This window comes from Nostoc sp. KVJ20 (assembly GCF_001712795.1).
Lineage (GTDB): Bacteria > Cyanobacteriota > Cyanobacteriia > Cyanobacteriales > Nostocaceae > Nostoc.
The window spans coordinates 1-57671 of record NZ_KV757582.1; the positions used below are offsets into that span (position 1 = coordinate 1).

At 40.1% G+C, this 57671-nt stretch carries 47 protein-coding genes and 1 pseudogene (1 of these 48 running past the window's edge); 32 read left to right on the top strand and 16 right to left on the bottom strand.

Translation table 11 applies throughout. The features are described from left to right. Window positions 1–24 precede the first annotated feature (24 nt). The 4 genes from A4S05_RS08080 to A4S05_RS08100 all read right to left on the bottom strand — a co-directional run bounded on the left by A4S05_RS08080 (window position 25) and on the right by A4S05_RS08100 (window position 4210). Complete coding sequence (locus A4S05_RS08080; RefSeq protein WP_069069316.1) at window positions 25–282, bottom strand: hypothetical protein; 258 nt, start codon at window positions 280–282, stop codon at window positions 25–27. Window positions 283–284: 2 nt separating this feature from the next. Then, window positions 285–1121: an SDR family oxidoreductase gene (locus A4S05_RS08085; RefSeq protein WP_069069317.1), complete on the bottom strand. Its 837-nt coding sequence runs from the start codon at window positions 1119–1121 to the stop codon at window positions 285–287. 592 nt (window positions 1122–1713) lie between these two features. Beyond that, entirely contained in the window at window positions 1714–3135 is a 1422-nt protein-coding gene (uxaC, locus tag A4S05_RS08095) for a glucuronate isomerase (RefSeq protein WP_069069319.1), read from the bottom strand. A gap of 43 nt (window positions 3136–3178) precedes the next feature. Then, complete coding sequence (locus A4S05_RS08100; protein WP_069069320.1) at window positions 3179–4210, bottom strand: LacI family DNA-binding transcriptional regulator; 1032 nt, start codon at window positions 4208–4210, stop codon at window positions 3179–3181. Window positions 4211–4420: 210 nt separating this feature from the next. Here A4S05_RS08100 and A4S05_RS08105 point away from each other — a divergent pair, with 210 nt between their 5' ends. From A4S05_RS08105 to A4S05_RS08150, 10 genes are all read left to right on the top strand, one after another. Next, window positions 4421–4921 (top strand): gluconokinase, encoded by a 501-nt coding sequence (locus A4S05_RS08105; protein WP_069069359.1) that lies wholly within the window; start codon window positions 4421–4423, stop codon window positions 4919–4921. A 139-nt stretch (window positions 4922–5060) separates the two neighbouring features. After that, a complete protein-coding gene (locus A4S05_RS08110; RefSeq protein ID WP_069069321.1) occupies window positions 5061–5384 on the top strand; it encodes a DUF1815 family protein in 324 nt (107 codons plus the stop codon). Window positions 5385–5694: 310 nt separating this feature from the next. After that, the gene (locus tag A4S05_RS08115) at window positions 5695–6591 is read left to right on the top strand and encodes an inositol oxygenase family protein (protein ID WP_069069322.1); all 897 of its coding nucleotides are present in this window, start codon (window positions 5695–5697) and stop codon (window positions 6589–6591) included. Between the two features lie 1191 nt (window positions 6592–7782). Next, entirely contained in the window at window positions 7783–8784 is a 1002-nt protein-coding gene (locus A4S05_RS08120; RefSeq protein WP_069069323.1) for an ABC transporter substrate-binding protein, read from the top strand. A gap of 144 nt (window positions 8785–8928) precedes the next feature. Further along, window positions 8929–9954, top strand: a complete 1026-nt coding sequence (locus A4S05_RS08125) for an ABC transporter substrate-binding protein (RefSeq protein WP_069069324.1) — start codon at window positions 8929–8931, stop codon at window positions 9952–9954. A gap of 419 nt (window positions 9955–10373) precedes the next feature. Beyond that, window positions 10374–11930 (top strand): sugar ABC transporter ATP-binding protein, encoded by a 1557-nt coding sequence (locus tag A4S05_RS08130; RefSeq protein ID WP_069069325.1) that lies wholly within the window; start codon window positions 10374–10376, stop codon window positions 11928–11930. Beyond that, the gene (locus tag A4S05_RS08135) at window positions 11927–12925 is read left to right on the top strand and encodes an ABC transporter permease subunit (protein ID WP_069069326.1); all 999 of its coding nucleotides are present in this window, start codon (window positions 11927–11929) and stop codon (window positions 12923–12925) included. Before A4S05_RS08130 ends, A4S05_RS08135 begins: the two co-directional genes overlap by 4 nt. A gap of 138 nt (window positions 12926–13063) precedes the next feature. Continuing rightward, complete coding sequence (locus A4S05_RS08140) at window positions 13064–14464, top strand: sugar porter family MFS transporter (RefSeq protein ID WP_069069327.1); 1401 nt, start codon at window positions 13064–13066, stop codon at window positions 14462–14464. 352 nt (window positions 14465–14816) lie between these two features. Then, on the top strand, window positions 14817–15863 hold the full coding sequence (locus A4S05_RS08145; RefSeq protein ID WP_069069328.1) for a Gfo/Idh/MocA family oxidoreductase: 1047 nt from the start codon (window positions 14817–14819) through the stop codon (window positions 15861–15863). Between the two features lie 337 nt (window positions 15864–16200). Then, the gene (locus A4S05_RS08150) at window positions 16201–17799 is read left to right on the top strand and encodes an iron uptake porin (protein WP_069069329.1); all 1599 of its coding nucleotides are present in this window, start codon (window positions 16201–16203) and stop codon (window positions 17797–17799) included. A 79-nt stretch (window positions 17800–17878) separates the two neighbouring features. Here the strand turns inward: A4S05_RS08150 and A4S05_RS08155 are convergent, their stop codons facing one another. After that, window positions 17879–21175, bottom strand: coding sequence for a HEAT repeat domain-containing protein (locus tag A4S05_RS08155; RefSeq protein WP_069069330.1), 3297 nt, complete (start codon window positions 21173–21175; stop codon window positions 17879–17881). 144 nt (window positions 21176–21319) lie between these two features. Here A4S05_RS08155 and A4S05_RS41420 point away from each other — a divergent pair, with 144 nt between their 5' ends. Next, window positions 21320–21622 carry a hypothetical protein gene (locus A4S05_RS41420; RefSeq protein ID WP_176726950.1) on the top strand — a complete coding sequence of 101 codons (303 nt, stop codon included), beginning with the start codon at window positions 21320–21322 and terminating at the stop codon, window positions 21620–21622. Here A4S05_RS41420 and A4S05_RS08165 read toward each other — a convergent pair. Beyond that, complete coding sequence (locus tag A4S05_RS08165) at window positions 21590–22165, bottom strand: TIGR04376 family protein (RefSeq protein ID WP_069069332.1); 576 nt, start codon at window positions 22163–22165, stop codon at window positions 21590–21592. The two genes, A4S05_RS41420 and A4S05_RS08165, sit on opposite strands and share 33 nt — an antisense overlap. Window positions 22166–22314: 149 nt before the next feature. On the opposite strand from A4S05_RS08165, the gene A4S05_RS08170 reads away from it, so the two are divergent. After that, window positions 22315–23808, top strand: a complete 1494-nt coding sequence (locus tag A4S05_RS08170) for a DUF3131 domain-containing protein (RefSeq protein ID WP_176726951.1) — start codon at window positions 22315–22317, stop codon at window positions 23806–23808. Window positions 23809–24358: 550 nt separating this feature from the next. Here A4S05_RS08170 and A4S05_RS08175 read toward each other — a convergent pair. From A4S05_RS08175 to A4S05_RS08185, 3 genes are all read right to left on the bottom strand, one after another. Continuing rightward, window positions 24359–24997, bottom strand: a complete 639-nt coding sequence (locus A4S05_RS08175) for a peroxiredoxin (RefSeq protein WP_069069333.1) — start codon at window positions 24995–24997, stop codon at window positions 24359–24361. A 207-nt stretch (window positions 24998–25204) separates the two neighbouring features. Beyond that, window positions 25205–27457 carry an ATP-binding protein gene (locus A4S05_RS08180; RefSeq protein WP_256090872.1) on the bottom strand — a complete coding sequence of 751 codons (2253 nt, stop codon included), beginning with the start codon at window positions 27455–27457 and terminating at the stop codon, window positions 25205–25207. A gap of 40 nt (window positions 27458–27497) precedes the next feature. Further along, window positions 27498–29150, bottom strand: a complete 1653-nt coding sequence (locus tag A4S05_RS08185) for an eCIS core domain-containing protein (protein WP_069069334.1) — start codon at window positions 29148–29150, stop codon at window positions 27498–27500. A gap of 411 nt (window positions 29151–29561) precedes the next feature. Between A4S05_RS08185 and A4S05_RS08190 the strand changes: the two genes are divergently transcribed. The 20 genes and pseudogenes from A4S05_RS08190 (at window position 29562) to A4S05_RS08275 (ending at window position 49448) form a co-directional block, all read left to right on the top strand. Continuing rightward, complete coding sequence (locus tag A4S05_RS08190; protein ID WP_069069335.1) at window positions 29562–30146, top strand: Pvc16 family protein; 585 nt, start codon at window positions 29562–29564, stop codon at window positions 30144–30146. Window positions 30147–30160: 14 nt separating this feature from the next. Then, window positions 30161–30799 carry a carboxypeptidase regulatory-like domain-containing protein gene (locus A4S05_RS08195; RefSeq protein ID WP_069069336.1) on the top strand — a complete coding sequence of 213 codons (639 nt, stop codon included), beginning with the start codon at window positions 30161–30163 and terminating at the stop codon, window positions 30797–30799. 140 nt (window positions 30800–30939) lie between these two features. Next, a complete protein-coding gene (locus A4S05_RS08200; RefSeq protein ID WP_069069337.1) occupies window positions 30940–32385 on the top strand; it encodes a phage tail sheath family protein in 1446 nt (481 codons plus the stop codon). 244 nt (window positions 32386–32629) lie between these two features. Next, window positions 32630–33736: a phage tail sheath family protein gene (locus A4S05_RS08205; protein WP_069069338.1), complete on the top strand. Its 1107-nt coding sequence runs from the start codon at window positions 32630–32632 to the stop codon at window positions 33734–33736. A gap of 310 nt (window positions 33737–34046) precedes the next feature. Beyond that, the gene (locus A4S05_RS08210; RefSeq protein WP_069069339.1) at window positions 34047–34487 is read left to right on the top strand and encodes a phage tail protein; all 441 of its coding nucleotides are present in this window, start codon (window positions 34047–34049) and stop codon (window positions 34485–34487) included. A 20-nt stretch (window positions 34488–34507) separates the two neighbouring features. Continuing rightward, window positions 34508–34870 (top strand): hypothetical protein, encoded by a 363-nt coding sequence (locus A4S05_RS08215; protein ID WP_069069340.1) that lies wholly within the window; start codon window positions 34508–34510, stop codon window positions 34868–34870. Between the two features lie 17 nt (window positions 34871–34887). Beyond that, window positions 34888–35022 (top strand): annotated as a pseudogene (locus A4S05_RS44175) (DUF6760 family protein); the annotation flags it as partial. Between the two features lie 11 nt (window positions 35023–35033). Further along, window positions 35034–35516, top strand: coding sequence for a phage tail protein (locus A4S05_RS08220; protein WP_069069341.1), 483 nt, complete (start codon window positions 35034–35036; stop codon window positions 35514–35516). 113 nt (window positions 35517–35629) lie between these two features. Beyond that, a complete protein-coding gene (locus tag A4S05_RS08225) occupies window positions 35630–37054 on the top strand; it encodes a hypothetical protein (RefSeq protein ID WP_069069342.1) in 1425 nt (474 codons plus the stop codon). Beyond that, window positions 37045–37707, top strand: a complete 663-nt coding sequence (locus A4S05_RS08230; protein WP_069069343.1) for a CIS tube protein — start codon at window positions 37045–37047, stop codon at window positions 37705–37707. Before A4S05_RS08225 ends, A4S05_RS08230 begins: the two co-directional genes overlap by 10 nt. Before the next feature lie 3 nt (window positions 37708–37710). Further along, window positions 37711–38775, top strand: coding sequence for a phage late control D family protein (locus A4S05_RS08235; RefSeq protein ID WP_069069344.1), 1065 nt, complete (start codon window positions 37711–37713; stop codon window positions 38773–38775). Continuing rightward, window positions 38772–39479: a phage baseplate assembly protein V gene (locus A4S05_RS08240; protein WP_069069345.1), complete on the top strand. Its 708-nt coding sequence runs from the start codon at window positions 38772–38774 to the stop codon at window positions 39477–39479. The genes A4S05_RS08235 and A4S05_RS08240 overlap by 4 nt, the downstream gene beginning before the upstream one ends. Continuing rightward, a complete protein-coding gene (locus tag A4S05_RS08245; protein WP_069069346.1) occupies window positions 39479–39865 on the top strand; it encodes a GPW/gp25 family protein in 387 nt (128 codons plus the stop codon). Before A4S05_RS08240 ends, A4S05_RS08245 begins: the two co-directional genes overlap by 1 nt. Before the next feature lie 5 nt (window positions 39866–39870). Continuing rightward, window positions 39871–43548, top strand: coding sequence for a baseplate J/gp47 family protein (locus A4S05_RS08250; protein ID WP_069069347.1), 3678 nt, complete (start codon window positions 39871–39873; stop codon window positions 43546–43548). Between the two features lie 94 nt (window positions 43549–43642). Next, window positions 43643–44005, top strand: a complete 363-nt coding sequence (locus tag A4S05_RS42550; RefSeq protein WP_218107936.1) for a four helix bundle protein — start codon at window positions 43643–43645, stop codon at window positions 44003–44005. 56 nt (window positions 44006–44061) lie between these two features. Next, a complete protein-coding gene (locus A4S05_RS08255) occupies window positions 44062–45006 on the top strand; it encodes a baseplate J/gp47 family protein (RefSeq protein WP_069069348.1) in 945 nt (314 codons plus the stop codon). Beyond that, window positions 44987–46570, top strand: coding sequence for a phage tail protein (locus A4S05_RS08260; RefSeq protein WP_069069349.1), 1584 nt, complete (start codon window positions 44987–44989; stop codon window positions 46568–46570). Before A4S05_RS08255 ends, A4S05_RS08260 begins: the two co-directional genes overlap by 20 nt. 14 nt (window positions 46571–46584) lie before the next feature. After that, window positions 46585–48546, top strand: a complete 1962-nt coding sequence (locus A4S05_RS08265; RefSeq protein WP_069069350.1) for a hypothetical protein — start codon at window positions 46585–46587, stop codon at window positions 48544–48546. A 48-nt stretch (window positions 48547–48594) separates the two neighbouring features. Then, window positions 48595–49023, top strand: coding sequence for a hypothetical protein (locus A4S05_RS08270; protein ID WP_069069351.1), 429 nt, complete (start codon window positions 48595–48597; stop codon window positions 49021–49023). A 206-nt stretch (window positions 49024–49229) separates the two neighbouring features. After that, window positions 49230–49448: a hypothetical protein gene (locus A4S05_RS08275; RefSeq protein WP_069069352.1), complete on the top strand. Its 219-nt coding sequence runs from the start codon at window positions 49230–49232 to the stop codon at window positions 49446–49448. Window positions 49449–49819: 371 nt separating this feature from the next. On the opposite strand, the gene A4S05_RS08280 is transcribed toward A4S05_RS08275, so the two are convergent. The 7 genes from A4S05_RS08280 to A4S05_RS08310 form a co-directional block, all read right to left on the bottom strand. Continuing rightward, window positions 49820–50683, bottom strand: a complete 864-nt coding sequence (locus A4S05_RS08280; RefSeq protein ID WP_069069353.1) for an oxidoreductase — start codon at window positions 50681–50683, stop codon at window positions 49820–49822. Window positions 50684–50881: 198 nt separating this feature from the next. After that, on the bottom strand, window positions 50882–51106 hold the full coding sequence (locus A4S05_RS08285) for an MbtH family protein (RefSeq protein WP_069069354.1): 225 nt from the start codon (window positions 51104–51106) through the stop codon (window positions 50882–50884). Window positions 51107–51225: 119 nt separating this feature from the next. Continuing rightward, the gene (locus tag A4S05_RS08290) at window positions 51226–52611 is read right to left on the bottom strand and encodes an MATE family efflux transporter (protein WP_069069362.1); all 1386 of its coding nucleotides are present in this window, start codon (window positions 52609–52611) and stop codon (window positions 51226–51228) included. A gap of 25 nt (window positions 52612–52636) precedes the next feature. Next, window positions 52637–53668, bottom strand: a complete 1032-nt coding sequence (locus tag A4S05_RS08295; protein WP_069069363.1) for a sucrase ferredoxin — start codon at window positions 53666–53668, stop codon at window positions 52637–52639. A gap of 2 nt (window positions 53669–53670) precedes the next feature. Continuing rightward, window positions 53671–54552, bottom strand: a complete 882-nt coding sequence (locus A4S05_RS08300) for an SDR family oxidoreductase (RefSeq protein ID WP_069069355.1) — start codon at window positions 54550–54552, stop codon at window positions 53671–53673. 44 nt (window positions 54553–54596) lie between these two features. Beyond that, window positions 54597–55976 carry a cytochrome P450 gene (locus A4S05_RS08305; protein ID WP_069069356.1) on the bottom strand — a complete coding sequence of 460 codons (1380 nt, stop codon included), beginning with the start codon at window positions 55974–55976 and terminating at the stop codon, window positions 54597–54599. A 267-nt stretch (window positions 55977–56243) separates the two neighbouring features. Continuing rightward, a protein-coding gene (locus A4S05_RS08310) for a non-ribosomal peptide synthetase (RefSeq protein WP_069069357.1) crosses the window boundary here: on the bottom strand, window positions 56244–57671 show its 3' portion. The gene runs 2667 nt beyond the window's last position; the window shows 1428 of its 4095 coding nt (coding positions 2668–4095); its start codon lies beyond the right edge, outside the window — the gene reads right to left on this strand; the stop codon is at window positions 56244–56246.

Sequence of the window (57671 nt, forward strand, 5' to 3'; positions counted from 1 at the left end):
TTGAGTAGATGCACTGAATTTATCTTAATTAGTGTACTTTATTAGACTGGTAAACGCCATATGTGTACCCAGAGCAATTAAAAAATCTAGAGCCGCTACTCTTTTACCCAACTCCTGATGCAGCAATCGAAACATTTGCGGGATGGGAGCAGTGCGGGTACTATCTGGAATTAACACTAAGATGCGCTGTCCATCTAACTTAGGGTCTGCGAAAGCTTGATGAATTAGCGTAGAAACTTGCTCATCTGAAAGTGTGCCGTTATTTACAGCCAGTGAATACATGATTAAACTCCACTGTAGATACTAAATCCACCATCTACCGGCACAACTACCCCGTTAACGAAACTAGAACCTGAACTACATAACCAGATCAAAGTGCTGAGTAATTCATCTGGTTTTCCGAAACGTCCGGCGGGGGTATGCTCAATGATTTTTTGCCCGCGAACGGTCAAACTACCATCAGAATTTAAGAGTAAATCTCGATTTTGTTCGCCAATAAAGAAACCTGGTGCGATCGCATTTACTCGCATTCCATCACCATATTTTTGGGCGAGTTCTACCGCTAACCAGCGAGTAAAGTTATCTATCCCCGCTTTAGCGGCTGAGTAGCCAACCACGCGGCTAATCACTCGGATAGCAGACATAGAAGAAATATTGACAATGCACCCGTGGGGCTGATTTTTTTCCACCATTGCTTGACCAAAAACCTGACAAGGCAGTAGAGTGCCAAGTAAGTTGAGGCTAACTACTTCCTCAAAGGCTGCATGTGGCATATCAAAAATAGTCTCATCGGCAGTAATTGTGGCAGCCGGAATATTCCCGCCAGCCATGTTTACCAAGATATCTATTTCACCCCAACACTGTATAATATAATCCCTGGCGATTTCTAATTGAGAGCGATCGCTAACATCTGCCACCACAGCGATACTTTCTCCACCGTTAGCAGTAATTTCAGCCACCACCGCCCCCGCCCGTGCTTCATTGCGACCCAAGACCACAACTCGCGCTCCAGCCAGAGCCAAACCCTTTGCCATAGACCCACCAAGCACACCAGAACCACCAGTAACTACCGCTACCTGCTTTTTTAAGCTAAAAAGTTTATTTAAAATCAAGTCTGACATCAACTATTCCCCCGCTTATTTAAATTCGTAATTCGTAATGGGCTAACGCCCCGCTCCGCTAACGTAATTCGTAATTAAAAAAGTCAATATTTAATCTGGGTTTGCAGATTTCCTCTGTAGCTAGGAATAGGGCTTGTTTTCAAACTACTTGTTTAGCCTATAAGTTTTTAGATCCCCCTAAATCCCCCGATAAATTGGGGGACTTTAAGAAACTCTTAGTCCCTCTTTTTAAGCTACGGTGTATACACAAGTATGAAATAGCTGATTAACCAAGGGTTTACCCCACCCTAACCCTCCCCTTGTAAAGGGGAGGGAACTAGATTTTCTTGTTTCCCCTGATGTTCTTGCTTATTACGATTCTCTCCAGCCTCTTGCAAAGGGGAGGGAACTAGATTTTCTTGTTTCCCCTGATGTTCTTGCTTATTACGATTCTCTTCAGCTCTTGCAAAGGGGAGGGAACTAGATTTTCTTGTTTCCCCCCTTTCCAAGGGGGGATTAAGGGGGGTAATTTGACTTGTGTATACACCGTAGCTTTTTAAGGGGGTTGTTTGAAAACACGCCCTAGTCCTAATAGCTTGATTTTGGAGAATTGTCACTCCAATTTGTAAGCAACCTTAGCGAGGTCATAAGCCAAAGCACGAGCCATACCATACCCTTCCTCCTCCTCAACCAATCCCCGCGCAACCAATCCAGCCAACCAGTTACAAGCTACCCGCCGCCAGACATTATGACGAGCCGGAATCGAAACAAAAGCCCGTGTATCATCATTAAATCCAGCAGTATTATAAATTCCCGCAGTTTCCATTACCTGATTGAAATAGCGCTCCATACCATTTACGCTGTCGTGAAACCACCAAGGTGGGCCAAGCAATACGGTAGGATAATGACCAGCTAACGGAGCCATTTCTCGGCTATAAGTGCTTTCATCCATACCAAAAATGATTAAGCAAAAGCGCGGATCATTGCCGTAAGCTGACAACAATGGGTGTAGATTTTGAGTCCACTCTATTTTTATGGGAATATCAGCACCTTTATCAGATCCAAATTTCTCAAATAAAGCCGAGTTATGATTACGCATCACACCACAATGCATTTGCATTACCAAGCCATCTTCCACACTCATCCGCGCCATTTCCATGAAGATATGACCGGTAAAATGCTCTACATCACCTGGATTCAACTTGTCGGTTAATGCTCTAGCAAAGATAGCTTCGGCTTCTTGGTCAGAAAGGCGCGTAGTATAAGGTGTAGCTGCACCTTGATCGGTAGCTGTCGCGCCCATTTTTTTAAAGAAAGCTCGACGTTCTTCTAAAGCTTCCACAAAAGTGGCATAAGTACTAATTTCTCTACCGACAGCACTTTCCAATTTGGTAAGATTTTCGCGCCAACCAGGAGCATCTAAGTTAACTACTGCATCTGGTCGAAAAGTTGGCCTAATTTGAGTGAAACCTTCTTCGTGGAGCGAGCGCTGATTCTCTAGGTTATCACTGGCGGCATCGGTAGTACAAAGCACTTCGATGTTAAAGCGTTTGAATAAAGCACGAGGGGAAAATTTAGATGAAGCTAACAAACCTTCTAGATAATCATAGATATGTCCAGCATTGTGAGAATTTAAAGGTTCATCTACACCAAAGACGTTAGTTAGTTCCTCTTTCAGCCACAACCCAGAGGGAGTACCCTGGAATAGATAAAAATGGTCTGCGAACAATTGCCAGATTTTGCGGTGGTTGGTTTCTGCTGGTGAACCATCATTAGTATGTATACCCAAAGCTTGCAGAGGTACGCCCCGACTATAGAGCATCCGCAAAAGGTAGTGGTCAGGAATAATCAGTAATTCCGTCGGTGAACCAAAACGGGCTGCGGGGTTAGCTAATAAAGCTGGATCTACGTGTCCGTGTGGGCAAACTAAAGGTAACGCAGATATACTGTCAAAAAATTGATGTGCCAGTCGTCTTTGAACTGGTTCTGGAGAAAAACAGCGATCGGGAGATAAACTCGGTTTTTTAGTTAACATACTTTTTATTTGGTTAAAAGTTTCAAATAAATTGTCTTCAATCTTAAATTGTTAATAATGCTGCACTACTACCACGCTCTACTAAAAAAGGAGATAAAACGAGGTTTTCTACAGTTTTTTCTTCTAATAAATCGAGTAACATTTGCATAGCATAGCCACCAATTTCTAACATTGGCTGGCTAACTGTGGTCAGTGCTGGTGTAACGTAACTGCCTAGAGCAATACCATCAAATCCGACGAGACTTAAATTTCGCGGTACTAAAATACCTAATTCTTGGCAAGCTAACAGAGCGCCAACCGCCACCATATCGTTGTAACAAAATATGCCTGTAACTTCCGCAGATAATAGTTTAGACAGCATATTTTTCCCGGTGTTCACATCGCTGGTTCTGGTATCGTATTCGTCACTAATTGAAACCCAATCAGTATTTGGTGGAATACCAGCTTCCGCAAGGGCCATTTGATATCCTTCTAGGCGCTGCTGGTTTGACCTGCTGCGATCGCCTACACCAAGATAACCAATAGCAGTGTGTCCCAAACTTATTAGATGCTCTGTGGCTAATTTAGCACCTAAGCGATCGTCTATTGCTACTGAGTGAAATATTTCGGATTGATCTTCGGTCTGACTATTAATCAGAACTGTTGGCACAGCAATTTGCGTAAGTTGTTTGATATGCTGCTTACTAATTCGTGAATCAGCTACTAAGATCCCGTCCACCCTGCGGCGATGAAAAGTATCAATAGCTGCCATCTCCTGCTCAAAATTTCGGTGTGAAGCACTCAACAAAACACTCAAGCCTGCTGGTCTGGCTATCTTCTCGATTCCCTCTACTACCTCAGCAAAAAAGGGATCTGCGATTGAAGTTACTACTACACCAATAGTATTAGTACGCTTATTTTGCAAACTTTGAGCAATAGCATTTGGCACATAGCTCATCTCCTGCGCCAGTCGCTTAATTTCTTCTCGCACTTTCGGGCTAATGAGAGCGTTATCTCGCAAAGCGCGTGAAACTGTAGAATGAGAAACCCCTGCTCTGCGGGCAATATCTTCAATTGAAATTCTTCGTTTATTCATTTTTTATCTTAGTAATTAAATATTGCACACGTGTGCATTTGTATGTATTATAGAAAATAATCATTATTTGTCAAGAGATTTATACAACTCACATTTTGCATGGAAAGGAGTTAGGAGTCCTGACTTTTACCTCCACCCATAACTACAACTACGAATTAGGAATTACGAATTAGCTTAACTTTTCTTAATAAAAATATGATTCAGCAGTCAATGATTATTATCGTCATGGGTGTATCCGGTTCTGGCAAAACTACCATCGGAAAACTATTAGCAGATTCGTTAGAGTGGGAGTTTAGCGACGCTGATAATTTTCACTCGCCAGAGAATATTGAGAAAATGCGATGCGGTATCCCTCTGAGTGAAGCAGACAGGATGCCTTGGTTACAAGATTTGCAAACAGCTATCAAGCAATGGTTGCAAGAAAATAAAAGTGTGGTGCTGGCGTGTTCGGCTTTAAAAGATAGCTATCGGCAATTTTTGCTCCTGGATAGCGCCAACGCCAAGGGCGATCGCATCAAGCTAGTTTACCTCAAAGGATCTTATGAGTTGATTCAAGCGCGATTGCAAGAGCGTAGCAATCATTACATGAATGAAAAACTCCTCGGAAGTCAGTTCAATACTCTTGAAGAACCGTTAGATACCATATCTATGGATGTTGCACAGCCACCCCAGATAATTGTCCAAAACATTAGAACGGCTTTGGAAATTTAGCTTATTGATGACAACCATAAGATTAAGATTAATCACGTATCTACGAAAACACGAACTTTTGGCAACTAAATTACATCAGATGTAAGTCTAAAGAAATTAGAAAAGCAACCACATAAACTGGAGTGGTAGGAGAAAAATAGTGTTTCTAAGATTAGCGCAACAACATCAACAATTCGTCCAAGACTTGGTAATGAACCTGCAAGCCCTGACAATTATACTTGAGCGACGTGGTTATACTGCGTCTTGTTATACATGCGGCGACCAAATGAAGAGTGCTTCATTTATAGTTAGCCTCAGAGAAAAACACCTAATTCGGTTTTTAGTCTCTGATTACGGGATTACTTGGATGGAATTGTGGGACGATCGCGAATTAATGAAGTTGGAGGGTGCAGAAGCAATAAATCAGCTAGAAGAGTTGGCTAATCTTGTTAAGTATTCCACTGCTGTGCAATTAGCAATTTGATACCACCTGCCTGAGTCCGACAACAAAAAAACATAAATATAGGTTTTGCACAGGTGTGTAATACAAAAGATTAGCTTATATTAGTCAATTCATACACAGGTGTGCAAAAAGCAAAAGTACCATTTTTCTTCGGAACCAAAAAGATCGAAGTAAACCATCCATAGCTGTACAAATACGAGATGAAACTTAACACACAGTTTTGCACACGTGTGCAAAAATAAAAAATAAGTTTAAGACAGGTTTTGCACACCTGTGCATAAGGGAGCGCAAAAGTACCATTTAACAAATCAATATCGACAAGTAGGAAGATATGTCTCAAACTCTAAATAATGTCATTGCTCAAGCTCAAAACAATCCCTTACATTCCCTAGAAGAATGGGAAGAAGACTTACTGAATCGCTATCCCGATCCGGAAAGCATAGTTAAAGAAGGTAAAACCACCGAAGAGTATAGAAATTATGAAACGACTATTAGAGATACAGTAAAAGAGTTTTATCGGTTAAACCATATTAATCAAACATACGATTTTGTACTTCAAAAAGAAAAAGAATTTTTAAAGTTTGATAAGAAAGAAATGTCTGTTTGGGATGCAGTCGAATTTTTAAATCAATTGGTTGATGATTCCGATCCTGATACAGACATGGATCAATTACAGCATCTATTGCAAACATCAGAAGCTATTCGCGCTGATGGTCATCCTGATTGGATGGTACTTACCGGCTTCTTTCACGATATGGGGAAAGTACTTTGTCTATTTGGTGAGCCTCAATGGGCTACTGTAGGCGATACTTATCCTGTAGGTTGTGCATTTTCTGATAAAATTGTTTTCTCAGAATTTTTCAAAGAAAATCCTGATTATAATAACCCCGATTACAACACTAAATATGGAATTTATGAGCCAAAGTGTGGATTGAGTAATGTACATATTTCATGGGGGCATGATGAGTATTTTTATCAGATGATGAAAAACTATTTGCCCGAACCTGCATTATATATGCTTCGCTATCACTCATTTTATCCTCAACATCGTGAAAATGCGTATGAACATTTGATGGATAAACACGATCAAGAAATGTTTAAATGGGTGAAGTTATTCAACCCCTACGATTTATATTCCAAAAACCCTATTCCTCCTGATTGGCAGAAATTAAAACCATACTATGAAGATTTAGTTGCTAAATATTTGCCTGCAACGTTAAAGTTTTAAACTGATTGAAGAAGAATTCAGAATTCAGAACTCAGAATTCTGAATCCTTGATCTATGAAGGGATAGAGCAAGAGCAAGATATTACATCTGTAAAAGCATAAAACAGATATGTAAATTTTCTTCATCCCTAATCAGGCTTTAAAATATTATCTTGTGTACTGCTCTATTGCCTTTAAGCTCGACTTTATCCATTTTTTGGCAAGACTCAATCTTACTCTGAAATCTTTGTGGGACAGTAATTTTACTTTTTCGCTCTCACCGATAATCAGTGACATGGAAAAAGTTTTTCCCAAAAATCTAGGGTTTTGCCGTATCAAGAGAACCAAGTTTTTAATTTTGGATAAAGTCGAGCTTAGAGGATGTCCCAGAAGTATCAAATATTTCTTGATCCCCCCTAACCCCCCTTAAAAAAGGGGGGAACAAGAGTCTTAAAGTCCCCCTTTTTAAGGGGGATTTAGGGGGATCTCCAAGGCTTAGATGTATACAAAAAAACTTTTCAGACATCCTTTAAGTGATGGAGGAGCAATAACAAATAAATACTCTTGACAAGCAGATTTGAGTTAACTTAGAAAATCCAACCAAAGGATGTTTACATTTCTCAAAATATAGCATTCACAATCCAAGGTTCTCTACTATAACAGTATCTTTTCTGAAGGAGTTTGATTGAGAAATGTTAACGTTTTTAACATTAAATCAAGTATTGAATAAGCTGATTTATGCAAAGGCTTTTAAATGAATACTTTGGGTTATATCGAAAGATTTAAAATCTTTTGTATTTGTAAAGTTCGATAAACAAAATTAATTTTTACACCGGAGCGGGATAAAATGAAAAAAGTCAAAACCAATAAAGATTTACAAGTTTAATAAAACCAGTTTTTGGAAGTTTCACTTAAAAGCTGTTTTCAGGCTACACACTACTACCGAAGTAATCTCACCAAAAAATAATGCGATTATTTGAAGTAGTGTAATGTTCATGATTTTGCTTTCAAAACAAAACATCTAGTTTAGTGAAACTAATAGCACTAACTCCAATTGCGTCAAAGCAGAAGACCTTTTGAGTTGAAATACCAAAAGCTAGTAGTATCACTTGGTTAGGTCTAAAAATTTCAGACCTACTTCATATTTTGATGATTGTGCAGATTTATATTCTGCTGATCTTTCTCAAATTTAAATCCGTTGTTAGAAATAAATATGAAAAGAATTTCGCTCATAGTTGGCATATTAGGTTTTACGGTTGTTGGTTGCACGAATGGCACTCAAAATGGCAACGCTACGACTAATACTACTAACACTGCTACCAATATAAGTGCAGAGAGTCTTGGTACTCCCAATAGAAAATTGCAAACAATCGGCGTTGCGTTGGGTGACTTGGGTAATCCCTTCTATAATGCAGTGCAGAAGGGGGCTGAGACAGAAGCCCAGAAACTTGGGGGTAATATCAGAGTTAATGCGGTTTCCAGTGGCTTTGACTTGAACCAACAAAGCAACCAAATCGAAAATTTCACGGCTGCGAATACTGACCTAATTATCCTCAGTGCTGTTGATAAAAAAGGAGTTAAACCCGTAATTGATCAAGCAAGGCTGGCAGGTAGGGTTGTGATTGCAGTAGATTCAGCCGTTGATGCAGATGTAGATGCAATGATTAGCTCCAACAATACCCAAGCTGGTGAGGTTGCTTGCCAATATATTGCCGATCGCCTCAAAGGTCAAGGTAGTGTAGTCATTCTCAACGGAACTCCGATGGACTCAATCAATCAGCGAGTTAGTGGCTGTGAGAAGTCATTATCCAAATATCCTGATATCAAACTCATCTCTAAAGACCAAAACGCTGAAGGGACAAGGGATGGAGGGCTAAGAGTCATGAGTGATGTGCTTACAACCTTTCCCAAAATTGATGCCGTTTTTGCCACTAACGACCAAAGTGGTGTCGGCGCAGATTTAGCAGCTAGACAAGCAAGACGTAAAGAATTTTTTATTGTTGGGGTTGATGGATCACCAGATGCAACCAAAGCAATGGAAGATAAAGATGGAGTATTTGCTGCAACTGCTGCTCAAAATCCCGCAGGGATGGCCCAAAAAGCAGTTCAAATTGGCAACGATATCATCAAGGGTAAAAAACCTGAGTCATCTGACATTCTGATTCCAGTCACCTTGGTTACTAGAGAAAACCTTAGCAGCTATAAAGGCTGGTAATTTGTAATTCGTAATGACGCTCCTGCGTCGCTAACGTAATTCGTAATTACAAGATGCGGAAAAAGGCTTGATACAGGATAGTTGCAGTACTTTACCCTGTTTTTTAAATACATCGTTTTGAAATTTGGTGTTTCTAGGAGATATATGAATGTGAAAAAGATTGCGATCGCATCTGGCATACTAGGGATCATCAGTGGTAGTATTATCGGCTGTACAAATACTTCTCCCGATGGCACTGCTACTAACCCTGATACAAAACCTGCTACCAATACCAGTGCAGAGACTAAAACCGCCACTGGGAATGGAAAATTAAAATCAGTTGCCTTTACCGTTGGTGATTTAAGTAATCCCTTCTTCGTCCTCATGGGACAAGCAACTGAGGCAGAGGCGAAGAAAATTGGCGGGAAGGATGTCAATGTTACCGTAGTTTCCAGTGCCTATGACCTCAACCAACAAGCCAATCAAATTGAAAATTTCACCGCTTCCAATACTGACATCATTATCGTCAATGCTGCTGATAAAAGTGGTATTAAGCCGGCAATTGAAAAGGCAAAACAAGCAGGTAGGATTGTCATTGCAGTAGACACTGGTGCTGAGGGAGGTGTAGATGCCACCATTACTACTAATAACGTCCAAGCTGGAGAAGTTAGTTGTAAATATATTGCCGATCGCCTCAAAGGTAAAGGCAATGTTGTCATAGTTAACGGGCCGCCAGTTGACTCGGTGATTCAGCGAGTTAGTGGCTGCGAGAGTGTATTGTCCAAATATCCTGATATCAAAATCCTCTCTAAAAACCAGAATGCAGAGGGTAGTCGGGATGGAGGACTCAGAGTTATGACCGATTTGCTGACAACCTTTCCAAAAATTGATGCGGTTTTTGCCATCAATGATCCGAGTGGAGTTGGCGCAGAACTAGCAGCTAATCAAGCACAACGTAAAGATTTCTTTATTGTTGGAGTTGATGGTGCGCCAGAAGCTATTACTGCGATCGCAACTAAAGATGGTATATATGCGGCAACTGCTACTCAAAATCCGCGAGGGATGGCTGAAAAAGCAGTTCAAGTTGGCAACGACATCTTAAATGGGAAAAAACCAAGCAGTTCTACGATTCTGATTCCAGTTAAGTTGATCACAAAAGATAACGTCAGCACAGAAAAAGGCTGGAAGTAATAAAAATTGTGAATTTGCAATTGGAAATTATGTCTTTTGATATAAGTCCTTTGGTGCATTTGTAAAGTTTTTGCACATACCTAGAATGTCTGGCTGTTTTCACTTAAATTAATACCAAACCTCATCTTTATGCCTGTCTTTTCTTTAATAGAAAGATGGGTTTAGAAAGAGGTTAAAACTCTGCTGCACCCAATTGATAACCGCTATGTATGTGCATCAGTGGAAAGTTTGAGTGTCTATTTATAGCACTTAGACTTTCCCAAGAATCTCTCTGAACTAACGTTAACAACAAAGGATGAAAATATCTCTTGACAACTCCTAGTCAGCTTTGAAAACATGATTTTGCGATCAATCAAATATGAATTTATTAATTTCTAATTTAGGTTCGCGAATTTTAAATTTTTTTACAGGTTTTGCTCATGACAACAAATATTGAAACTTCATTTTCTGATGCACCAGCCACCACCCCGGTGTTAGAAATGCAAGGGATTACAAAACGATTTCATGGTGTATCTGCGCTCCAAAATGTTAATCTCACCATTTATCCCGGAGAAGTTCACGCCCTCATGGGTGAAAACGGAGCGGGTAAAAGCACATTGATGAAAATCCTGGCAGGGGCTTACATTGCCGATGAAGGAGAAATTCGCATCAATGGTCAACCCTTAAAAATTACAGATCCGGCGACAGCACGCAAGGCGGGTATTAACCTCATTTATCAAGAACTGAACGTTGCACCGAATTTAACCGTTACCGAAAATATGTTTATGGGTAGCGAGTTGCGGCGAGGTCAGCTTTTAGACCGCAAAGCGATGCAACTGGAAGCAGAGGAAGTGTTGGAAAGCCTGGGAGCTAATTTTACCGCCCAGACTATAGTTGGTACTTTGTCCATTGCCGAACAGCAGCAAGTGGAAATTGCCAGGGCGCTGAAAGATAAAAGCCGCGTTTTGGTGATGGATGAACCAACAGCAGCCCTATCTGACCGCGAGAGCGACCATTTATTTGAGGTAATTCGCAAACTACGGCGTGATGGCATTGCCATTATTTACATCAGCCATCGGATGGAAGAAATCTATGCCTTAGCTGACCGGATTAGTGTGTTGCGTGATGGTCAATATATTGGCAGTCTGACACGCAGCGAAATTTCTCCCCAGCGATTAGTGCAGATGATGGTCGGTCGCTCCATGCAAGACTTTTACGAACATCAACGGCAAATGCATCCTGGCCCAGTGGTGCTGTCAGTCAGGAATATGAGCGACGCCCGCAAGAAAATTGAGCCGGCTAGTTTTGAACTTCATGCTGGAGAAATTCTGGGTTTAGCGGGTCTAGTTGGCGCCGGACGCACAGAACTATCCCGGCTGATTTTTGGTGCTGACCGCAAAGCCAGTGGTGAAGTATTTCTGAATGGCAAAAAACTGGAAATTAATAGCCCCAGTGATGCGATCGCGGCGGGAATTGGCTACGTCCCAGAAGACCGCAAAGACCAAGGTTTATTTCTGGAGATGAGCGCCCGCAAGAATATCGCCATCAACACACTCAAGCAGGATGCAAAGGCTGGAATTGTTAACTGGGGTTCAGTTAATCGGCTGTCAACAGACGCAGTGGAAAACTTTAATATCCGCCTAGCCAATTTGGAAATTAGAGCATTGGATCTTTCTGGTGGTAATCAACAGAAGCTACTGTTAGCGCGTTGGTTAGCCATTAAACCGAGAGTATTGATGTTAGATGAGCCGACACGCGGCGTAGATATCGGTGCTAAAAGCGAAATTTACCGAATTATGAGTGAATTAGCAGCGCAAGGTGTTGCTATTTTAATGGTTTCCAGCGAACTATCAGAGATTGTCGGCATGAGCGATCGCGTCTTGGTGATGCGAGAAGGACAGCTGGTAGGCGAACTGGATGGCAGTCTTGGCAAAGAAATCACCCAAGAAAAGATTATGCACTACGCAACTGGAGCATCGGAGGTATTAGCATCATGAGTCAAACAGTCAGACCACCTATCAATAAATCAGCCAATAATTCCGCAGCTCGCAACCGGAAATCAATCAGCACTCTGTTAGAAGTTGCGGGTATTCTGCCAATCCTAGTAATTATCTGCATCTTATTTGCATTCCTTTCTCCCAACTTCCTCACCGGCGGTAACATCATTAATATCTTGCGTCAGTCATCAATTAATATTGTGCTGGCGACAGGAATGACCTTTGTAATTCTCACCGGCGGTATTGACCTTTCAGTTGGGTCAATCTTAGCTGTTTCTGCCGTAGTTGCCCTGCTGGTATCGCTACTACCGGCTTTAAGTTGGGCAGCCGTACCTGCTGCGTTGCTTGCAGGATTGTTTTTGGGCTTACTCAACGGTGCACTCATCACCTTCTTGGATGTGCCACCTTTTATTGTCACCTTGGGTTCACTTACAGCCTTGCGGGGTGTGGGCTTCTTGATTGCCAAGGGGACAACGTTAATTAACCGGGACATAAATTTTGCTTGGGTGGGTAATAGTTATGTCGGCCCCCTGCCGTGGCTAGTGATAATTGCGCTACTGACTGTGATAGCTAGCTGGTTTATCCTGCGGCAAACTGTTTTAGGAGTGCAGATATATGCCGTTGGTGGTAACGAGCGGGCAGCAAGATTAACAGGGATTAAAGTTAATCGGGTGTTGCTATTCGTCTATGGTATTAGTGGATTACTGGCAGGCTTAGGAGGAATCATGAGCGCCAGCCGTCTTTATAGTGCCAGTGGTGTATTGGGTCAAGGTTATGAATTAGATGCGATCGCAGCTGTTATTCTAGGTGGAACCAGCTTTACAGGTGGTATTGGTACCATTGGTGGCACACTTTTAGGTGCATTAATTATTGCGATTCTCAACAACGGTTTAACCTTGTTGAACCTCTCTTACTTCTGGCAACTAGTCGTCAAAGGACTAGTAATTATTTTGGCAGTAATGATTGATCGGTTACGCAGACGTTCTAGACGATAAAAGGGACTGGGGACTGGGGACTGGGGGGATGAGGGAGATAAACAAAACTCTTAACTCAGCACGGGCTAAATGCCCCGCTACCGCTAACAGCACTCAGCACTCAGCACTCCTAACGCCCAATTCCCAATATACAAACTTATGTCTACCACTACTGTTCGTCGTAAATCCAACACATTTTATGTCATTTTGATTGCTGGTGCTGCTGCTCTCGGCGGCTTCCTGTTCGGTTTTGACACCGCAGTAATCAACGGCGCGGTTCGCGCTCTTTCCCAAACCTTTAACGCCAACAGTGTGCTAACAGGTCTTGCCGTATCACTGGCATTGTTGGGGTCTGCGGTAGGAGCCTTCTATGCAGGGAAAATCGCAGATCGTTATGGTCGAGTCAAAGCAATGGTAGCAGCTTCGGTGTTTTTTACCATCAGCGCCATTGGTTCCGGGATAGCCTTCGGAATCTGGGATTTTATCTTTTGGCGGGTATTGGGTGGGATTGCAGTTGGTGCTGCTAGTGTAATCGCCCCAGCTTACATTGCGGAATGTTCTCCTACCCATTTGCGAGGAAGATTAGGATCTCTGCAACAATTAGCGATCGTAATTGGGATTTTCATTGCCCTAATATGCAACTACTTTATTGCGGTGTCAGCAGGTTCAGCCGAGTCACCGTTTTTGTTTGGTATCGCGGCTTGGCGCTGGATGTTTTGGACGGAAATTCCTCCCGCCGTGCTTTATGGAATGGCAGCCTTAATGATTCCCGAATCTCCCCGGTACTTGGTTGCTCAAGGTCGAGAACCAGAAGCAGCTAACGTTCTGACCAAAATTTTGGGGGGTAACGTACTGCCAAAAATCGAAGAAATTCGGCAAACAGTGCTTCGAGAACGCGAACCCAGGTTATCTGACCTTTTAAGCAGAAGTGGTGGACTCCTCCCAATAGTTTGGATAGGAATAGGCTTATCTGTATTACAGCAATTCGTTGGGATTAATGTAATCTTCTACTACAGCAGCGTTTTGTGGCGGGCAGTCGGGTTCTCAGAAAAAGATTCCCTATCAATTACCGTGATTACAGGAGCCGTCAACATTATTACAACATTGATTGCGATCGCCTTTGTAGATAAATTTGGTCGCAAGCCCTTACTCATACTAGGGTCGATTGGCATGACCTTTACTTTGGGGACAATGGCTTATCTTTTTGGTAATGCTCCTTTAGATGCTGCGGGGAATCCCAATCTCACCGGAAGCGCAGGTACCGTAGCTCTCATTGCAGCCAACCTTTATGTATTTTGCTTCGGTTTCTCCTGGGGGCCAGTGGTTTGGGTGCTATTGGGAGAAATGTTTAATAACAAAATTCGAGCTGCTGCACTTTCGGTTGCTGCTGCCATGCAATGGATTGCGAATTTCCTCATTTCCACAACATTTCCTCCCATACTCCAATATTTCGGTCTAGGTTCTGCCTATGGACTCTATACAATTGCGGCGGCTACCTCATTCTTTTTCATTCTCTTTTTTATAAAAGAAACCAACGGAATTGAGTTAGAAGATATGTAATTTGTAGTATCATCAAGTCTGATTTTGCCATAAGTATGATGACAGCTTAATAAAGTTAGTAGTAAGCACTTTAGTGCTTAGATAAGAGCTACAGCCAGCCACTACGAACTTATCCGAAAAATGGGTTTAAAACCCCATGCTTCCAGCACGGGTTTAAAGTAATGAGTAATGAGTGGATGAAAAACGGGTATTTACTCATTACTCATTACTCCTTCTTCCCCGTGCGTACCCTTCTCCTGACGGAGACGCTGCGCGAACGGCAACGCCAAGGGCGAACACGGCGGTGAGAATGTCAACAAAATTAATTTGGTGAACTAAATACAAACCCTCGCTTCAGCCAATCAGTAAAAAGATGGAAACTATCAATACGGCTCTTTGTTCTTCTGGTTTATCTGGCATGGTATTTCATGCGCCGTTTATTGATTTGCATCCCGGATTTAAATTAGCCGGTTCTTGGGAAAGAAGCAAAAAGCTGATACAACAACATTATCCTCATGTAAAAAGCTATCCTTCTTTGGAAGCATTGCTAGCAGATGATCAAGTAATCTTAGTGGTAGTAAACACACCCACTTATACCCATTACGATTATACTAAACAGGCATTGCTTGCAGACAAACATGTAGTGGTAGAAAAAGCATTCACCACAACAGTAGCAGAAGCCGAACACCTGAAAGAATTGGCACAAAAGCAGGGAAAACAATTATCTGTATATCACAACCGGAGGTGGGATAGTGATTTTAAAACAGTAAAAAAAATTGTCAAAGAAGGCTTGCTAGGTGATATTATTGAAGCAGAATTTCAACTTCAAAAATATAAACCAACCCTTAGCCATAAACAACACGTAGAAGTTCCAAGTCCGGGGGCAGGAACATTAAACAACTTAGGGCCGCACTTAATAGACCAAGCTTTGCATTTATTTGGGATGCCTGATGCTGTTTTTGCAGATATCCGCATAACTAGGCTGCGATCGCAGGTAGATGATTATTTTGAGTTGATACTATACTACGACAAATTGCGCGTCAAATTAAAAGCAAGTTTTCTTGTGCGTGAGCCTGAACCGGGTTATATCATACATGGCACTAAAGGTTCTTTTCTCAAAAGCAGAGCCGATAAACAAGAAGAGTATTTAGTAGCGGGTATGAAGCCTAATACACTTGATTGGTATACAGAGCCGGAAAGTGAATATGGCTTGCTTCATACAGAAAAAGACACAAAAGTAATTCGGGAAAAAGTTAAAAGCTCACAGGGCAGTTATTTAGATTATTACGATGCGGTGTATAAATCCATTGTTAATAATCAGCCAATTGCTGTTACTGCCGAAGATGGAATTAATGTAATGCGAATTATAGAAGCGGCTATTACAAGCAGCAATGAGCAAAAAGTCATAGCGTTGCTTTAAGTGACCTAAAACCTAAACTCAAAATATCTAACTTTAACGCTGATTATCTCATAACCTCGAACCAAAGCTTCTAGTTTGACATACTCACCGAGAAAGAAGGGGAGGGGATTCTGGAGTAATAAGTAATAAGTAATAAGTAATGAGTAAATACCCATTTCTCATCCACTCACTACTCATTACTCATTATTCATTACTCATTTAAAGTCCTGTCACCGAGATAAAAAGCCGTCCTCAAAGGACAGGGCTTCTCTACGAGACGCTTCGCGAACAGACCCAAGTTTTTGGTAATCTCTTTGGTTACAAAGTCAGAATTCAACCATCTTGAACTAATAAGTCAATGATCAAAACTCTTTTTTATAGCTTTTTTCTCTTATTTTTGGCAATTCCAGCAGTTTGGGCAGCACCTCCAGAAGATGATTCTAATAGAAATTTGCAGGGACAAGTTACCTCAGTTTCCCAGTTTTCTGATGTACAACCAACCGATTGGGCATTTGGTGCATTGCAATCTTTGGTCGAACGCTACGGTTGTATTGCAGGTTATCCCAATTCCACCTATCGCGGTAATCGTGCCTTAAGCCGTTATGAGTTTGCCGCAGGTTTAAATGCTTGTTTGGATCGGATTAATGAGTTAATTGCCACAGCTACTAGCGATTTAGTTAATAAGCAAGACTTGGCAGTGCTACAAAAGTTACAGTCAGACTTTGCGGCAGAATTGGCAACTCTGCGTGGGCGAGTGGATACCTTAGAGGCACGGACAGCAACACTGGAGGCGCAGCAGTTTTCCACCACTACTAGGTTGAATGCTCAAATTATTACCGCCATTAGTGATACCTTTGGTAATAGGGTAGGTGGTGAAGATGATGAATCCAATCTCTACTTTGCAAACCGGGGTCGTCTCAACTTAGAAAGTAGCTTCACCGGCAAAGATTTGTTGCGAGTCCGGCTGGAGTTTGGCAACTTTACGAATTCCAATGGTGGGAGCCAAATTGCCGCAGCCACAGGCACGGGAATGACACGCCTGAATTTCGACAATGACAGCAACAATACACTGATAATTCCCCACATCCGTTACTACTTCCCGGTTAGCGATTCCCTTTCCTTTGTCGTCGGCCCCACAGGCATTGGCTACAACGACATTACAGACAACGTGACTCCTGCAACTATCGCCGATGACGGTAACGGAATTCCCTCACTATTTGGCAAAAACAGTCCCCTCTTCGAGCGGGGTGGCGGTGGTGCAGCCGCTAACTTGAATATCAGCAAAAACTTAGTTCTCACCTTGGGCTATTTAGCGAATAATCCCAACGTTCCATCAGCGCAAAATGGGTTATTTGATGGTGGTTACAACGCCCTTGCACATTTGGTATATTACGGCAAGCAAGGATCTATTGGTGTCGCTTACTCTCATGGCTATACCCCTGCTGGCTCTGTAGATATCACCGCCGGTAGGGGCAGTGCTTTATCAGGCGCTCCCTTTGGAAACACCATTGCTACTTCCAACAGCATTGTTGGCGCACAAGGATACTATCGCTTTTCCCCAAATTTCCAGATTCACTCTTGGGGTGGATATATCTGGTCAACTGCCAAAAACTCAGGTTTGAGTGATATTTCCAATGGCAGAGGTGGAACAGATTCTCTCTTCGTGAACAATGGTGATAATGCCAATGCTTGGTTTGGAGCGATTGGGATGTCGTTTCCTGATGTGGGCGGTAAGGGAAACTTGCCGGGAATTCTCTTTGGTATACCGCCGCGTGTCTCTAACAGTGATGTTCGTCAAGATAGAGACAACGCTTATCATATCGAAGCATTCTATCGTTACCGACTAAATGACAACATTTCAGTTACTCCTGGTTTTTGGGTGATTCTCAACCCAGAAAACGACAGCAGAAATGATACGCAGTATGTGGGTGTGCTTCGCACAACTTTCGATTTTTAAATGGATGTCAATGGTTTGCTTGACCAACAGAGTGCTGAGTATTCAGCACTCTTTAGGGACTTACAGTGAAAAACAAAAATTATTCTTCTGTGATTACCAAATTCCACAGCGCATCAATTCCACTGCCTACATTTTCTGAATCATGGTGTTGTGAAATCCATTTGGCGACAGTAGCAGTAACATTGCTGGAGTTTTTGCCCAAGTTGCCCAAAGCTTCAGCAGCAAAGTTACGCACACTCTGACTCTCATCTTTGAGTAAACCCAGCAGTGCTTCAACTACCTGTGGCGAGGCGTTGCCCAACTTGCCCAAAGCTTCAGCAGCTAAGTTACGCACACTCGGACTCTCATCTTTGAGTAAAGCCAGCAGTGCTTCAACTACCTGTGGCGAGGTGTTGCCCAACTTGCCCAAAGCTTCAGCAGTAGAGTTACGCACACTCTCACTCTCATCTTTGAGTAAACCCAGCAGTGCTTCAACTACCTGTGGCGAGGCATTGCCCAACTTGCCCAAAGCTTCAGCAGCAGAGTTACGCACACTCTCACTCTCATCTTTGAGTAAACCCAGCAGTGCTTCAACTACCTGTGGCGAGGCGTTGCCCAACTTGCCCAATGCATCAGCAGCAGAGTTACGCACACTCTCACTCTCATCTTTGAGTAAACCCAGCAGTGCTTCAACTACCTGTGGCAAGGCGTTGCCCAAGTAGCCCAAAGCTTGAGCAGTAGAGTTACGCACAATCTCACTCTCATCTTTGAGTAAACCCAGCAGTGCTTCAACTACCTGTGGCAAGGCGTTGCCCAAGTAGCCCAAAGCTTGAGCAGTAGAGTTACGCACAATCTCACTCTCATCTTTGAGTAAAGCCAGCAGTGCTTCAACTACCTGTGGCGAGGCGTTGCCCAACTTGCCCAATACTTGAGCAGCAGAGAAACGCACTATCTGAGTCTTATCTTTGAGTAAACCCAGCAGTGCTTCAACTAGCTGTGGCGAGGCGTTGCCCAACTTGCCCAAAGCTTGAGCAGCAGAGAAACGCACATACTGACTCTCATCTTTGAGTAAACCCAGCAGTGCTTCAACTAGCTGTGGCGAGGCGTTGCCCAACTTGCCCAAAGCTTGAGCAGCAAAGTTACGCACAATCTCACTCTCATCTTTGAGTAAACCCAGCAGTTCTGCCAATACTTCCTGTTGTTCACCTAAAGCTACCCGATATTCTCGCAGTAGCTCTTTATCTATCAAATCTGCTGATGCTTTCAACAGTTGTAGTGCTTGAGCTTGAAACTGGGTTTCATTTAAATTGCAAAGAATTTGAAAAACTTGTGATTTAACTTTCTTACCTACTAAGCGATAATTGCTAACTTCAAGCTCAACTAATCTCTGCAAAATATCTGTAATCAATTTGCCATCAGATAATTTTAAATCTTCTGCTAAACAAGTCCCTGCAAATAAAAGATTGCGGTGCAGCCATTCTTCATAAGGAGTCTCTTGTTGCAGAATTTCATCAATAATTCTTTTCGAGTTCTTTGGATTTTGTTGAGCTATTAACAGCAACAACACCTCTCGCCAGTGGGAATTGTGTAGATAATCTCGAATGTGATCTAGTACTTCCTGAAAGTCTCCTGATTGGCGATCGCGTATTTCTTCACCTGCCAAATATTCCTGAAATGTCTTATGCACAAAGGCATATCTATCTTGACCTTGTTCGTTTAATAAACCACAGCGTTCTGTAATATGCTCAACTAAACGTTCTGCTTCGGCTTTAGCTTGATGACTCTTAACTTGAGAATTAGATTCACAAATATATTCACTTAATTGCGTAATTAGCTCATCTCTATCAATCAGCGTACCGCCTTCTTTCTCGCTACTTTCCCCTTGAGAATGAATCCAGTAAGCGAGGTGTTGCATCAATATTTTGATATCGTCCAATTGAATATAATTCAGCTTCCGAGACTCAATGCCCTTGTTTACATCCCAGTTAATCAATAGTGTATCAACTGCCTGTTCATAGAGTTTATGTCGCTGTCTAGGCAAATGTGCATCATAGCGATGAATCAAAGCAATAATTGTCAGTAGTAAAGGATTGCGTGCTAATAATTTGATGCGTTTTTGTGTTGCTAATGCTTTTTTTAAGCTTTCTTGACGCTCTTGTGCTTTTTCTCGGTTGTTTGGCAGTCTGCTGTTATACCATTGCTGAATAAATAAATTAATTTGACTATTATCAAATTTTTCTAGATGATAATGAGGAAATTCATCTGTACCAAAAAACTCTCGACTATAACCTGCTGGACGCGAAGTTATAATTGCCCGATTTTGAGAATATTGTCCGAGAAAGCTCTGAATTATCTTTACGAATTCATGGCGATCGCTTGGTTTAGCGATTTCATCTAAGCCATCAAGTAAAATCAACGCTCTCCCATCGTCTAACCAATGTTCAAAGAAACCTTTGGGCAATTCTTTAACATGAATACTATTGGCAAAATTGCGTACATATTCTAAAAGATTCTTTGTTGGAGCTTTGCCTAAGTCTCTAATTCTAATCAAAATGGGTAGTAACTCTAAGTCTGCTGATAAACCGAGTTTTTCAGTCTGCTGTTCAGCCAGCATCACAGCAAAGTAACTCATCAATGTTGTTTTACCAATTCCTGGTTCTCCCAACACAACAAATTTATTGCGTGTACTTTCTTTCAGCAGTTCTTTGGCTGAGAATTTCTTGCCACTACTTTGTTGTTCCCAAACTAAATTTTGCTGGCGTTGCTGGTTGGCTGTTTCTTCTAAAGCCAAATCTAGATTTAATTTTAAACCTATGCTTTCTCTAACTTCCACCTGCTCAACTACATTAGGCATCACAAAAATTTGTGGTAGTTTAGCAAATTTCTCTTCTTCTTTTGTTTTTACCTTGATGCCGACAAATTCAACACCATCAAAGTAGCCTAGTAGTTGTTTGAGATAATCTGATTTAGCAATTTGAAATTTTAAATATGTATTGGTGTGTTCAAAATAAGCATCTACAAACTTTTTCAGCCAATGTTCAATACTTTTATCGCTAAACTCTAAGTTTGGCTTTTCTGATTTTATTTTGTGGAATATTTGAATTAAAACTTGTAGATTGGGGGTTGTTTTCTCTGTAAAAGGCTTTTGTAACTCTTCTTGAACTCCTGTATCTTTGAAAAATTGATCTAGAAGTTCTCTAGTTTGTTTGTCGTCACAATGATAGAACAAATGCTGTTCATAAGATTGCTTATTATCCCATTCATCAGCAGATTTGGCACCTGCTTTTAAAGCTTTTTCTAAGTCTGTAGGATTTAATGCACTATTGATTTTTTTAGCAATTTCTGGAGCTACTGCTTTTACTACTGGGCCCACAATAGCTAATAAATCTACGCTCATATTGCTTGGTATATATAGTTTACATACATACTACACGTTTACCCCCCTTAATCCCCCCTTGTAAAGGGGGGAAATAAGAAATCTTGTTCCCTCCCCTTTCCAAGGGGAGGGTTAGGGTGGGGTAAAACTGACGCGAAAAACCAAGTGAGTAAGCTATTTCTGGCGATGCCTACGGCTGGCTACGCCTACGCATTTGTTGATTCTGCGATCGCATTTGCTATTTCGGCATACTCATTTGCTATTTCGGCGATCGCATTTGTTATTTCGGCGATCGCATTTGTTGATTCGGCGATCGCATTTGTTGATTCGGCGAACTCATTTGCTATTTCGGCGATCGCATTTGTTGATTCGGCATTCGCATTTGTTAATTCGGCATTCGCATTTGCTATTTCGGCGTATTTTAGCCAATACGCGCTACTTTTGCATATTCCGCTTCATTTGTTCTAACTCATCCTGAGTTTCCCAACTACGGAACTTCTCTTCTAAGTCATCAAAACCACCAGAAAAATTGCTAGTTTGATTCGACCAACCAATGCTTTCCGAACGCTGCTGGGTTTGCGCTTTTGCACGGGCTGTCTGTGCTTCGGCCGCTTTAGCTTGCACTTCCTGTCGCCGTTGCTGAATTTTTTGCAGTAGTTCCTGAGATTGGTTAATGCGTTCTTTCAGCCCTTGCATGTGTCCCCAGCGCTGATTTCCTTCGCGCAACAGGGCTGCTTCTCGCTCACCCGCCGCCGCTGCCAAATCCTCTCTATTGGCGTTTTTGGCTTTTTGAATCCGGATATGCCAACGCTGAATTTCTTGCGCGGTGGAGAGAATTTCTTCTTCCGATCGCTTCTCTTGTAATTTTAAATCTGCGATCAGCTTTAATGTATCTTCTTCTTGCTCACGCAGCTGTTCTAGCAGCGCCTCTAACTCCAAATGTGGATTGTTACGCAAGAATTCTTCTAAACGGTTTTCTAAAAACCGACTCAAATCATCAAATAAGCCCACTGCTAGAACTCCAGAGATCGGGTGCGTGACTATTTTATTGTAGTGGTCAGGTGGACTTCTGGGTGTTAGTTAGATTTCAAAATTGGGAAGAATGTATTTGGTGAAACTACGCAAATAACCCTGACTTACAAAATAAGGCTTTAATCAGTATGAGTTCTGATTTTCAACCGCCACCTAAGAGCTTGTTCATACTAGCTTCTGTAGGAGGAGTGCTTACCGCTGCGATCGCGATCGCAATTTTAACTGTTTGGTCTAAGCAACTTCCTAAAACTTCTGTAGACCAAACTGCCTCACAGCAGTTGGTACAACCAGATAAAATCCAAAGCCCTATCTCTACTCAAGAAGCTGAAATAATTGCCAGCTTTGATGCTAAATCTTTAGTGTTGCCAGGTCAACCCATCCCTAAAAACCAACTAACGATCGCCATAATTCCATACGTTGCTCCTGGAGTTGGAAAGCTGACTCCAGGGGAAACGACAACTGCTCGTCAGGCTTGGTCATACTTCCAGCGCAACTGGAACGATGAAACTGGCTTGGTCAATTCCGTTGATGGCTTTGCCTCTGTCAGTATGTGGGATCAGACAGCAGCGATCGCAGCCTTGGTCAGTGCTAGAGAACTCAATATCGTGCCTGTGGCTGAATTTGAAGCCAAAATGAGCAAAATGTTGAAAACTCTGGCATCAATGCCTTTATACAAAGGGGAACTACCCAACAAGCTTTACAATGCTAAAACTCTCGTCCCTGTTAACTATGGTCAACTAGAAAAACGGGAAGAAATTGGTTGGTCAGCCATCGATTTGGGCAGGATGGCAATTTGGCTGAAGATTGTCGGGGCAAAGTATCCAGAAATGCGATCGCAAACAGAAGCAGTTTGGAAACATTGGCAAGTCAAGCGTCTGACCAAAAGAGGACAAATGTATGGTACTGCTGTTGTCAAAGGTAAAGAACAGTACAACCAAGAAGGTCGCTTGGGTTATGAGAATTATGCTGCTTATGGTCTGAAGCTTTGGGGCTTGGATGTTAACAAAGCCTTAGATTATCAGTCTCACGCTGCCTTTGTTGATCTTTACGGAGAGGGAATTCCTTACGATCAACGTGACTATAAAAACTCTGGTGCTAATAACTACGTTCTTAGCGAACCTTATATCTTAGATGGTATTGAAACTGGATTTCAAGCTTTGCCTAAAGCTTATGCTGATCGGATTTTAGCTGCTCAAGCAGCGCGTTATGAAGCCACAAAACAATTAACTGCCGTTACCGCAGACAACTTAGATCGCTCTCCATACTTCGTTTACAGCAGCCTATTTGTCAACGGAAAACCTTGGACAACTATTACAGATACCAGAGAACAGCATAACAATTTGCGATTCCTCAGTGCCAAAGCTGCGATCGGTTGGCATGTACTTTATAACACTGATTATACTCGCCAGTTATTTGATTTCGTTCAAGGCAACCTTCAGTCTAAAGAAGGCTGGTACAGCGGTTTTTATGAGTCTCTGCGTCAGCCAAATAAAACTCTTACCGCCAATAATAACGGTGTTATTTTGGAGAGTCTACTGTATAAAAAAGTTGGGCAACCACTTACCTTTTGGGCAGGAGTCAAGAGTCATAAATCAACAGAGAAGGCTATCAGAAAACCGTAAGTTATACCATTTCACAAAAATCTTGATACATATAGATTTTTCGTAGGGGTAAAGCACTGCTCATTGGTGTCAACTTAACGCGAAACCTCACGTCCGCCAGGGATTGTAAATCCCTGTCTCATAGTTAAAGTCCTCTGAAGAGGACTAAAGAGCGCGAAAATTTTCGCAATTAGTCAGGGAATTATATTCCCTGGTGGGTGAACAACACCTAATCAGTACACTATTTTTGGCTTAAGTTGACATGCATGAGCACTGCTCATTAGTGTCAACTTAACGCAAAAACTATGTCCTGTAAGGGACTGAAGTTCCAAGAATCATAGCGAAAGTCATCTGAAGATGACTAGATATCCCGAAAAATATTCAGTCTACTTCAGTAGANNTTGACACCAATGAGCAATGTGCGAATTTGCAAAACCAAAGGAGATGAAAACATCGGGATTTCCTCCAGGTTCGGATGCCTAGCCAACTAATTATATTCTCACGCAAAAAAACAAAGACGCAAAGTTATAACTTTGCGTCTTTGCTTTTTTGTCAAAAATTATTCTCAGATTTACTTGTTAGGCTGAGGAGTCATCCGCAGATAGGGTTTGATTTCCTCGTAGCCTTTGGGGAATTTCTCTTTGAGTACTTCTGGATCTTTGAGTGAGGGGACAATTACACAATCGTCTCCATCTTTCCAGTCAGCTGGTGTCGCCACGCTGTAATTATCAGTCAATTGCAGAGAATCAATCACCCGCAAAATTTCATCAAAGTTGCGTCCTGTGCTGGGGGGATATGTAAAACTTAGGCGGAGTTTCTTATTAGGGTCAATCACGAAAACCGATCGCACTGTCACCGCCGCATTCGCATTCGGGTGGATCATGTCGTAAAGGTCAGAAACCTTGCGATCGGCATCTGCCAAAATTGGGTAGTTAAGGGTGGTGCTTTGAGTTTCTTCAATGTCTCCCACCCAGCCTTTGTGGGATTCAACGTCATCAACGCTGAGTGCGATCGCTTTGACATTGCGCTTGTCAAATTCTGGTTTGAGCTTGGCAACTGTGCCGAGTTCTGTTGTACAAACAGGTGTAAAATCAGCAGGGTGAGAGAACAGCACAACCCAGCTGTCACCTGCCCATTGGTAAAAATCGATGTCGCCGTGTGTTGAGGCTTGCGTAAAGTTGGGTACTGTGTCACCTAGACGGAGAGCCATGTGAGATTCCCTGTAGTTAAGAAAGGCATATATATTCTAGTATGCCATCATGACATAAAACCCCGATTTCCCAATCGGACTATAGCAGTTTGAAACAAAATTTTAGGTTGTCAGCACTCTTGGATAAAGGACGAAAGAGAGTTAAAATTTATTGACTAAAGTACATATATATGCTTTAGTTAGTGTGTTTTCCCTACAAGTTTTTCTTTACCGCAAATCTACATATTGACCTAAATCCTTATCCCTGATAATTTGTCCCATTTTCTGATACTCTCGACGCATAGCTCGAATTAAATGTACCATCTCAATTACTCCCCCATCATCTGCTGCTAAAAAAGCTGCTGTCAGTGCAATATAGCGAATATTAGCCCCCGTAAGCTCAAAATTTTGTGCCAATAATTCTAAATCAAGATTGTGGCTACAGGGGGCATTTTTGGGGAAAACTCTCTGCCAAATTAGGTGACGATTCTTTGTATCTGGTAAGGTAAACTCGATAATAAATCGGAGTCGCCGCTCAAAAGCTTCGTCAATATTACTACGGATATTTGTAGTTAAAATTGCAATACCTTCATACTCTTCCATTTTTTGTAACAGATAACCTACTTCGATATTGGCGTAGCGATCGCGGGCATCTTGCACCTCAGAACGTTTGCCAAATAAGGCATCAGCTTCATCGAAAAAAAGAATGGCATTAGAATTGGTTGCAGCAGTAAAAATACGATTGAGATTTTTCTCTGTCTCGCCGATGTATTTACTAACTATTTGAGACAAATCAATTTTGTAAAGGTCTAGTTGCAGTTGATGGGCAATCACCTCTGCTGCCATAGTTTTACCTGTACCGGAAGAACCAGAAAACAGAACATTTAGACCTTTTCCTAAAGATAATTTATCTGCAAAACCCCATTTTTGATGTACTAAATCTCGGTATTCTGCTTCTTTGCAAATATCTTGTAGTTGTGTGATTTGGTTGGGGTGCAATACAATATCATCCCAGGTATATTTCGGTTCGATTTTACGGGCTAGGCTAGCTAAATCGTGACCTGATTGAGCGCGAGCTGCACTACATAAGTTTAAAAATGACGGTAGTGGTTTTTCTTTAGTTGAGTTAATTTGTTGCCAACGGGCGGTATTATAGGCAGTAGCGACAGCATCGGCAATTTGGTCTGGGGTTAGCAGAAAGCGATCGCTCAATACATCTAACTCTCGATCCTCAACAGTTATCTGTGCTGCTTTTAGGTGAGTTTGCCAACATTGTCTGCGTTGACTAGACTTAGGAACTGTAAAGGGAACTGTAATTAACCCAGTTGCACCCATAGCTGTGGGTATCCAATTTTGTACCCCTGCGAGGATGGTAATACCCCGATTGTTCTCTTCTAGTTCTCTGAGGAAGGATTGATAGAGAATTTGATTTTCCGGTAGGTAAAGAATATCAAGGTTATCCAGATACAGCAAACGGTGAAAAAACCAGGCTTCTCGCCATAAAAGTTGCAGTTTTTCCTCAAAGGTAGCTTTATCCTCTACCATCCGTGCTAAATCGGCGATTAACAAGGGAACATCCAGGCTTTTGGCGAGGATTTGGGCGGTGCGGCGTTTACCCGTGCTATCAGTTCCTTGGAAATAGAGCAGTAGGGGTTGTTGTTTCTGCCAGTCTTCTATCAACAAGGCTTCTAGTGCTGTTTGTACATCTGCCTTGAGATATAAAGTATCGAAATATATGGTTGGTTCTAGTAGTTGACAACAAGAAGTGAGTCGGGAATCTAACCCCGGTTGATGCAATAGTAACCTCACCACTTGGGAGTCGAGTATTAGACGATGAGAAAGAAGTGTAGATTGCTGTTGATGAGGTTCTGGGCAGAGATGGAGCAGACGGTGGTTAATTAGGGGTGAGTTAGTAGTAAAATGCTTACGTCGTGATAGCTTTTCAGGAACGCTAGAACAGAGCAAGTTTAAGACCATATCTACTGTAGGTCTTTTGTTGCTTATATCATCTTGGAGATAGGCATAGAGCTGTTCATAGTGACGATCTAATTCTGGTGCAAGAGCGATCGCTAATATATCTAAGTCAAAGGCAGATAACCCAAAAGTCCGTTGCAACCAAGCTAAGGCAGAATCCAACCGAATTTGAATTGATGTTTGCTGTGATGATATATCTGTTTTTTGCAACCATGACACTCCCAGTTCTCCCTCTGCTTTTCGGTGTGTTTGGAGAACATGAATAGCTTGTTTGATTAGCCAATCTAATCTTTGTAGGAGAGGTTGCAACCCATTCAAATCGAGACTAATTTCTATTTCTTGGGAGATGGGTTTGGTAAATATCTGCCCTCCTTCTGCTGTTGAATCCACCGGATATTCCTTGAATGATAAATGAAAGTGGAGCAAAGTTCGTGAGCGATGGCTACACCTACCGTAGCCATCGCACTGCACTGTGATGGGTTGATTTGGTGCTGTATCTGTTAACACACCATAGAAGAGAAGGCGATCGCACTACAATAACTTTCTTTTATATTTGATCAGCTATTTCCCTTACCAAAGCAGCAGGTATCTCTACTGTCATGGTAGTTGCCTTTTTTAATGTTTCTATATAAGTTGGGATATCGACTTCTAGCCCAAGGTTTTTTGCTTCAGCATCTCGCTTCACACTCCCTTTTGATGAGATGAAGTTAATAGACGATCCTTTGTGAGTGTTTAATATTGCCTCCATATGCTTTTCGTGTTCCTGATCGAATGTCTCGTTCCATTGACTAACATTTGCTTTTTTGGCACTCTCGTACCTTCTTTTGTCAAAGAACCCTAAACTTTCTACATATTCTTTTTCCTTCGCTTTACGCCCCTTTTCTATTTCGGTAGCTTCACCATGTGTATCTGTGTCCCCTATTTTTTCACTCAGCAGCTTCACCATACTCTTGATGACTGCACCACCCCCCATTGGCAATACAACTTTGCCGTCCTGGTCTAGATGGTTTTTCGCAACAATTTTCAGAGCGAAAGGAATCAAAGCTGTAAGCAATCCTCCACGAGCATCCTGTGTTGCATCAGTGTGGAGGACAGTATAACCTCCTCTAGGAGGTTCTATTTTCACCTCTCCAAGCCATACCGAACCTTTGAAAGTTATGTCTTTTCGGGCTTCAACATAATAATATTTTTCGTCTTGAGAGTAGAGAATTTTTACTCCTCCCTCCTCTTTTAGCACTTTTATTTTAGTCCTATTATCCTTGCTGGTATCTTCCGCTCCTCCGCGTTGGATGACACCCTGAGGTGCTTTTGACATGACATAATTTTTAACTTGGAGAAACTTATCTGCCTCTCCCCAATCGTTATGTTTTTGGGTAACAGCAGACTGCACTACAGCACTATTTTGCTGGAGTACATGAGTCAACTCATGGGCAATCAATTCTTGTCCCCCTCTACTCCCCGGCTGATATTCTCCCTGCCGGAAGAACAAATCCTTTCCTGTGGTAAACGCCTTAGCCTGAATGGACTGATTCAACTGGTCAGCCTGAGCATCCGTATGCACCCGCACCCCACTAAAATCTGTTCCCATCGCTTGCCCCATTGACTTTTGCAGGCTGGCATCCAAAGGCTGTCCACTTCCTCTAGTACTATTAATCGCAGATTCCAAATTCCTTGATGCTTCACCCGCAGCAATAGCTTCTCGACGTTGCACTATTTCTGGTAGATGTTTTCGTTGCAATTCTTCTTTATTTGCTTGCTGACGTTGTAAAGTATTAGGTTGTATTTGCGCTGAATCTTCCTTTGGCAGTGCATTCGTTTGTGGTGTGTTAATCTGCTGCACCACATCCTTGGCTACCTGATCCGCTTCTTGCTCATACTTATCCCCCGCTTCCCCTATTGTCAGCTTCGCCTGTATTGGTGCAGCTACCTGCCCCGAATCACCCCAAAGCTGGGCGGAAATTCCCTGAAATTCAGGAACCCACGAGGTTTGCTTACCCGCTAAAATCTCTCGCGTTGACCTTGAACCGATCGCACTCTCTAACTCCTGTCTCTCATCCCCACTCACGCTATTTGGGTCTTGTTGCACTCTCTGCACAACTGAAGACAATGATCCATAACTAGGACTAGAGGCAATCTCTTTACTTATTGGCGTTGATGACAGCGAGGGTGCAACTTTTTGAAATATTTGTTTTCGGTACATAGTTAATCTCCGGCATTCGATTAGGGATTGCAATAAAAAATACTGCTGAGATATACTTAAGTATTTATGTAACTTATAGTTTTTGCGTATTTATTATATATAGTATTAGTAGCCTAAATTATTACATTGGTATTTCACAACACTGAGAAAAGTCCAACTCAATTATTATCGTTGCAGAAAGATTTTGCAACGTCAAATTCCTTATTTTAAATTGAATCAATCGATTTTAGCAGATTTTTCTGAAATTACAGTTTTTGCAAATATTACTAATAGTTACAATATTCTTGACAATGTTTCATGTATATTTTATTCATAAAGCTAGTAACTGGTTGTATTATTTTGAACTAGCAGTTATTTTCTTTCATAAGCTTTCAAAATGAGCAGTGTCATAAAACAAACATTGTTTAGATTATGTTAGATGGTCTAGACACTACTTTAGAATTGCTACTGAAGCGAGAACTTCCACCTGATGTTCCTTCTGGAGACACGGAAGTTTTTATTAGTTTTGTTACGCCTTATCAAGGAGCAATTAAACAAAAGCCAGCGATTAATTTATTTCTTTATGATGTGCAGGAGAATCTGGAGTTACGCAGTAGTGCTTGGTCAGTGGAACGCCAAACTAATGGCAGAGCAATTAGAAAACGTCCCCCAGCTAGGGTAGATTGTTCATATCTAATTACTGCTTGGCCACAAAATGAAGAGGATGTCCAGACAGAACATCAACTTTTAGGAGCAGTGATGAAGGTGTTGCTGCGACATCGAAAACTTCCCGAACCCTTGATTGCAGATAACTTGGAAGCACAAGAACTTCCTTTAAGACTAATTAGTTTACGTCCCAGTAACTTACAAAGTTTTGGGGAATTTTGGCAAGCAATGGGGGGGAAGGAAGGAACTAGACCCAAGGTTGTCTTGCATTGTACTGTCACCATCTCCGTTCCTGTAGATGAAGCAGGAGAAGAAGCGGGACTGGTGGGAGTTCATCGACCAAACTCTTAGTTTCAGGAGTAGCGATGCTCGAACTATCTATAGTTAACCAACAAATAGCGATCGCAGGTAAAGTTCTGCAAGGAGAAACGCAAAAGAATATTTCTGGTGCAATAGTTGCAATTATTGAGATGCCAGAAAAATTCCGGGCTATTTTATCTCTAAAAGCACTGCAATCCGGTTCGCAATGGGAAAAAATTCCTGAGCGACCTGACCGCAAAATTACCAGCAATGATGGTTATTTTTACTTTACTAATTTACCCCCTGGGGAATATCTTTTAGAAGCATCGTTACCTATCAGCCCAACGCGATACAACAAAGCTAGGAAAGAAGTTCAAGTATCTTCCCCTATCAATGGCAAAATTACCGCGACGATGGCAGATATTGTGCTTTCACCCACGGGAATTAAAGGAAAAATTACTGATGCAGACGATTCAAAAAAGTTGATTACAAATGCCAAAGTACAGATTCAAGATAGTGGAGATAGTACCATTAGTGACCAACAAGGTAATTATCGCTTAATCGGATTAGAATCGCCAAAATCAGGTCAGCGTACCATTACCATGATTGTCTCTGCGACAGGTTATCAACAAGTTTCTCAGCAACTCAATATTCAGCGTGGGCAAGTAATTGCAGAGCAGAATTTTGCTCTAAAACCAAAATAAATACTCAATTTTTTTAGGATAAGTAAATAGGCACAATAATCAACTATATGAGGAAAAATAAACTAAGCTAAAACTCTTATACCTATTGCCTATTGCCTATTCCCTATTTGCCTTCTTACTTATATCAAGGAGCTAATGAAATGCCAACCTATCTTTCTCCAGGTGTTTACGTCGAAGAAATAGCTTCCGGTTCTGCCCCAATTGTAGGAGTTGGAACCAGCATTGCCGCTTTTATTGGCACGATTAAAGCCAATGCTTGGTCATCAACTAATACTAACAACACCTCAATTAAGTCTGTGGGTAGCCCTACAAGTCCAGTTGAGATTGGTGAAGGTAAAGGTGGAAACCAAAAAAATTATTCCCTATTATCAGGAGATTATCCACTAGTTACCACAGTGGGGACTTATGGCTTCTTCGTTGGTGGGAGTCCTGTTAATTTAGATGATACAAACCCTATTACCAATAGCGATGCAGACAAATCTGCAACCGTAAAATTTAAAGATGCGATTCCTTCAGGGGAAAAAATTACCGGATATTACCAAGTTCAACTACCTGTAACAGTAATTCCCAGCGACTCCAACATCGCTCAAGAAGGGGAAATTAAATTAATCACAAACTTTAGTGAATTTAAGAAATTCTTTGGTGACTTTTTACCGCCTAGTGGCGATACCCAAGGACAAAACACCTTAGCTCATGCAGTTTATGGCTTTTTCAGAAATGGTGGAACTCGTTGTTATGTCACCTGGATATCTGGAGAAAATCAACTTGCTGGCGTTTTAGATGCCTTTGAAGCTATTGATGAAATCACTATCGTCGCTGCACCAGGAAATTTAGCCCTCAGAGATGATATCAAAGACCATGCAGAAAAACTAGGCGATCGCATTGCGATTCTGGATAGTCTAGATACCATCGACCTTAGCAGCACAGGAGTTGTGAATACTCTTAAACCCTTCAACTCTGCCTATGCAGCTTTATATTTCCCGTGGATTCAAGTTTTCGATCCTGCAAGCAATAGCAATATTTATATTCCCCCAAGCGGTCATATTGCAGGAATTTATGCACGGGTTGATGGGCAAAGGGGAGTACACAAAGCCCCTGCCAATGAAACTATTTTGGGAGCCTTAGATTTAAAATATAATCTCAGCAAAGCCAAACAAGATGGGCTTAATCCCGATGGAATTAACGTTATTCGCAAGTTAAACGGGAATATCCGCGTTTGGGGTGCGCGTACCTTGGGCGGAGATGCAAATACAGAGTTTAAATACGTCAATATTCGCCGTCATTTTAGTTACCTGCGAGACTCCATTGATAAAGGGACTCAATGGACAGTTTTTGAACCCAATACCCCCGAACTATGGGCAAAAATCCGCCGCAATATCAGTGCTTTTTTATTGATAGAGTGGCGCAAAGGTGCATTGTTTGGCACAACACCCCAAGAAGCCTTTTATGTGAAATGTGATGCCGAAACCAACCCCCCAGAAGTGCGGGATTTGGGTCAAGTTGTCACAGAGATTGGTCTAGCAGTGGTGAAGCCGGCAGAATTCGTGATTTTCCGTCTGAGTCAATGGACTGGGACGGGAACGTAGGGGATAGGGAATAGGGGATAGGGAATAGGGAGTAGGGAGTAGGGAGTAGGGAATAGGGAATAGGCAATAGGCAATAGGCAATAGGTAGGAGGTGATCTCAAGGAAACAAGTTTCACAGGAAAGTATGAAAGTGGTTTTTCCCTACTCCTCACTGAAAATAATGATAAATGACCAATGACAAATGACAAATGACCAATGACAAATGACAAATGACAAATGACAAATGACCAATGACAAATGACAAATGACAACTTTAGAGCCAAAAATACCAGGTATCTCTTTAAACTATGTCGTTCCCACTCCACAACCTGAGTTACTGACAGGTGTTCCGGTATTCTTTGGCTTGACATCGCTTAAAGAGGGAGTGAACGAACCAAAAAAGCTAACCTTGGCGACGCATTTTCAGCAATATTTTGGTCAAGCCAAGGGATATCTAGCAGATGCAATCAAAGGATTTTTTGAAAACGGAGGTCGTCTTTGTTATGTTATAGCCTTATCTGATAATACTCTTAAGGCTCTCCAACAAGGTTTAGAGACCAGCGAAGTCTTAGAAAATGTTGATTTGGTTTGTGTTCCCGACATCATGCTTGGTTCAGATGCGGAAGTTATTCAAAAGCAGCAAGCTATTTTAAAACATTGCGAGCAGATGGGCGATCGCTTTGCCATTCTTGATGCTTTGAATGATGTAGGAAAACTAAATGACCAACGCAAACGACTTTCTAGCCAAAATGGGGCATTATATGCACCTTGGCTAAAAGTAGAATTTCGCGTCGATCCGATTCCTCCCTGTGGTCATATTGCCGGAATATATGCAACTTGCGATCGCACAGTCGGAGTACATGGCGCACCTGCTAATATTCCACTTGCAGGGGTACTGGATCTCAGTTTTCCCCTGACTCCCACAGACCAAGAACAGCTTAATCCAAAAAACGCAGCGGGAGTCAATTGTATTCGTAGCTTCCAAGGACGAGGTATGCGAGTCTGGGGAGTGCGTACCCTCAGCCCCATCGCTGAATGGCAATATGTCAACGTGCGTCGCTTATTTCTCACCTTTGGACGCTGGGTAAATCGTAACTTAGCCGATACAGTCTTTGAACCCAATGCTTTTCCTTTATGGGTGCGGCTGCAAAGGGAATTAAGCGTTTATTGTGAATCTTTATGGCGACAAGGTGCTATCCAAGGTGCTTTGCCCCAAGAGGCATTTTATGTCAAATGTGATGCCGAAACTAATCCCCCTGAAAATCGAGAAATGGGACAAGTAATAGCAGAAGTTGGTTTAGCCCCCACTATTCCAGGGGAATTTATTCAACTTTTAGTTGTTCAAAGTAGTAGCGGAATTACATTGATATGAAGGCAATAGGCAATAGGGAATGGGCAATAGTAAAAAAGTGGAAAAAGGAAGTAGATATGTGTTGAGTGTTTCAAAAATTAAATGGGAATTATATAACACAATACAGTTCAGATAAGACGAAAAAACTTGTAGAGGCGGCGATTTATCGCGTCTTCAAAGACCAATTACCTACACCAATAACCCTTAACCCAAGCGTATTGTTATATAGCAATACAGTTCAGATAAGACCAAAACACTTGTATAAACGGCGATTTATCGCGTCTCAAAAACTGATAATTGTTAATTCAAATTTATTGCAGGAGATTCTATTATGCCAACAATTTCTAATCCTCACGACCCATACAGTGGTTATAATTTCTGGGTGGAATGGGATGGTATTGTCCATGCTGGTTTTCGTGAATGTAGCGGTTTGACAGCAACTCGCAATGCAGGAACTTACCGAGAAGGAACAGATAAAGCATTAAGCCAACGTCAAATTCCCGGTCTTAATACTTATGGCAACATTACCCTAAAACGGGGAATTACCGACAATAAAGAACTGTGGGAATGGCACAAAAAACTACAAAATGGTGAAACAGATCGGCGTAATCTTTCCATCATTTTAGCTGATGATAAAGGAGAAGAAAAAATTCGCTGGAATTTAGAAAATAGCTGGCCTACTACTTGGAATGCTCCAGATTTTAATGCTACCTCAGACGAAGTAGCAATAGAAACTCTCGAATTAGTTCATGAAGGTATCACCATTGGTTAATATTTCCCTTCCGCAAAATCATGCAGCAAACTGAATTTCCTTTTATCTTGCCTCAAGGATATCTCGACTCGGAAAGTAACACTCACCGCGAAGGCATTATGCGCCTTTCCACTGCCTATGATGAAATTGCCCCTATCCGAGATCCAAGGGTGCAAAAAAATCCTGGTTATTTGGTGATTATTCTCTTAGCAAGGACGATAGTCCAATTAGGAACATTAGACCAAATTAATACCAAAATAATTGAGGGTTTATTTTCAGGAGATTTAGTCTATTTACAGGATTTTTATCAAAGGATTAACCAAAACGGTCATAGTCGTTTGCGGGTAGCTTGTCCCCACTGTGACGGAGAGTTTGAAGTGGAAACTATTCCCGTGGGGGAGTAGTTTGCTACCCCACAGAAAGACTGCTGGAGGAGGTAGCTTACCTTGCCTACCATTTTCATTGGTCTTACGAACAGATTATGACAATGGAACACCGAGAACGTCAGCAGTGGGTGACGCAGGTAGCACAAATTAATCAGCGACTTAGCGATTGAACAGGAAAAAAATGAATCCCAAACTTATCGCACTCAATGCAGCTTTAGCCGCAGGTTCAACAGCCAGTTTACTGGGACACGACCCCTACATGGCTTATAATTTTGCCGTGGAAATTGGAGGAGTTGTTATTGGTGGTTTTAGCGAGGTTAGCGGTTTAAGTAGCGAAATTGAGTTGGAATCTTATCAGGAAGGAGGCTTAAACGATTTTACTCATAAATTCCCCAAACATACTACCTATCCAAATTTAATTTTGAGTCGAGGATTAGTGAATATTGATTTGTTTTATATTTGGTATAAAGCAACTAGTCAAGGGTGGATTCAGCAGTTGAATGGTACGATTATCTTACTTAATAATCAACAAATTCCGGTGATGTGGTGGACGTTTAAAAAAGCATATCCCGTCAAATGGGAAGGGCCAACTTTTAACGCTAGTAGCGATGAAATTGCTGTAGAAAAAATTGAATTGGTGCATCAAGGAATTTCTAAGTTATAGGGAGTAGGGAGTAGGGAGTAGGGAGTAGGGAGTAGGGAATAGGGAATAGGTAAGGAGGTTTTTATAGTTGTATTCAGCTTCGTAAAAATCGTATAGGAGTTTTATGTTGCATCATGGCAAATTTATCTAATTGGCAAGATTCACTTGATGAGGGGTTAGTAAATCGCCTCCATCGTCCCTTGCGTCAACCGGGAATGATGAAAATGGCGATGAGTCAGCGCATTATTAATCGTTGCGATCGCTTTTTAAATCGTTTACCTCTTTTGAATCAACAAATGCAACGTTGGGGTAATACTAATACCCTGTCATCTGAGCCTATACCGATTGTTTATGCACAGCCTGTTTCATTAGCAAAAGAACAAGAAGTAGAGAATAGGGTACATAATTCTCTGCCAACTGTCTCCCAAGTTGAGCCTTCGTCTAATATAATTCAAAGAAAAATAGATTCTTCTGAATCTTTACCAATTAGAACAGTTACTAATACTACCCCTGTACAAAATATTACAGATTTATCAAGTTCTAATTTTACAGATGAGACAACACAATCTTTAACTTTTGAAACGCCAATTAATAAAACCCCTATATCTTCATCTGAAGTTCCAGTAATTTCGCCACAAACCATTGCTGAACAATTACCAAAAATAGCAGAAATGGCGTTAATAGATTTGACAAACTCGCAAACATCTTTGCCTAATAGCGCTGAATCAAATCTCAATCACCCATCTCAATTGAATGTAGATACCACTTCTATCTCTTCACTAAAAATCCCCATAGTTTCGCCACAATCCATTGCTGAAAAGTTACCACAAACAGCAGAAATGTTGTCATCACAAGAATTTACCAGCCTTCCTGATGTAACACTACCTATTATTCAAGCAAAACTTAATATTGATTCCAGAACACAGCGATCTCTTCCTATTGTTAATGATTTAAATAATTTAGCTGATAAACAACAAACACAAGCAGAGAATTATGGAGACAATATAAGCTCAGTCAAGCACGAAAAATTAATATCTCAAATCTCCTCAAAACAACTTCCTATAGTCACTGCACAACCTCTAACTACTCAAGTTAATTTGAATCAGCAAAAAATATCATCTGCTATCAATTCACCAACTTTTCAAAATCAACCTGCAACGACCCTCAACACACAATTTATTACTATTTCTAACTCACAAATTAATCAAAATAATCACAAGCAAAACATATCTCCTCTTCCTGTTGTTTCTGTAACTTCTCCAAGTAACCTATCCTTACAACCTGAATCTTTGCCTTTAAAGATAGCTAAAACTACCCCATCATCAAAGAGTGATAGCCAGCAATCGAACCTACCGAACCGCAATTCAATATCAAATACGGATTCTTCATCACCTCCTAGAAGTTTCGCCAGTCCTGTATCACCAACAGAAACCTCGGTTTCGCCAATAGCAACTCAATCCAATATTGACGTTGATGCGATCGCTAGTCAAGTTGAACGCAAACTAATGCGACGGTTAGTAATTGAAAGTGAACGCAGAGGAAAAAATCGATGGCACTAGAGAAACTAACTATCAAAGCTGAAAAAAATAACCCAGGAGACTTTGCTGATAAATTTAAAGTTCTTTTTAATCCTAATCAAGTGGAAATTGTCAAAACAGGCTGGTCAATGGGAAATTATGGCCCAGTTGCATCTAAAGAATTAACTCAACTTAGTCTTGATTTGTTCTTTGACACCACGCTGATAGGATTTCCCCCAGAAAATGTCCAAAACTATACCCGCAAAATTTTTAGTTTGACTCAGCCTCGCATTGGCAAAAATCCCAAACGTCCCCCTCGTTGTCAACTGATTTGGGGAACTATATCGGGTAAAGATAGCTTGTTATTACCTGATGGTTTTTTAGAAAGTGTTACTAAAAAACTGACTCATTTTCTTGAAGATGGTACGCCTGTCAGAGCCACCTTAACCTGTAAATTTAAAGAATGGAAAGAACCGAAAAAAAAGGCAAAGATTGCTAATCCCATTGATGATCCTGTGAGAATCGTTAAACGAGGAGAAACTTTAAGTAGTATCGCCACTGAAGAATATGGAGATCCGGGTTTATGGCGTGTAATTGCCGCAGAAAATCGTTTAAACAATCCTCGTATCTTAAATCCTGGAACTGTGCTGACAATTCCTCCTTTGCGAATTACTAGCCTGACTCAGAGGAGTTAAATCATGCCAAATGATGCTTCCTTATTAAATCCTAATGTCAAAATTTTGGTTCAAAGCAAACCCTTAGCCGCAGAAATAGCAGCTGATTTGGTATCAGCTTTAGTCTCTGAGGATTTGGAAGCGCCTGGTATGTTCGAACTGCGATTAGTTACTTGGGACTTATTAAAACAAGAAATGACATGGGTAGATGACAAAGTATTTGATGTTGGTAATGAAGTAGAAATTCAAATGGGATATGAACAAGAACTCAAAACTATCATGGTGGGGGAAATTACGGGATTAGAACCAGAATATACCCAGGATGTAGCACCTGTATTAGTAGTGCGTGGTCATGATTTACGCCATCGTTTGTTGCGAGGAAGTCACACAAAATCTTTCCTCAAAATTAAGGATAGTGAAATTGTCAGTCAAATTGCTAGAACTAGAGGACTTACAGCCAAAGTTACCGATACTAAAGTGAAGTTAGAATATATTTTGCAGCATAATCAAACAGATTGGGATTTTTTAAAAGAGAGAGCTAAACGCATTGGTTATGAAGTTGCAGTAGATCAAAAAACTCTCCATTTTCGCCCCCATGAGAACGCTACAGAGAAAGTTTTGACTTTAACTTATGGAGAAGATTTACAAGAGTTTTTACCACGCTTAAGTACGATGAATCAGGTACAACAGTTAGAGGTCAAAGGTTGGATTGCTAAAGAAAAAGAAGAGGTGTCGGGTAAAGCAACAGTAGGAAAAGAAGGTGGCACAATGGGAGGTTTAACTTCTGGGACAAAAGCAGTCAAAAAAGCCTTTGGTGAATCGAGCTATACGATAGTAAATCAACCTTTGTTAAGTAAAGAAGAAGCCGATAACATGGCATTAGGGCAGTTTCAGGATATGGCGATCGCCTACATTACTGGTGAAGGAACTTGTCAAGGTAATCCCAATTTACGCGCCGGGAAAGTGATTGAAATTCTTGGACTTGGTAAAAGATTTAACGGGCTTTATTATATTAAAAGCACGGAACATAGTTATTCACAAAGTCAAGGTTATAGAACTTCATTTACTGTGGGGAGAAATGCTACATGAATGGACTAGAGTTTTTATTATCAAATAACCAAAACAATCATTTTTACGGCGTAACTGTTGGCATAGTTACTAATAACAAAGACCCAGAGAGATTAGGAAGAATTAAAGTGAAATTTCCTTGGCTATCTTCAGAAGAAGAAAGTTACTGGGCTAGAATCGTAACTCTCATGGCAGGAAATGACCGGGGTATTTATTTTTTGCCGGAAGTTGATGATGAAGTTTTGGTTGCTTTTGAACAAGGTGATATGAATTTCCCTTACATTCTTGGTGCTTTGTGGAATGGGAAAGATAAACCACCAATAACAAATGAAGATGGGAAAAATAATCAACGAGTCATTAAATCTCGAAGCGGTCATAAGATTGTTTTAGATGATACTGAGGAGAATGAACAGATTATTATTCAAGATAAGACTGGTAAAAATAAAATTGTGATTAATTCTCAAAAAAATAAGATGAATATTCAAGTTGAAAAAGATTTAACTATTGAAACTAAAGGAAAAATTATCTTAAAGAGTAGTGATGATGATATATCAATTGAATGTAAAAATCTGCAAATAACAACTCAACAAAATTATCAATTAGAAGTAGGTGCAAATTGCACTATTAAAGCTAAAGCTAAATATGATTTGGAAGCACAGTCTGGTTTAGGGATTAAATGTGCAAATGGAGTGAAAATAAATGATGGTTCATTAGAGGTGATGTAATGGATATTGATTTTCTGGGTGTGGGATGGACTTTACCAATTCAACTTGATGAAAAGGGTCAAATTAAAGTCGCAAAATATGAAGATGTTGTACGTCAATCGATTTGGATGATTCTCAGTACTGCCAAAGGAGAACGGGTAATGCGTCCTGACTTTGGCTGTGATATTCACGAAAAGGTGTTCTCTCCTAATAGTTTAGGAACGGTTGGACAAATTGTTAGTGATGTGCGCGATGCGTTAATTGAATGGGAACCTCGCATTGATGTTTTAGATGTTGATACAATTTCCGATCGCAACCAACCAAATGTGATTTTAATTCAGGTAAATTATCAAGTTCGGACAACAAATAATATTTTTAATTTAGTTTATCCTTTTTACTTACAGTAATTTTTATGGCTTATTTACCGCCCAAAATTGACCAACGCACCTATGAAGAAATTGTTCAGCAAACTGAGAAGTTAGTAGAGCAATATACCGACTGGAAACCTGCGCCTGAAGATAAAACGGATGCGGGTAGGGCATTAATTCGCATTTTTGGGCGGATGGTAAAATTAGTCAGCGATCGCCTCAACCAAGTTCCAGAGAAAAATTTTCTGGCTTTCCTTGATTTAATTGGCGGAGAACTCAAACCTCCCCAACCTGCTAAGGTTCCTTTAACCTTTTATTTGGCACAAGGAAGTCCCGGAGATGGGTTAGTTCCTGCTCATACTCAAGTTTCTGTACCACCAGCAGAGGGTACAGACGAAGAAATCGTGTTTGAAACGGATCGAGAATTAGTTGTCACAACGACGCAATTACAAGCAGTATTTGTGCGCGAACCAAGTCAGGATAAGTACGCGGAGCGCACTTTGGAAGCAACAGGAGAAGAGGATGCAGCTTATTTCGCCTTTGCTGGCGATCGCTCTATTCCCCATTCTCTCTATATAACTTGTCCCGAAATTTTTGCTTTATCAGAGTTAAAACAAATAAAACTAATTATTACTACGGATAGTGCTAGTCAATTCCAAAATTTACCGCTGAATTGGTCTTATTGGGATGGTTTGCAATGGCAAGAAATTCCAACTCCTGGACTGAGTCAAAAAAATAATCAGTGTACGATTACTTTTACCAATTTATCTATTCCAACTCCTTCTGAAATTCAGGGAAAAGTAGGGAGATGGTTACAAGCAAAGTTAACTAATATATCTTTAAATTTACCTCAAGTTACTAAGATTCAAGGTAGTTTAAATGTTAAACAATCTAGTTTGATTCCTGAAAATTGTTTATTTAATTCTACTTCTATAGACCTGACCAAAGATTTTTATCCCTTTGGCGAACAACCAGAAACTAACGATACATTTTATATTGCTTTAGATGATACATTTATTAAACCAAATACAATTATTACTATTGATATACAGTTAAGCTATAAACCTGTAAATATCAATAATTTAAAAATTAACTGGGAAATTGGTAACGGTCAAATATGGCAAGAAATAGCAAATGAAAATAATCAACTAAGATGGATAGATAATTCCTCAGCTATTCAATTTACTGAACGAAATATTATCCAAGCAAAGTTACAATTTCCCAATGCAGAAAATATACCTTCTCCTAGCACTGTGAATGGCGAAACTCGTTATTGGATTCGCGCTCGAATGACTCAAGGTCATTATGGCAAAGCCGCAGATGAGCGCAAATATCCTATCTATGATGACTTGGCAGTTTTGAGAGAGGAAATCAAAAAAGGAACAAGCGAAATTAAAGTTGATAGTCTGGATTTATTCAAAGTTGGTGATACCATTCGTCTTCTTCCCAATACCGGGGGATTTCCAGAAGAAAATCAAATTACCAAAATTACTCAGACAGATAATAAGCTAACGCTAAAAAGCGGAATTTTGAATACAATTTTAGACGTTGGCACTCGGATTATGCGTAAGTTGATTATCACTGAAACGATTCCTCCAACTTACGATCCACCTATAATTAAATCATTAAAATTAACCTACGATTTTACCATTACAGAAAACGCTGTTTATTTTGCTGCTAATGATTTTACTTATTCTCAGCCAACAAGCTTTAGCACAAAATTAAAACGAAAGGCTGCTAGTGGAGATAAATTACTATTTTTGGGTGAAGTTAAAGGATTAACTGTTGGTGAGTTTTTAACAATTAATTCTGAAAATTATCAAATAGAAACGATAAACTCCGAAAGTAATCAAGTTATACTCACCTCAAGGATTCAGCAGGATATAGCCAGCAATACTGACGTTAATCGTTATTTTACGCCCTTCACTCCTACCGTTGATAGAGAATCAACTCTTTATCTGGGATTTGATAAATCATTTGAGAATAAAACCGTTACTCTTTATGCACAAGTTGAGCCGCCATTACCAGATGAATTATCAGCTAATATTACAACAGAAACTTTCATCACAGAAACGGCAAACACTGGAGATACAACACTAAATCTTGCTGATGTAACTGGCTGGAAAAATGGCGATCGCCTACAAATTCAAAACCCTCTCAACGCTAAACAATACAATAACTATACGATTAGCGATATTAACAACAATCAAGTCACCATCAATCAATCTCTGCAACAAAGTTATAATACTGGTAACTTAGTTATTCATCCCAAACAACCGGAATTAGTTTGGGAATATTCTAGCAATTTAGGTTGGCAACCATTAGGAGTACACGATGAAACTCAATCATTTTACCAACGAGGTTTAATTAAATTTATTGCACCAACAGATTTCAGCAAAAGAGAAACCTTTGGTAAACAACTTTATTGGTTAAGAGTTCGTTGGCAAGGAGGTAATTTTTGGGTTAAACCTCGTCTGCGTCGCTTATTAACTAATACAGTTTGGGCAGTTCAGGCAATTAGTTTACGAGAAGAAATCTTAGGTTCAAGTAACCACGATCCAAATCAAATTTTTGTTGCCAATAACACCCCCATTTTGATGGGACAACAATTAGAAGTCCAAGAAGGAGAAATTCCCGAAGTAGAACCCGATCGCCTCAAAGTAATTCGAGATGATTTAGGAGAAATTGAGTCAGTTTGGGTGCTTTGGCAAGAAGTACCAGATTTTTATGCTTCTAGTGCTAGCGATCGCCATTATATTTTGGATCGACAAACAGGCGAAATTCGCTTTGGAAACGGACAAGCCGGGATGATTCCCCCCAGTGGACGGAATAATATTCGCCTGTCTTTTTATCAAACAGGAGGCGGTAAACAAGGAAACGTCACCTCACAAACTATCAGCCAACTGAAAACTACTATTCCCTACATCGATCGAGTAATTAACCTCGAAGCAGCCGCAGGTGGGGCGCAACAGGAGACTTTAGATCGTCTCAAAGAACGAGTACCCAAGCAACTACGTCACCGCGATCGCGCTGTCACCTTTGAGGATATTGCAGATTTAGCTTACGAAGCTTCCACGGATGTCGCCAGAGTCAAAGTAGTTCCACCAGATTTGCTGACAGCTAATTTTAGTCCATTGAATCAAAAACTTTGGCTCGATCCTACCAAAGCAGATGTGTCATTTGAAGATACTCTCAATGAGAAATTGCTAACAATCAACAATGAGAGTGAAAGAACTAGCTTTGCAAACATGATGTGGGAAATCAACCGTCGTGCAGGGCAAGTTAAATTGATTGTTTTGCCCCATAGTAGCGATCGCCAACCAATCCCTAGTTTAGCTTTACTGGAGCGAGTCGAAACCTATATTCGTTCCCGTTGTCAGCCAACAATGGATTTAATAGTTACCGCCCCTAAATGGCAAGAATTCACTGTGAATGCAACTATAACTCCTGTATCCCTCGAAAACGCAGATATTGTAAGAAACAGTGTTAATCAACGCTTAGAAGCCTTCCTCCATCCCTTAACCGGAGGTAAAGGAGAGGGGTGGCAATTTGGCCGCTATCCCCAAAAATCCGATCTTTACGCTATTATTCAATCCATTTCGGGAGTCGATTATGTGAACTCTTTAGAAGTATTACTTACAACAACAAACTCATCCCTCAGCGCTGATACTTTAATTTATTCTGGTCTTCATAGCATTCAAATTCAAGGCAATAGGCAATAGGCAATAAGCAATAGGCAATAGGCAATAGGCAATAGGCAATAGGCAATAGGCAATAGGCAATAGGCAATAGACTGGTGAATATAAGGAATACAATATGTCAGAAATTCGTGATTTTAAAGATTTAATAATTTGGCAAAAAGGCATCGAAATAGCAGAGAAGTGTTATTTTTTAACTAAAAATTTTCCTAGAGATGAACTCTTTGGGATGACTCAACAGATAAGAAGATCATCTGCTTCTATTCCAGCCAATATTGCGGAAGGATATGGAAGAAGAACACCTGGTGATTATGGAAGATTTTTAAACATCAGCCAAGGCTCAATTAATGAATTACAAACTCATCTTATCTTATCCTCTAGAGTAGGACTATGCACTGTCAAAGATATAGAATTGATTATTCAGCATCTTCAAGAAGAAACTAAAATGATTATTTCCCTTCTCAAAAAGTTAAATAATTAAAAACTATTGCCTATTGCCTATTGCCTCTTGCCTATTCCCCATTCCCCATTCCCCTTATGACTCTACCATTACCCAATCTCGACGATCGCACCTACGCCAACTTAGTAGAAGAAGCCATTTCTCAAATTCCCGTTGAATATCCTGAATGGACAGATCATAATCCCACAGATACCGGAATTATCCTGATTGAATTGTTGGCATGGTTAACAGAAATGACTCTCTATCGAGTTAATCAAATTCCTGATGATAATTATGCCAGTTTTATGAGTTTACTTAAAGGAGAACAATGGAATTTACCAATTAACCTTTCTGCCCAAGAACGGCAAAAGACTTTGCAATCAGAAATTAAAAATACTTTATTGGAATTGCGGAAAACTTATCGGGCGATTACTCCAGATGATTTTGAAAAATTGGTACTTATCGATTGGAATCAATCCCCAGATTATGACGGCTTAAAAATTGCCAGAATTAAATGTTTAGCACAACGTAATTTATCTCATTTAGATGCTAATACTGTTACCAAAGGACATATTAGCTTAGTAGTTGTTCCTGAAAATAATCAAGGAGAAAATCAATATAAAAACTTATTTAACTTTCTCGACAACAGGAGACTTTTAACTACTCGCCTACATATTGTAGAACCTGAGTATGTATCTATAGCCGTAGAAGTAGAGTTAGTGCTTGAAGATGGCGCACAAGCAGAAGCAGTTAAAAAACAGGCGAAAAAAGAAGTTGAAATGTTTTTTGATCCGCTGCGATCGCAAAAATATTGGCAGGGAAAAGGATGGCCTTTTGGTCGGAGTGTTTATATATCCGAATTATATAAGCTATTAGATGATTTGGAGGGAGTAGATTACGTTGAAAATCTGCAAATTAAAGATAAAAATAATACTTCCAAAACAGAAATTAATTTAGCAGATAATCAGTTAGTTAAACTCAATATCGAAAATACTAAATTTACAATATTAGTAGAAGTTGACAATGAACGCAAAAAACTCTGAACTAATTAGTAGCTATCAACAATATTTACCGCCAATTCTCCAAAAAGATGCCTTTATTGGTCAATTACTGCTAGCATTTGAAACAATTCTCAGCGGAATAAATGAAACTTCTAATCAAGAGCAAATTACTACTCCAGCAGGATTAGAAGAAATTATAGATAATATTCATATTTATTTCAATCCTCAACAAACTCCAGAGGAATTTTTACCTTGGTTAGCAGGATGGGTAGCCTTGAGTTTACGGAATGATTGGCAGGTAGAAGTTAAAAAAGCATTTATTCAGCAAATAGTCCGACTGTATCGTTTGCGAGGAACAAAACAAGGATTAATCGAAATTTTGGGTATTTATTTAAAAAACTCAGGATTTGGTGAAAAGGTTGAAGTCTTCGATGAATTTGATAATTTTCCTAATTATTTTCAAGTTCAATTAACTTTAAAAGACCGCGATCCTGATAAGTATTGGCGACAGGCTAAAATTGCCAAAGCTATTATCGATCGCGAAAAGCCAGCACAGACATTTTATACTCTAAAAATTCTTGTGCCAACGATGCAGCTAACTAAGCGATCGCACATTGCTTATCCTTTTAAATTATTTGAACCTCTACAAAATCAAAAATTTGCTATAGAAGTCATAATTACTCCCAACGGAAGTAATAGCATTCCTATTAATCAATTGGCTAAACAGTTATTAGTTCAACTCCAAGGTCATTCAAAATTAATTACTCCTGATTCGTCGAAGATAATTATAAACAATCAATATTTTACCATTCAACAAGATTTGAATTATCAGCATTTTCAGGAAAATTTGACAGGTTTCAATGTTGCCTTGTCAAATCGGACTGATAAAGATTTTGTCGGAAATTTAGCAATCAAACTTTATTTTTATATGAATGGTAGAGAATATAGCAATACACTATTAGAGCAATCTATAAATTTATCACCTGTCCTTAAAATTTATAATAAAAACAATACAGGAGAAATTATTGAAGGAAATACAATTTTTAAACAAGCTAGTCAACCGCAACAATCAGGAATGAAGATAACAGAATCTATATGGAGTCAACCCTACACTTTTCAGACATTTGAACCACCCAAAATTCAAGAATTGCAGCCTCAGATAACTTCAATTCTTGAAAAACTCGAACTAGAAGCAATTGTAGAAATTACTCAACCTAACACCATCACCTCAGATATACTCAATAAAATTACAGTTCGCCTTCAAGATGATGTTTCAGAATTTCATTTATTCACACCAGAAACCATCAGAGAAAAGAATAAGATCACAATCAAGCGTACCCTTTACTACCAACAATTTACCCAAACTATAGATAGATTAGATGTGGCGATCAAAAATCTCAATAATATTGATATTGTTGGTAAAGTCACTGTTCAAGCTTTCTTGAAGATTAATCAGCGTTTATCGACTTATCAATTACTAGAACAAACCTTTAACCTCACAGCCGTTTCTCCTTATAATATTCTAGAAATTTGCCGTAAAAACGAAGAAGGTCAAATTATTTCTGGTAACACAATTCTCGGAACAACTAGTCAATCATTGAACTAAATATCAGGATAAAAATGGCTAAAACTACTGATTTTACTAACTTTGCGAACGAACGTCCTAACTATTTTCCAGGGCAATATTTGCTAGAAGATGATTTTGAACTCGAACATAAATATCTTAGCGATCGCCAACGCTATTATAATCAGAGTCTTCATATTTCAGGAATTATTGAAGGAATGGAAGTTGAAGTTATTCAAGATAAAAAAGCTGTTTTAATTAAATCTGGCTCGGCTATAAATATTAACGGAGAACTAATTGTTTTAAAACAAGACATTACGTTTTCCGATTTCAAAAGTGTTACTAACGGTGAACTCTACATCCAATATTCTCAAAAACAACAAGTTAAACAGCAAGAAGACGTAACTGATAGCTACACTCGTTGGATTGAAAATCCTATTTTGGGATTTGCGGCTACAACTCCTGAAAATAGCGTTAAGCTAGCAAAACTAACAATTTCTCAAGATACTATTACTTTTGATGCTAACGTTCGAGAATATTCAGGTTTATCTTTACCAAACTCTAATAGTAAAGCTTTGACTCTGCGTTCTGGGGGAAATGCAAATGCAAACTTAGCCGTTTTGACAGGTAGTTTAAAGATTGATGGTAATTTAGAGGTTAACAACAATATTTTAGTCAAAGGTGCAGCTTCTAGTTTGTTAGGTATTGGCGATGAATTTTCGGAAGGAAATACTGGCGGAAATCGTGAATGGATGAAACGAGGAGTGAGAATTTTTTGGAATTCAGATAATCTGTTTATTGGCTTAAAAGACGAAGGTAGTAATCGTAAAGATGCTGTAGTTGCTTGGGGAGACGATCCACAAGAGGACTTACGATTTATTAATATCCAATCTGGAGGAGCCATTGAGGGAAATGAAGTTATTAGAGTCAAAGCAAATGGCAATGTTGGTATTGGTACAAATAATCCAGGAAACTACAAATTAAATGTACAAGGTAATCAGTTACTTAACGGTAGTCTAAATATTTCTGAGACATCATCACCATTAAATCCAGTTGCTAAGTTAGATATATCAACTGCTCCTCGCACAGGTAATCATCCGAATGCTGTTAAAGGTTTATATGTGACAGGCGATTTTAATGCTGATAGTGATGGGATAGAGTTTCGGCATACTAACGGAACTCAAGGAATAGGCTTTGGTTTCAACACAATTTATGCAGCAGGAAGCAATAACGATCAAGACTTGAACTTAAAGCCAAAAGGGACAGGAAAAGTTATTACCAAAGGTAGTTTAACCATTCAAGAAGGTAAAATTAATCTCAATGGCAATCAACAAATTGTTTTTACAGATATAGATGCAACAAACAATCTAAAAATACAACTTTGGACAGGATATGGACTCGGTATTAATGGTTCTACTTTATTCTATACAGCTAACGGCAATCATTCTTGGCGAGATCATCAAAATAACGAAAGAATGTTATTAGCCACAGGTGCAAATGCTGGTTTAACAGTAAAAGGAACAGGAACTTCTTCTTTTGCTGGTAATTTAACTGTAACTGGCTCTTTGTCGGTGGGTGTATCTGTTGGCAGTACGACAAATATTGACCTATCAGGTCATATTCAACTCAAAGAATATGGACAACAAAAAATAGCTTTTCTTCAAGCAAGAGACGACTCATCAAATCGAGATATTGGCTTGAGAATTAGAACCCAAACGCAAGGTAGTACACAAAGAACTCTTGTAGACGCATTAACCATTACTCCTAGTGGAGAAATACAGGGAAAGATATGGTATTCTAACGAATACGTATGGAGCAACGGTCAACCGGAAGTCAAGATGGGACATAGTAGCAAATGCGTAGCATTTATCACATACGTGCAAGGAAAATTTGCTGGTGGCGGCGAACAAGTTTTTACTTATATAAAAAGTGACGGATATTGGTATCTTGGAGGAAAGCAGGGAAGTGCAGGTGCCGATATAGTCGCCAAAGCAAGATGTATAGGTTCTCCTGATTAGTGCGATCGCCAAACTGATCAAAATAAATTTTAAACTCAATATGACTCTATGGCTGACTTCATTCTCATCACTGGCGATAAAGCCATGTTTAACCCCACTTTTGGACAAGCCATTGTCACCGTGCGTCCAGGAGATTTAATTGGCACAGGCAAGGATAAAATTAACCAGAAAGTAGTCTGTGTAGATGGCGACGAGAAAAAAATCATCGTTCCTGGTTGTAGTTATATAACCCCCCAATATACTATTCCTGGAGTGGGGATACTTTCGATTGAATCTCTTGCTGGTAATCAAAAAGCTAAAAAGACCAAATCTGCTGGTAAACCTGTATTGCTCAAAGGCGGATCATTTAAAGCCAAATTTCAAGTAATGCTTCCCGCACAACAACCCTCTGTACCCAGTCCCATACCCGATGCTACCCCCCAATATTCCGGTAGTGGTACATTTATGTCTCTGAATCTAAAAGTTAAAGGAACATAGCCCTTATCAAGCTAGGTTTTTAAGACTTGTGTGTACACCGTAGCCTGATAAGGGGGACGAAATCAAAGTCCCCCAATTTATCGGGCAATTTAGGAGGATCTAAAATTTTTGATCCTGACAAAAAGACTTTTCAAACATCCTCTGAATAGTTTTTACTCATGTTCCTTCAATGTGTTCCGAGAGTGAGAAAAAAGGATAATTAAATAATGAAAGAACAACTGGAAAAACGCCTTGCTGAACTCAAAGCAGAATTGGTATCAGGACAAAAACTCATGGCAGACTTAGAGACGAAACAAGCCAATCTGCGGGATACCTTACTACGGATTAGTGGAGCAATTCAAATTTTGGAAGAGATCACATCTTCCACTGAACAAAATGGAAATCAAAACAATACATACGTACAAGAGGAATTAAACGTTCAATAGACATTTATGGTTCAAAATTTTTCCCACATTACAGCGCTTCCGGCTATTATGCAATACAGTTTTTCTCCTTGCCCTCTACTTTCAAAGCTTTCAGATTTGGGGATGTACCTCATAGCTGCCGTAAGTGCTGTATTGATAAGCATATTCCTCGTTCCCAGTCTCCGGCTGGGAATGCATTCATTGAGTCTCTGACTCAATATCTGACTAGAGGCAGAGCCTCTAATCAGGCATTCCTATGCAGAGCATAGGAACGAGATAAAAGAGGGATATAATTCCCCCTCACAAGACCAAAATCAGCGAACGTACAGTAACTAGAAAAGTTTTCCCCCAAAGACAAACACCGTTGTTTAAAGCACGGTGCTTCTGTCAGTTCATGCTAAAACTTCTTCACAAGCAATATTCAAAGATATTTCTTTCCAAGCATCCACTTCTTCTTTGATATACGTGACCATAGCATCAATTGCTTCGACTGTATCTGCTCCTAATGCCAATCTCATTGGTGGGTTATCACTATCAACAGCTTGAATTATTGCTAGTGCTGCTTTCTTTGGATCTCCTGGTAACTTGCCAACTAACTCCTGTACACGCTGGTGGATATTACTAATTAAAGGCTTATAGTCCTCAATTTGAGTTTCAGTTAAAACAAAAGAACGACTGAAAAAATCTGTACGCAGCCCCCCAGGTTCAACTATGGTGACTTTGATGCCAAAGGGTGCAACTTCATTAGCTAATGAACCAGAAATTCCTTCTAGTGCAAGTTTGCTACTGCCATAAATTCCACCACCAGGACTTGCTGCAAAGCAAGCGATTGATGAAATATTTAGGATATGTCCACTACGTTGCTGTCGCATATAAGGTAGTACTGCCCGCAGCGTTTCTAAGACACCAAAAAAGTTTGTTTCAAATAGACGGCGAACTTCTACATCGCTAATTTCTTCCAAAGCTCCCGCAACTTCACATCCGGCATTGTTGACAAGTACATCAATGCGTCCAAAGTGAGCAATTGCCTGTTTTACTGCCTCTTGCACTTCTTTAGGTTTTGTCACATCTAGTTGCACTGCTAGGGCACGTTCTGGAAACTTGAGTGCTAAATTTTGAACCTGCTGTGGATTCCGTGCTGTTAGCACAACTGCCTCTCCCTTCTCCAACAATATCTCTGCCAATGCTTGACCAAGACCACTGGAAGTACCAGTGATAAACCATACTCGTGACTCAGAAACAGACGAAGTTACCATAAGAGATTCTCCATTTTTAGGAAGCTTTAAGTTTTAACTAGAGTTGCTAGTAGTTCGCCAAGGAAACTTGGCGGGGTAAAGGGGAAGGGGGAAGGGGGAAAGGGTTTAAATCCTTTACCCTTTTCCCAGTCCTCACAAGCGCATTTTTGGGTTGGCAGACTACTAGTTATCAAATTTTGCTCAAGGTGCAAAAGTTTTCTAAGTGTTATGCCCACTTTCCTGCATTTTTTGCCGGAGACTAAGTGGCCTCATGTCAGTCCAAACTTCTTTGATGTAATCCAAACATTCTTGTTTCAGACCATTTTTACCAACATCATTCCAGCCAGCAGGATTTTGGCGATCGCTTGGCCAAATTGAATACTGTTCTTCATGATTAACCACAACTTTGTAAATTGTCGTCTCTTCTTTGTCATCTTGATACATAATTTCTTCTCTTCTAGTTAAAAATCACTTTTGATTTACTTCTGTTAGACCAACGGGGTGCAATACTGCGTAGGTTTTGCCTAACAGAATCCCCGAACAATTTTCCCAATCCCCAGTCCCTAATTCCCAATCCCCAATCCCTTTTTCAATTCTGTGTGGCACAAATTTTTCAGTTCTACAAATGTCAATATAAACACAATTAACATAAATAAAATATCTGCTAAAATCATTCCATAATATATACCCCTTACTTTCCAAAAGTTAGCAAAAATTAGTATTATCGGCACATTTAAAACTAGAGTTCTAATTAAAATAACTGTTAACACAGTTTTACCTTTACCTCTAGCTTGAAATAAAGTATTACCAAATAATGCCAAAGGCCATATTGGTGTTAATACACAAAGAAGTCGAAAATTTATTACATCATAATTTGTAAAATTAACCTCTGGCAACAGTATTTTCAAAAACACTGTTGGTGATAATTGTAAAGGCATCCAAATTAAGATTAATAAAATAGTACCAATAATTGCAAAAGTTAAATAAGCTTTCTTAATTCGTTCATAATTTTTAGCTCCATCATTGATGCCAATAATAGGTTGTAAAGCCTGTGCAAATCCACCTATGGGGATAAATACTAATGAAGCTACTCTTGTAGTTGCCCCAAAAAAAGCAAGATCATGATGTGTACCATAAAGAGAAATTGATTTAAAAATTACCGAACCTTGCACTAATTCCATTACTGGAAAAAGTAGTGCGGATACTCCTACTGATAAGATTGCAGGTAGTAAATCTATTGCCATCACCATTTTTTTAGGATTAACGGGAATGGAGCTTTTACCAGAAATAAAATAAGTTAAATTGAGGATTGTATTCACTGCCATTGCAATAACTGTAGCCAGAGCAATGCCTTGAATACCCCAATGAAAAACACTAATAAATAAAATATTCAATAATATATTAACTATCACAAAACTTAAGTCAAATATTGTAGATAATCTAATTTTGCCTTCTGATTTGATAATTTGGCTAGAAGCTCCCCCTAGCATATAAAATATTGAACCCAGTATATAAGTTTTAAAATATTCTGTACCCGCAATAGCAACTTCATCACTTCCTCCCATGAAGATAATTAACTCTTCACCAAATCTGTACCCAATGCTGGTAATAATTAGGGATAATGCAATCCCCATTACAATTAAGTTGCCAAATATTTGGGACTGAGTTTTGATATCTCCAGAACCAATCGCTCGACTGAGAACAGAACCAGAACCAACACCAACTAAGAGAGAAAATCCCTCTATTATACCTATAAGTGGCAGTGCAAGTGTAATACCTGCAAGAGCAGTTTCACCAATAAATTGTCCTGCAAATAAAGTGTCAAGAAAATTGTTCAAGCTAAACATCAATATTCCTAAAGTACTAGGAATTGATAACTTGAACATCAATTTAACAAGGTTGCCTTGAAGGATTTCGTTTGTAACTTGAGACTGTAGTTGTGAAGTCATTTTTAAGTTCTCGGTTTGCTGCTGTTTACTCAATCTTGACCAAACGGCTGACGCGATATTGTTTCACCGCTTGTAATTCCATATCTGTTGCTGAGTTCAATGCACTCATAACTTCACTACAAACTTCAACTCTGGCTTCATAAGCACCTGATAGACTTCCATCAGGGGCTGCATAATCAATACGTACTTCTGCCCAATTAGGCTCTTGATCTTGAGTAACTTTTTCTATGTCCAGTATTTTGCCAGCTTTCAAATAATTACGCCAAGTCCAGTCTGACTGCATCCAAATTTCCCGCTCTGTGATTTGCTCAAATTTAGTGATACCTGCCCATCCCCGATAGTATTGACGCAATCTAGAAACTGAAGCATTTTGTTTGACTAGTAAATCCAGAACTTCGGGGTTTAAATGTCCCCATAAGCACCCTTGAGGTAAGTCAACTAAAGTAGGTGCAAACTGATGCCCACCAAAGTGATTTGTTTGCCAGACTCTTAAGTTTCCATTAGCAGCAGGTGCATATTCTTTGCGTAATTGCCGATATAGAGGAGTTCCAAATTTACCACAGGCAAGGTCAACTTGAGCGTGAGTACAAACCATAAGTTCGCGGATGTGACTGGTTTGTTGCTGATACTGCTGAAACTTGGATAAATCGTTGGGCTGTTGTACTAATTGTTGGAGTATTGCTGTGACTAAATTAATTGCTTCCTCTTCTGGAACAAGAAACTCTTGTTTTTCAAATTGAGAAAATTGTTGTGCGGGACGGTAATAATATAGGACACGGGTAAATTTTGGGATAGAATAATCGCGATCGCGAGCAATCAACATCGGTCTTAGTTTGATTCCATGCTTCCCGATTAACTCTTGGAATAGACCTATCAGAGGCTTGATTTGCGGATCTTCCTGAAAAATGTTTGCAGACCAAGGTTGAGGAAGTTCCATAATTAGCCAATAGTCGCAAGTACCTGCTGTTCCAATTGGGTCTTCTTTATTAGCTTGAGAAACCAATGAGCAGAAACGACAATCTTTTAGGGAAAACTGGTCGGTTTGTTGGGTCTGCATATTTAATCCCATCCCATATTTTTTTGTAGCAACCCATAAAATTTTTCATAAAAATGCTCATGTGAAAATAACCTTTTATAGAGGAAAAGTAGTCTAGTTTCCCATTTGGATGGTGTGACAAAATATTGTCTTTTGGGCTTGCGAGCTTCTAAGGCTTCTAAGATTGCCTCTACGACTTTTTCAGATGGCATTCCATTGCGATTGCCTTCTACAGTAAGTTCTTTATGTATTCTTTGATTTTTACCATATATGGCTTTGGCTTCAGGTGACATATTAGCTAAGGTTTTCTGATAGCTTGCCTCTACTTTTTCATGTACTTCTGTGTTAAATGATCCTGCTAGGATAGAAAGAACTTCAATTTGGCTAGAACGTAATTCCATTCGCCAACAATCTGTAAGAGATTCCAGCGCAAACTTGGAAGCAGACAAGTGTCCAAAATATGGTGTAGCTACTCTGCCACCAACAGCACTAATATTGATAATCCGACCTTTAGCTTTACGAAGCAATGGTAAGAATGCTTGGGTAACGGCAATATAACCAGTCACATTGACTTCAAATAACCATCTCACATCCTCAATGGGAACACACTCCAATGGCCCGTGTACTACTGCAACAGCATTATTTACTAAAGCAAATAATCCTTCATCGTCGGTTGCTAGTGAAACAAAGTCTAGAGCAGATTGAATCTGTTCGGCTTTTGTGATGTCTAGGATAATCGGAGTTAAATTACCAGATGCATCATGTTTTAATGATTCCGCATCTTTTTCTGTACGGACTCCGGCAAAGACGCGATATCCTTGTTTATCTAGCGTCAGCGCAGCGGCTCGACCTAAACCCGATGATGTCCCTGTAATTAGCACAGCGCCTTTTTTACTTTGAGCCATATTTGTTACCTCCATAATAGATATTTATTTGCAATTTCTAGAGACTAAAGTAAGCCAGCAACAAGTGGTTGTGACTGTCCTTTATGCTGCCGCCGACCATGCATAAACATTTTTACGCCACTAGCTGGGTAAGAAATTAAACCGCCGAATTTTGGTTTTTCTGGTCGCTTGTCAACTAAGGTGAGTTGATAGTTTGAAATAATTGTCGCTAATATAAGCTTCATTTCAAATAAGGCAAAACTTCCGCCAATACAAACACGAGTACCGCCGCCAAAGGGCAAAAATTCATAAGGAGAGAATTGCTTTTTCAAAAAGCGTTCTGGCTGAAATTGTTGCGGCTGTGGATATAAATCTTCTCGTTGATGTGTCCGATAAATATTACCAATTAGCACTGTTCCTGGACTCAACTCGTAGCCCATAATCTCAACTGGCGACTCTACCAACCTGGGAAAGGCAAATAATTGAGTTGGGTAAATTCGCAAAGCTTCATTACAAACAGCACTAAGGTAAGGTAGTGCAACGATATGCATGGGATCTGGATGTTCACCAAGGTTATCGAGTTCTTGCAGCAGTTTTTCTCTAACTACAGGTAAATGGTGAATCCAATATAAAGCCCAAGCGATCGCAGTTGCCGATGCATCTTGAGCTGCAAATATGGGCGATAATAGGAGGTCACGTATTTCCTCATCGCTTAATGCTTCACCTGCTTCATCACGAGCAAATATCAGATCGTTGAGCATATCAGTGCGTGAAGAATCTGCTTGCTGACGACGTTCTTGAACTTCAGTCTCTAGCAAACTGAAAAGTTCCTCCCGTAGATGAAGTAAGTATCTCCTGGGACTCCACCGATCTAAACCCTTTGGGAGAAAGGGTAACTTCATCATCAGTTGGTAAAGAATTGATTGTTGATATTTAATAATTTCAGCGAATAAATACTTGATTTTTTCATAACGTTCTCCCTCACGCAATCCCATCACCACCTCTATACCTACGCGCAGGGTGATATCTTCAATAGTGGGGTAGGCGACGAAATGTTTGGCGAAAGCCAATGAACTCATAATTTTTTCTGTAAGTTCGCAAATACGCCGCCCACAGGCTTGCATTCGATCTCCGTGAAAAGCTTGCATTAAAACCTTGCGACGATGTTTGTGGCACAAGCCATCAAGTTGCAAAATTCCTTGGTTTCCTGTCAGAAATGCGAAATCTTGGTTTAATTCACCCCTAGCTGTAATTTCTTTAGTATTAGTAAAAATCTCCTTTATCCCCAAGGGATTACTAACGTAAACTATCGGTGTAGAACCAAGCATGATGGTAACGATGTCACCATAGCTTTGGGATATAGAATCCATATAGCCAAAAGGGTCAGTCTCAAATTGGAGATTGAGTAGCCAGGAGGGGGTTTTCGGCCCTGGAGGTAGTTTCATCAGTCTTCTTGACTCCTGTTGTCTATAAATAGAGTGGCGCTAAGAAAAGATACAGCCCTTGCTCTGAATGTTTCTCAGCTTCTACGGCTACGGTGTACACACAAGTCGAAAAAAGTTCGATTTCCTATTTCTCTCGTTCCCATGCAGAGCATGGGAATGGCTGATGCCTCCATAGACATTGAGTCAGAGACTCAATGAATGCATTCCCAGCCTGGAGGCTGGGAACGAGATTACACAAGCCTTTGGGCTTTTATTAGTGCCATTCGTCTATAATACATTATCCAAGGCATTATCGATATAGATTCTCAATTGTTTAGCTAGTTCCTGAATCTGAGGTTCGACAAAAATTGAGAAATGATCTCCTGGAATTTCCACAACTTCAATAGGTAGACGGGAATATTTACCCCAACCTAATAAAGGATCGTTAGTCTGAAATTCTGGACTTTCAAAATCATGAATAATTTCCTCGCTAGCTCTAAAAAGAGTCATTTGGTGAGGATAAACTTGCGGAATATAATCTCGCATGGCTTGGACATGGACTTTGAAAAGTTTGTAATGTTGGATAAAATCTTGAATTTCTGCATCACTAAAAATAAAATTAGCTTTTTTATTGACTAAATGCAGTTGTTCTTTTAGTGATAAATCCCGAAGTTCTTCAAAAGGAAGGGAAAAATCGATATTATTATCGGTTTTGATTGATTCAGCAATGCGGAGTAAGAACTTAGCATCATCATCATCTGTGGGTTTAATAGCTGTTTTTGGTAATATGGCATCGATAACAACTAACAAACCTACTGTTTGACCTTGCCTTTGCAGTTGTTGGGCTATTTCAAAAGCAACTACACCACCATAACAAAAACCTCCTAAAAGATAAGGGCCGTGTGATTGTACTTGACGAATTTCTTTGAGGTAGCGAGTTGCGGTTTCTTCTACAGAAATAATTTCTGGTTCTTCTTCTCCAAGGGTATGTTCTAAACCATAAAATGGGTATTCTTCACCTAGCCTTCTAGACAAGTTAAAGTAGTTATTAATGGTTCCACCAGCGCCATGCATACAGAAGAAAGGAGTCTTGGAACCAGAAGGTTGAATTGCTACTAAAGGAGAAGCAGAACCCTCACGATATGGCTGAGTGACAATAATCGCTAGTTTTTCAATTGTTGGGTTTTCAAATAAAGTAGACAAAGGTAGATTGTGCCCAAATTTGTCCTGAATTTGAGCCATTAAACGTACAGCTAAAAATGAGTGACCACCCAAGTCAAAAAAGTTATCTGTGACTCCGATAGGGTTGCTATTTAGAAGATTTTCCCAAATTTTTACTAAAGCTAATTCTGTAAAATTACGGGGAGAAATAAATGATCGCGTAATATTTAAGCGGATAGCTTCATCCGTGGAAAGAGCTTGCTTATCTACTTTGCCATTGGGTGTAAGGGGGAGCGCATCTAATACCACAAAAGTAGCAGGTATCATGTAATTTGGCAGCTTTTGTTGCAAATAAGGCAATAGCTGTGCTGCAATATCTTGATTGTCTGTGACTAAATATGCAATCAAACGGCGATCGCCTTCAGGAGCATCGTGGACAATAATAATACATTCTCGCACATCTTTGTGTTGTGCGATCGCAGCGGAAATTTCTCCTAGTTCCACTCGAAAACCACGAATTTTTACTTGGTCATCACGACGACCACAATACTCCAG

What these genes read in the sequence shown, in the direction of transcription:
- A4S05_RS08080 (WP_069069316.1), bottom strand. Translation starts at nt 282, where the DNA reads ATGTATTCACTGGCTGTAAATAACGGCACACTTTCAGATGAGCAAGTT.
- A4S05_RS08085 (WP_069069317.1), bottom strand. Translation starts at nt 1,121, where the DNA reads ATGTCAGACTTGATTTTAAATAAACTTTTTAGCTTAAAAAAGCAGGTA.
- uxaC (WP_069069319.1), bottom strand. Translation starts at nt 3,135, where the DNA reads ATGTTAACTAAAAAACCGAGTTTATCTCCCGATCGCTGTTTTTCTCCA.
- A4S05_RS08100 (WP_069069320.1), bottom strand. Translation starts at nt 4,210, where the DNA reads ATGAATAAACGAAGAATTTCAATTGAAGATATTGCCCGCAGAGCAGGG.
- A4S05_RS08105 (WP_069069359.1), top strand. Translation starts at nt 4,421, where the DNA reads ATGATTATTATCGTCATGGGTGTATCCGGTTCTGGCAAAACTACCATC.
- A4S05_RS08115 (WP_069069322.1), top strand. Translation starts at nt 5,695, where the DNA reads ATGTCTCAAACTCTAAATAATGTCATTGCTCAAGCTCAAAACAATCCC.
- A4S05_RS08120 (WP_069069323.1), top strand. Translation starts at nt 7,783, where the DNA reads ATGAAAAGAATTTCGCTCATAGTTGGCATATTAGGTTTTACGGTTGTT.
- A4S05_RS08125 (WP_069069324.1), top strand. Translation starts at nt 8,929, where the DNA reads ATGAATGTGAAAAAGATTGCGATCGCATCTGGCATACTAGGGATCATC.
- A4S05_RS08130 (WP_069069325.1), top strand. Translation starts at nt 10,374, where the DNA reads ATGACAACAAATATTGAAACTTCATTTTCTGATGCACCAGCCACCACC.
- A4S05_RS08135 (WP_069069326.1), top strand. Translation starts at nt 11,927, where the DNA reads ATGAGTCAAACAGTCAGACCACCTATCAATAAATCAGCCAATAATTCC.
- A4S05_RS08140 (WP_069069327.1), top strand. Translation starts at nt 13,064, where the DNA reads ATGTCTACCACTACTGTTCGTCGTAAATCCAACACATTTTATGTCATT.
- A4S05_RS08145 (WP_069069328.1), top strand. Translation starts at nt 14,817, where the DNA reads ATGGAAACTATCAATACGGCTCTTTGTTCTTCTGGTTTATCTGGCATG.
- A4S05_RS08150 (WP_069069329.1), top strand. Translation starts at nt 16,201, where the DNA reads ATGATCAAAACTCTTTTTTATAGCTTTTTTCTCTTATTTTTGGCAATT.
- A4S05_RS08155 (WP_069069330.1), bottom strand. Translation starts at nt 21,175, where the DNA reads ATGAGCGTAGATTTATTAGCTATTGTGGGCCCAGTAGTAAAAGCAGTA.
- A4S05_RS08170 (WP_176726951.1), top strand. Translation starts at nt 22,315, where the DNA reads ATGAGTTCTGATTTTCAACCGCCACCTAAGAGCTTGTTCATACTAGCT.
- A4S05_RS08175 (WP_069069333.1), bottom strand. Translation starts at nt 24,997, where the DNA reads ATGGCTCTCCGTCTAGGTGACACAGTACCCAACTTTACGCAAGCCTCA.
- A4S05_RS08185 (WP_069069334.1), bottom strand. Translation starts at nt 29,150, where the DNA reads ATGTACCGAAAACAAATATTTCAAAAAGTTGCACCCTCGCTGTCATCA.
- A4S05_RS08190 (WP_069069335.1), top strand. Translation starts at nt 29,562, where the DNA reads ATGTTAGATGGTCTAGACACTACTTTAGAATTGCTACTGAAGCGAGAA.
- A4S05_RS08195 (WP_069069336.1), top strand. Translation starts at nt 30,161, where the DNA reads ATGCTCGAACTATCTATAGTTAACCAACAAATAGCGATCGCAGGTAAA.
- A4S05_RS08200 (WP_069069337.1), top strand. Translation starts at nt 30,940, where the DNA reads ATGCCAACCTATCTTTCTCCAGGTGTTTACGTCGAAGAAATAGCTTCC.
- A4S05_RS08205 (WP_069069338.1), top strand. Translation starts at nt 32,630, where the DNA reads ATGACAACTTTAGAGCCAAAAATACCAGGTATCTCTTTAAACTATGTC.
- A4S05_RS08210 (WP_069069339.1), top strand. Translation starts at nt 34,047, where the DNA reads ATGCCAACAATTTCTAATCCTCACGACCCATACAGTGGTTATAATTTC.
- A4S05_RS08215 (WP_069069340.1), top strand. Translation starts at nt 34,508, where the DNA reads ATGCAGCAAACTGAATTTCCTTTTATCTTGCCTCAAGGATATCTCGAC.
- A4S05_RS08220 (WP_069069341.1), top strand. Translation starts at nt 35,034, where the DNA reads ATGAATCCCAAACTTATCGCACTCAATGCAGCTTTAGCCGCAGGTTCA.
- A4S05_RS08225 (WP_069069342.1), top strand. Translation starts at nt 35,630, where the DNA reads ATGGCAAATTTATCTAATTGGCAAGATTCACTTGATGAGGGGTTAGTA.
- A4S05_RS08230 (WP_069069343.1), top strand. Translation starts at nt 37,045, where the DNA reads ATGGCACTAGAGAAACTAACTATCAAAGCTGAAAAAAATAACCCAGGA.
- A4S05_RS08235 (WP_069069344.1), top strand. Translation starts at nt 37,711, where the DNA reads ATGCCAAATGATGCTTCCTTATTAAATCCTAATGTCAAAATTTTGGTT.
- A4S05_RS08240 (WP_069069345.1), top strand. Translation starts at nt 38,772, where the DNA reads ATGAATGGACTAGAGTTTTTATTATCAAATAACCAAAACAATCATTTT.
- A4S05_RS08245 (WP_069069346.1), top strand. Translation starts at nt 39,479, where the DNA reads ATGGATATTGATTTTCTGGGTGTGGGATGGACTTTACCAATTCAACTT.
- A4S05_RS08250 (WP_069069347.1), top strand. Translation starts at nt 39,871, where the DNA reads ATGGCTTATTTACCGCCCAAAATTGACCAACGCACCTATGAAGAAATT.
- A4S05_RS42550 (WP_218107936.1), top strand. Translation starts at nt 43,643, where the DNA reads ATGTCAGAAATTCGTGATTTTAAAGATTTAATAATTTGGCAAAAAGGC.
- A4S05_RS08255 (WP_069069348.1), top strand. Translation starts at nt 44,062, where the DNA reads ATGACTCTACCATTACCCAATCTCGACGATCGCACCTACGCCAACTTA.
- A4S05_RS08260 (WP_069069349.1), top strand. Translation starts at nt 44,987, where the DNA reads ATGAACGCAAAAAACTCTGAACTAATTAGTAGCTATCAACAATATTTA.
- A4S05_RS08265 (WP_069069350.1), top strand. Translation starts at nt 46,585, where the DNA reads ATGGCTAAAACTACTGATTTTACTAACTTTGCGAACGAACGTCCTAAC.
- A4S05_RS08270 (WP_069069351.1), top strand. Translation starts at nt 48,595, where the DNA reads ATGGCTGACTTCATTCTCATCACTGGCGATAAAGCCATGTTTAACCCC.
- A4S05_RS08275 (WP_069069352.1), top strand. Translation starts at nt 49,230, where the DNA reads ATGAAAGAACAACTGGAAAAACGCCTTGCTGAACTCAAAGCAGAATTG.
- A4S05_RS08280 (WP_069069353.1), bottom strand. Translation starts at nt 50,683, where the DNA reads ATGGTAACTTCGTCTGTTTCTGAGTCACGAGTATGGTTTATCACTGGT.
- A4S05_RS08285 (WP_069069354.1), bottom strand. Translation starts at nt 51,106, where the DNA reads ATGTATCAAGATGACAAAGAAGAGACGACAATTTACAAAGTTGTGGTT.
- A4S05_RS08290 (WP_069069362.1), bottom strand. Translation starts at nt 52,611, where the DNA reads ATGACTTCACAACTACAGTCTCAAGTTACAAACGAAATCCTTCAAGGC.
- A4S05_RS08295 (WP_069069363.1), bottom strand. Translation starts at nt 53,668, where the DNA reads ATGCAGACCCAACAAACCGACCAGTTTTCCCTAAAAGATTGTCGTTTC.
- A4S05_RS08300 (WP_069069355.1), bottom strand. Translation starts at nt 54,552, where the DNA reads ATGGCTCAAAGTAAAAAAGGCGCTGTGCTAATTACAGGGACATCATCG.
- A4S05_RS08305 (WP_069069356.1), bottom strand. Translation starts at nt 55,976, where the DNA reads ATGAAACTACCTCCAGGGCCGAAAACCCCCTCCTGGCTACTCAATCTC.